The organism is Paenibacillus sp. EB106-04-04-XG159, assembly GCF_058791835.1.
In genome coordinates, this window is record NZ_JBYTDY010000003.1 from 139,752 (window position 1) to 197,422 (window position 57,671).

The 57,671-nt window shown below is 47.5% G+C and carries 41 protein-coding genes (1 of these 41 only partly in view); 9 read left to right on the forward strand and 32 right to left on the reverse strand.

Going from position 1 to position 57,671, the window contains the following annotated elements:
- The 22 genes from AC3WTP_RS04950 to AC3WTP_RS05055 all read right to left on the reverse strand — a co-directional run.
- The coding region (locus AC3WTP_RS04950; protein WP_492393475.1) for a hypothetical protein at positions 1-774 on the reverse strand (774 nt) is incomplete at its 3' end.
- A 183-nt stretch (positions 775-957) separates the two neighbouring features.
- Positions 958-2,319 carry an FAD-dependent oxidoreductase gene (locus AC3WTP_RS04955; RefSeq protein WP_492393476.1) on the reverse strand — a complete coding sequence of 454 codons (1,362 nt, stop codon included), beginning with the start codon at positions 2,317-2,319 and terminating at the stop codon, positions 958-960.
- Between the two features lie 79 nt (positions 2,320-2,398).
- Positions 2,399-4,708, reverse strand: coding sequence for a helix-turn-helix domain-containing protein (locus tag AC3WTP_RS04960; protein WP_492393477.1), 2,310 nt, complete (start codon positions 4,706-4,708; stop codon positions 2,399-2,401).
- 83 nt (positions 4,709-4,791) lie between these two features.
- Complete coding sequence (locus tag AC3WTP_RS04965; RefSeq protein WP_492393478.1) at positions 4,792-6,333, reverse strand: extracellular solute-binding protein; 1,542 nt, start codon at positions 6,331-6,333, stop codon at positions 4,792-4,794.
- Between the two features lie 55 nt (positions 6,334-6,388).
- A complete protein-coding gene (locus AC3WTP_RS04970; RefSeq protein WP_492393479.1) occupies positions 6,389-7,267 on the reverse strand; it encodes a carbohydrate ABC transporter permease in 879 nt (292 codons plus the stop codon).
- A complete protein-coding gene (locus AC3WTP_RS04975) occupies positions 7,267-8,214 on the reverse strand; it encodes an ABC transporter permease (RefSeq protein WP_492393480.1) in 948 nt (315 codons plus the stop codon). Before AC3WTP_RS04975 ends, AC3WTP_RS04970 begins: the two co-directional genes overlap by 1 nt.
- Before the next feature lie 72 nt (positions 8,215-8,286).
- On the reverse strand, positions 8,287-10,209 hold the full coding sequence (locus AC3WTP_RS04980) for a hypothetical protein (RefSeq protein ID WP_492393481.1): 1,923 nt from the start codon (positions 10,207-10,209) through the stop codon (positions 8,287-8,289).
- 936 nt (positions 10,210-11,145) lie between these two features.
- Entirely contained in the window at positions 11,146-12,135 is a 990-nt protein-coding gene (locus AC3WTP_RS04985) for a LacI family DNA-binding transcriptional regulator (RefSeq protein WP_492393482.1), read from the reverse strand.
- Positions 12,136-12,263: 128 nt separating this feature from the next.
- The gene (locus AC3WTP_RS04990) at positions 12,264-13,244 is read right to left on the reverse strand and encodes a carbohydrate ABC transporter permease (protein WP_492393483.1); all 981 of its coding nucleotides are present in this window, start codon (positions 13,242-13,244) and stop codon (positions 12,264-12,266) included.
- 6 nt (positions 13,245-13,250) lie between these two features.
- Complete coding sequence (locus AC3WTP_RS04995) at positions 13,251-14,141, reverse strand: carbohydrate ABC transporter permease (protein ID WP_492393484.1); 891 nt, start codon at positions 14,139-14,141, stop codon at positions 13,251-13,253.
- The gene (locus AC3WTP_RS05000; protein WP_492393485.1) at positions 14,134-16,443 is read right to left on the reverse strand and encodes a DUF5696 domain-containing protein; all 2,310 of its coding nucleotides are present in this window, start codon (positions 16,441-16,443) and stop codon (positions 14,134-14,136) included. Before AC3WTP_RS05000 ends, AC3WTP_RS04995 begins: the two co-directional genes overlap by 8 nt.
- Complete coding sequence (locus AC3WTP_RS05005) at positions 16,430-18,511, reverse strand: YIP1 family protein (RefSeq protein WP_492393486.1); 2,082 nt, start codon at positions 18,509-18,511, stop codon at positions 16,430-16,432. The genes AC3WTP_RS05000 and AC3WTP_RS05005 overlap by 14 nt, the downstream gene beginning before the upstream one ends.
- 13 nt (positions 18,512-18,524) lie before the next feature.
- Positions 18,525-19,400: a carbohydrate ABC transporter permease gene (locus AC3WTP_RS05010; RefSeq protein WP_492393487.1), complete on the reverse strand. Its 876-nt coding sequence runs from the start codon at positions 19,398-19,400 to the stop codon at positions 18,525-18,527.
- A 32-nt stretch (positions 19,401-19,432) separates the two neighbouring features.
- Positions 19,433-20,392 (reverse strand): carbohydrate ABC transporter permease, encoded by a 960-nt coding sequence (locus tag AC3WTP_RS05015; RefSeq protein WP_492393488.1) that lies wholly within the window; start codon positions 20,390-20,392, stop codon positions 19,433-19,435.
- Positions 20,376-23,429 (reverse strand): extracellular solute-binding protein, encoded by a 3,054-nt coding sequence (locus AC3WTP_RS05020; RefSeq protein WP_492393489.1) that lies wholly within the window; start codon positions 23,427-23,429, stop codon positions 20,376-20,378. The genes AC3WTP_RS05015 and AC3WTP_RS05020 overlap by 17 nt, the downstream gene beginning before the upstream one ends.
- Before the next feature lie 89 nt (positions 23,430-23,518).
- Positions 23,519-24,904: an ABC transporter substrate-binding protein gene (locus AC3WTP_RS05025; RefSeq protein ID WP_492393490.1), complete on the reverse strand. Its 1,386-nt coding sequence runs from the start codon at positions 24,902-24,904 to the stop codon at positions 23,519-23,521.
- Positions 24,905-24,950: 46 nt separating this feature from the next.
- Positions 24,951-26,075: a Gfo/Idh/MocA family protein gene (locus AC3WTP_RS05030; protein ID WP_492393491.1), complete on the reverse strand. Its 1,125-nt coding sequence runs from the start codon at positions 26,073-26,075 to the stop codon at positions 24,951-24,953.
- 29 nt (positions 26,076-26,104) lie between these two features.
- Entirely contained in the window at positions 26,105-26,860 is a 756-nt protein-coding gene (locus tag AC3WTP_RS05035) for a sugar phosphate isomerase/epimerase family protein (protein ID WP_492393492.1), read from the reverse strand.
- A 141-nt stretch (positions 26,861-27,001) separates the two neighbouring features.
- Positions 27,002-28,237: a glucoamylase family protein gene (locus tag AC3WTP_RS05040; protein ID WP_492393493.1), complete on the reverse strand. Its 1,236-nt coding sequence runs from the start codon at positions 28,235-28,237 to the stop codon at positions 27,002-27,004.
- Positions 28,238-28,263: 26 nt separating this feature from the next.
- On the reverse strand, positions 28,264-30,399 hold the full coding sequence (gene bglX / locus AC3WTP_RS05045; RefSeq protein ID WP_492393494.1) for a beta-glucosidase BglX: 2,136 nt from the start codon (positions 30,397-30,399) through the stop codon (positions 28,264-28,266).
- Positions 30,400-30,742: 343 nt separating this feature from the next.
- Complete coding sequence (locus AC3WTP_RS05050; RefSeq protein WP_492393495.1) at positions 30,743-33,154, reverse strand: beta-galactosidase; 2,412 nt, start codon at positions 33,152-33,154, stop codon at positions 30,743-30,745.
- A gap of 402 nt (positions 33,155-33,556) precedes the next feature.
- A complete protein-coding gene (locus tag AC3WTP_RS05055) occupies positions 33,557-34,828 on the reverse strand; it encodes a stalk domain-containing protein (RefSeq protein ID WP_492393496.1) in 1,272 nt (423 codons plus the stop codon).
- A gap of 285 nt (positions 34,829-35,113) precedes the next feature.
- Here AC3WTP_RS05055 and AC3WTP_RS05060 point away from each other — a divergent pair, with 285 nt between their 5' ends.
- Positions 35,114-36,319 (forward strand): anthrax toxin lethal factor-related metalloendopeptidase, encoded by a 1,206-nt coding sequence (locus AC3WTP_RS05060; RefSeq protein WP_492393497.1) that lies wholly within the window; start codon positions 35,114-35,116, stop codon positions 36,317-36,319.
- A gap of 104 nt (positions 36,320-36,423) precedes the next feature.
- On the opposite strand, the gene AC3WTP_RS05065 is transcribed toward AC3WTP_RS05060, so the two are convergent.
- Positions 36,424-38,319: a PrkA family serine protein kinase gene (locus AC3WTP_RS05065; protein WP_492393498.1), complete on the reverse strand. Its 1,896-nt coding sequence runs from the start codon at positions 38,317-38,319 to the stop codon at positions 36,424-36,426.
- A gap of 304 nt (positions 38,320-38,623) precedes the next feature.
- On the opposite strand from AC3WTP_RS05065, the gene AC3WTP_RS05070 reads away from it, so the two are divergent.
- Entirely contained in the window at positions 38,624-39,433 is an 810-nt protein-coding gene (locus AC3WTP_RS05070; protein WP_492393499.1) for a DUF2161 domain-containing phosphodiesterase, read from the forward strand.
- Positions 39,434-40,092: 659 nt separating this feature from the next.
- Here the strand turns inward: AC3WTP_RS05070 and AC3WTP_RS05075 are convergent.
- Positions 40,093-41,301, reverse strand: a complete 1,209-nt coding sequence (locus AC3WTP_RS05075) for an aminotransferase-like domain-containing protein (protein WP_492393500.1) — start codon at positions 41,299-41,301, stop codon at positions 40,093-40,095.
- A gap of 242 nt (positions 41,302-41,543) precedes the next feature.
- Here AC3WTP_RS05075 and glpK point away from each other — a divergent pair, with 242 nt between their 5' ends.
- Positions 41,544-43,031, forward strand: a complete 1,488-nt coding sequence (glpK, locus tag AC3WTP_RS05080) for a glycerol kinase GlpK (RefSeq protein ID WP_492393501.1) — start codon at positions 41,544-41,546, stop codon at positions 43,029-43,031.
- Positions 43,032-43,091: 60 nt separating this feature from the next.
- Here the strand turns inward: glpK and AC3WTP_RS05085 are convergent, their stop codons facing one another.
- Positions 43,092-43,865: an alpha/beta hydrolase gene (locus AC3WTP_RS05085; RefSeq protein WP_492393502.1), complete on the reverse strand. Its 774-nt coding sequence runs from the start codon at positions 43,863-43,865 to the stop codon at positions 43,092-43,094.
- Between the two features lie 343 nt (positions 43,866-44,208).
- Between AC3WTP_RS05085 and AC3WTP_RS05090 the strand changes: the two genes are divergently transcribed.
- Together AC3WTP_RS05090 and AC3WTP_RS05095 are read left to right on the forward strand one after the other, a co-directional pair.
- Complete coding sequence (locus tag AC3WTP_RS05090; RefSeq protein WP_492393503.1) at positions 44,209-44,619, forward strand: hypothetical protein; 411 nt, start codon at positions 44,209-44,211, stop codon at positions 44,617-44,619.
- Positions 44,620-44,631: 12 nt separating this feature from the next.
- Entirely contained in the window at positions 44,632-45,690 is a 1,059-nt protein-coding gene (locus tag AC3WTP_RS05095; protein ID WP_492393504.1) for a phosphodiester glycosidase family protein, read from the forward strand.
- A gap of 301 nt (positions 45,691-45,991) precedes the next feature.
- Here the strand turns inward: AC3WTP_RS05095 and map are convergent, their stop codons facing one another.
- The 3 genes from map to trmL all read right to left on the reverse strand — a co-directional run bounded on the left by map (position 45,992) and on the right by trmL (position 47,968).
- Positions 45,992-46,738, reverse strand: coding sequence for a type I methionyl aminopeptidase (gene map / locus AC3WTP_RS05100; RefSeq protein WP_492393505.1), 747 nt, complete (start codon positions 46,736-46,738; stop codon positions 45,992-45,994).
- 235 nt (positions 46,739-46,973) lie between these two features.
- Entirely contained in the window at positions 46,974-47,222 is a 249-nt protein-coding gene (locus AC3WTP_RS05105; protein ID WP_492393506.1) for an AbrB/MazE/SpoVT family DNA-binding domain-containing protein, read from the reverse strand.
- A 281-nt stretch (positions 47,223-47,503) separates the two neighbouring features.
- On the reverse strand, positions 47,504-47,968 hold the full coding sequence (gene trmL / locus AC3WTP_RS05110; RefSeq protein WP_492393507.1) for a tRNA (uridine(34)/cytosine(34)/5-carboxymethylaminomethyluridine(34)-2'-O)-methyltransferase TrmL: 465 nt from the start codon (positions 47,966-47,968) through the stop codon (positions 47,504-47,506).
- Between the two features lie 217 nt (positions 47,969-48,185).
- Here trmL and AC3WTP_RS05115 point away from each other — a divergent pair, with 217 nt between their 5' ends.
- From AC3WTP_RS05115 to AC3WTP_RS05125, 3 genes are all read left to right on the forward strand, one after another.
- Complete coding sequence (locus AC3WTP_RS05115) at positions 48,186-48,626, forward strand: MarR family winged helix-turn-helix transcriptional regulator (protein ID WP_492393508.1); 441 nt, start codon at positions 48,186-48,188, stop codon at positions 48,624-48,626.
- A 2-nt stretch (positions 48,627-48,628) separates the two neighbouring features.
- On the forward strand, positions 48,629-51,790 hold the full coding sequence (locus tag AC3WTP_RS05120; protein WP_492393509.1) for an MMPL family transporter: 3,162 nt from the start codon (positions 48,629-48,631) through the stop codon (positions 51,788-51,790).
- A gap of 148 nt (positions 51,791-51,938) precedes the next feature.
- Entirely contained in the window at positions 51,939-52,652 is a 714-nt protein-coding gene (locus tag AC3WTP_RS05125; protein ID WP_492393510.1) for a response regulator transcription factor, read from the forward strand.
- 148 nt (positions 52,653-52,800) lie between these two features.
- On the opposite strand, the gene AC3WTP_RS05130 is transcribed toward AC3WTP_RS05125, so the two are convergent.
- Positions 52,801-53,277 carry a hypothetical protein gene (locus AC3WTP_RS05130; protein ID WP_492393511.1) on the reverse strand — a complete coding sequence of 159 codons (477 nt, stop codon included), beginning with the start codon at positions 53,275-53,277 and terminating at the stop codon, positions 52,801-52,803.
- 306 nt (positions 53,278-53,583) lie between these two features.
- On the opposite strand from AC3WTP_RS05130, the gene AC3WTP_RS05135 reads away from it, so the two are divergent.
- The gene (locus AC3WTP_RS05135) at positions 53,584-54,327 is read left to right on the forward strand and encodes a molybdenum cofactor biosynthesis protein (RefSeq protein WP_492393512.1); all 744 of its coding nucleotides are present in this window, start codon (positions 53,584-53,586) and stop codon (positions 54,325-54,327) included.
- A gap of 140 nt (positions 54,328-54,467) precedes the next feature.
- On the opposite strand, the gene AC3WTP_RS05140 is transcribed toward AC3WTP_RS05135, so the two are convergent.
- The 3 genes from AC3WTP_RS05140 to AC3WTP_RS05150 form a co-directional block, all read right to left on the reverse strand.
- On the reverse strand, positions 54,468-55,547 hold the full coding sequence (locus tag AC3WTP_RS05140; RefSeq protein ID WP_492393513.1) for a dihydrodipicolinate synthase family protein: 1,080 nt from the start codon (positions 55,545-55,547) through the stop codon (positions 54,468-54,470).
- Positions 55,547-56,563 (reverse strand): NAD-dependent epimerase/dehydratase family protein, encoded by a 1,017-nt coding sequence (locus tag AC3WTP_RS05145; protein ID WP_492393514.1) that lies wholly within the window; start codon positions 56,561-56,563, stop codon positions 55,547-55,549. Before AC3WTP_RS05145 ends, AC3WTP_RS05140 begins: the two co-directional genes overlap by 1 nt.
- Before the next feature lie 128 nt (positions 56,564-56,691).
- A protein-coding gene (locus tag AC3WTP_RS05150) for a hypothetical protein (RefSeq protein WP_492393515.1) crosses the window boundary here: on the reverse strand, positions 56,692-57,671 show its 3' portion. The gene runs 385 nt beyond the window's last position; the window shows 980 of its 1,365 coding nt (coding positions 386-1,365); its start codon lies off the right edge, out of view; its stop codon occupies positions 56,692-56,694.

The window sequence follows — 57,671 nt, forward strand, 5'->3', positions numbered from 1 at the left end:
ATTTGTATAGTTACCTGCTGCCGCATTCGTGTAACCGCTGTTTGCTGCATTTGTATAGTTACCTGCTGCCGCATTCGTGTAACCGCTGTTTGCTGCATTTGTATAGTTACCTGCTGCCGCATTCGTATAGCTGTTGTTCGCCGCGCTTGTGTAGCTGCTGCCTGCTGGGTTTGCGTAGCCGCTGTATGCAGCATTCGTGTAGCTATTGTTTGCTGCATTCGTGAAGTCGCCATGGGTTTGTGCTGTCACGCTCGGTACCTGACCAGATGCTTGAAAGCTGTTAGGCACTACGTTCTGATGCGCTCCATGAGTTTGTGCTGTCACGCTTTGTACTTGTCCAGATGCTTGAAAGCTGTTAGGCACTACATTCTGATGCGCTTCATGAGTTTGTGCTGTCACGCTTTGTACTTGTCCAGATGCTTGAAAGCTGTTAGGCACTACGTTCTGATGTGCTCCATGGGTTTGCGCTGTAATGCTCTGTACTTGTCCTGCTGGATTATATGACGAATTCGCATAACCTTGAGCTGACATATTAGAAGCCTCGCTTGCAATACCACCGCTCAAGCTATGGCTTCCATATCCTGCAGTTGCCATATTGCTTCCTGCAAAGCCACCCGCATAATTAGAATTACTCATACCAGCTTGATTATAAAACCCTTGATTGCTCTGCGCTCCAGCATTATTGCCGCTATATGTACTAGCTACAATTCCGCCAGATAAACCTGCACCAAAGGTTGAAGCGTTTCCTTGCTGCATGTTCTGTCCTTGAGACATTGTTATTCCTCCTTCAATGTGATAACACAGCCGAACCGATGGTCAGCTCTCGAAGTTAGTATGCATAATTGCTTGGGATATTTATGCACCGTATATTCCAATTACCACATTGAAAATGCCCTGTAAGGTGAAACGTACACTAGGTCTCTGCTTGACTCCTAATGATGAAAGTGACAGTCCATCTCAAATCTCCAAATACGCCCCTTGTTCCTTAAGCATCATCTGTACTCGCTTGATATCGACGTTCTGTACATCAACACGATCTCTGACTGCTATTGCTGCAGCAACCCCTCCGGCTTGGCCGATGGCTCCCGTCGTCGGTGTTGTCCTTATCGCCGCCTGCGCCTCGAACGTCGCCGAGATGCATCGTCCGATCACAATCAGATTCTTCACGTTCTTCGTGACCATGCAGGCATAAGGAATACTGTACATGCCGCCCCATTCCAGCTTCTGATACTTCGTTCCTTCTCCATCAGGGCTGTGTATATCAATCGGATATCCGGAATGCGCAATCGTATCTTCAAACAGCCGCTGTCCAAGCAGATCCTCCACCGTAAGGGTATACACACCGACGATCTGTCTAGAGCTGCGCACACCGATCGACGGACCTGTCGATTCAACGACAGCATGCTCAAATCCCGGAATATACTTGCGAACGAAATATTCCAGCTCCCGGCACTGCCTGCGCCCTTCGATCTCCGCTCGGCTCAAGCTGAACGCATCTGTTGCATCATGACCGATGATCCGAGTCGTATTCAAGATCACTTCACCTGGGTTATTGGTCTCGAAGAACAGGAGGTTTTCCCGCGGTATCGATATCTCGCCTCTTGCCTTTGCCTCTTTGAACAAGCTGTCAAACCCTGCAATGGAAAGGCGAGGTGCTTTCTCAATAATGGAGGTGTCCCCTTTATACATAGGGAAATCTTCCGGATGCGAGTGAACATAAGCCTTGACGCTCGATATATCCACATTGTACATCTTCATCTTCAGCGTCATCGGCTGCATAGCGCCATCCGAATCTCTGCCTTTCGTAAAACCTGCTCCCGCTCCGACAGACAGGTCTCCGTCCCCGCTGCCGTCAATGAATATGGATGCCTGAATCTCGCTTAATCCAGATTTGTTGCATACGGTTATGCTAATAATCCGTCCGTTCTCAGTCTGAACGCCGGTCAGCATTGTATGATAGAGAATATCTGCTCCCGCTTCCGTCACCATCAATTCTAGTTCATGCTTCATCGCTTCAGCGTCAAATGGCGTTATTGAATACGTAAATCCTACGGTGTCGAAGATATGACCAGGAGACTTGTTCAGCTTCTTCAGCCGCTCGATTAACTGATCAATGAAGCCCTGAATCACCTGCTTCTCCCCTGCGTGAAAGGTCATCATGGGTCCTACTCCGTTTGCAGTAAGGGTGCCCCCTAAGAATCCATGCGACTCTACGATCAGCGTCTTTACGCCTGCCGCCGATGCTGCGATGGCGGCCATTGCACCTGAGATTCCGCCTCCCACTATCACAACGTCATACCTACTATTAACGTTATTCATATCACTCTCACCTTTCGAATTAATCGATAAGCATTTGTAATATTCATAGCTGTAATTAAGTACTCTATCAGGCTTTTCCCTACTCTATAACGTTGTTGACTCTGCATTTGGCCCGATAATCACCAGGCGTTACGCCATGAGCCTTCTTGAACGTTCGGATAAAGTTCTGGGAGTTGTGATAACGAAGATGCTCAGCGATCTCAAAGATCTTCATGTCTGTGTACTGCAGCAGCTCCTTCGCTTTATTCATTCGGAATAAGATGAGATAATCACTGAATGTAATGCCCAGCTCCTCTTTAAACATTTGACTAAAGTGAGATGGCGGAACCTCAGCAATCTCTGCAAGCATAGGCTGGGAAAGATCCTCGTCATAGTGTTCGGAAATATAATGGAGTACGAGCTCCATCGTCTTATAGCTATGCTCCGTTCGCATCGATTGAATGTGACCAGCTATAATCACGAACACATGCTCGTAGGCCCAGTGCTGAATATGCGCCATCGTTTTCATTTCTCCTAGCTTGCCATACATATTGTAGTTAAAGAGTGCTGCTTCTTCAGGTGCAAAGTTGTAGAACTCTCTTACGGCGTAAGAAATTAGCTGCGTGTACATCATTAATACTTGTGCAGCATGAAGATTCGGCGCTTCTCGAAGCTTGTTCGAAAACTGCTCCAGGAGCAGGCTTACTTCTTCTAAGTTACCTACCTTCATCTGCATCATGATCTGCTGCTCAATCTCATAGGGATACTCGTAGGTTCGATGTTCTTGCAAAGGCTCTACCTGATCCACATAAATAACATGCCCAACCCCAATCACCAAGCGATATTGAAGCGCATTCCGCGCCTCCACAAACGACTTGCGTATATCGGTCCGTTCATAGCATCGGCCAATTCCAATAGTAGATTCTAGCTTCAATGCATGAGCAATGGCTTCCGAGATGTTCTCCCCATATTGAAACGCCGTATTCATCCTTGCTTGAGAAGTTGCGTCCCCATGGTTCATGATGATCACGAACTGATTAGGACCTATCTTGGTCAGTATGCCCGGCGATTCCTTCGGAATTATTTCTTCACATATATTAGTTGCTGCATAGACTAGCAGTTGAATATCTCGTTCACTTAGCTGCTCGTGGACATTAAGCTCAACACAAAAGGCCGTGTAATAGTGACTTATCTGCGGCAGATCAAAGTACTCAAACTGCTGCTCGATATCTTTCTTCCTTACGTGCTCTAGCAGCATCGTTTGGATAAAGCCAGAAGCCAGAATAGGCTTCGATCGCTCCACCTGATTGTGCAAGGAGGTGTTGATCTCTTGAAGGGTATCCATATACGAATTAATAAACCCGATTTCATCTTTCTTACCTGCAGACTCGGGCAACTGAGATTTACCGCGAATTCGATTAACAATCGAATTAATACCATAATAGAAATTCCGAGATAAAAGTAAAGCAGCTACTAAGCAGATGACGATTAAGATAAAGCAAGCGATAAAGGTTATCTTCTTGATCTGATTAAAGTGCGGCAGCAATTCGGTCGTTGGTACGACGGACAAATAAGTCCACTGATTCAAAGGCGACTTCCAATAGCTGACTAGCATTTTTTTCTGATCCATATATTCATAAAAAGAGCTTTCAAACTGATGATGATTCAACACCTCAGAGACAAGCGGGTATTGAGATAGGTCATCTTGAAGCAAATCACGATTCCAATCTGAAAATACAGTGCCTGATGGAGTAACGATGAGCATTTCGCTTTGTCGATCACTATCCATCTTATTGTAAACTTCAAAAAATGCCCGGTCCTTTAACCGAACAATAATATAGCCTAGAGGCTTCTCTGCCGATATGGGTACAGCACGAACATATGTAATATTTTTGGCTTTGCGGCGATGACTAGGGTGCTCATTGAGATCATCCACCCAAAAGTACAGCTCCTTATTCTGTTGAATCTTCTCATACAATAGCGGGTCCAAATATTGCTTAGCAGGACGAAGTCCTCCTTCGTAAAGGACGATCTGATCGGTCTTCTTTAGATACAAGGTGGCGGACTCTACATTATCTACTAACACTTCAATTGTGCTCAATAAGGATTTCATTTCACGATACGTGACGTGATCACCTGTTACATTATCAGATGTAAGAAACTTATCTAATGAGGTCGTGAATAGGTGCTGAATAATATTTTTATTTAACGTAATAAGCTTATCATCAATACGCTGTTGAACCTGCTTTAATGTTTCGATCTTAGCTCGACCCAACTCCTGCTGCAGACTAGATGAAGTGATTGTGTAGGAGACCACACTAAAGATCAGAATCGGTATGATGGCAATTAAGCAGGTGCCTATTATAAATTTCAATCGCAATCTGCTAGTAAATGATAGCCACTTCAACATGTCACTTCCTCGTATACAGTGGGTGAAGATGAAATTGGAAAAGAGGGAGAAGTCGGCTCCCTCTTTCCATTTATTGTGCTTTATTACTTATTCTTAGCATACCACTCATTTACTTCTTTTGTCATTTGTTCGCCGCCTTTGTTCTTCCATTCCGCTACAAAGGCATCAAACGAATCGATCGGTTTTTCACCGGTTACGACTTTAATGGAGTACTCCATAGCAAACTTTTCGAGATCGGCCATTTTCTCTTGCATAGTCGGTGTTAAGACAGCAACCGCAGGATTCGTCACACCGAGCTTTTCGATCTTTTTCCACTCATCTAGTTGAGCTTGAGCGACTGCTTCAGGAGCGCCTGGTGTCGTATAGTAAGGGTTGAATTTGTTGTGTGCGACGAGGTTAAGCACGCCATCAGCCTTGTATTGATCTGTCAGAACAGGAGCGCCATTCACCATATTATGGTGAACTCCTTCAACTCCTACACGTTTGAAATCAAGCGCATCCTGTGTTGCCTGCCAGTCCAAAACCTCCATAATCTTCTTCAGCTTCTCATCCGAAACCTTAGCGTTAATGACCCAGTGACCATAGAAGCCGTGGGATTGCATAACACCGTACTTGCCGGTTGGACCAACTGGCGGATCGATCATGATAATCTCTGCTTTAGGATTCAGCTTTTGAGCGTCAGCCACTTCTTGACCGTAGTTTGTGATCCCTGCGCCTATCATAATCCCCATCTTACCAGCAATAAACTTCTCATGAACTTGAGAATAATTCAATACAGGAAAATCTTTGTCAATAGCACCTTGCTTATATAGGTTGGCCAGCCAATTCAGCGAATCCTTGCGTCCTTGACTTACCAGCCAATTCTCTAGTGTGCCATCTTCCGAAGCTCTCCACATATTCCCCGCATCAAACGCCATCCACAGCTGATCCAGGAAGGTGAGCTGCTCACCAACTGCGATACCAAATGTATCATCCTTTCCATTTTGATCAGGGTCCATCGTCGTGAATTTCACAGCAACATCAGCAAATTCCTCTACTGTCTTAGGAATTTCGAGGTTTAGTTGATCTAACCAATCTTTACGAATAAACACGGTGCTTGTTTGAAGGGGACGTGTTCTTGGGATGGAATACAACTTCTTATCTACCTTGACGTTTTCAAATGTTTGCTGAGGTGTTTCCATAATGTTTGGATATTGAGTAACGACAGAATCTAGCTCTTTAAATGCGCCTAGACGAATGTATTTGAGAAGCTCTGGGTCTGGATATGTCGTCCATACCATGAGGTCTGGCAGCTCTCCTGAAGCAACGGTGAGTCGAGTCTTCTCCAAATAACCGCCTGATGGAATAGCAAGCAGATCCAGCTCAACATCCAACTTGTCTTCCATCCACTTCCAAGCTTCACTCTTCTGCGGCGCATCGCCGTTAAGCGGATACATCATGCTAATCTTGTGCCTTTCCTTAGGCTTATCGTCTGGCTTATTGTCTGGCTTAGTTGTCTGCTCGGGCTTTACTTCCGTTCCTTCACCTTTAGCATCCTTCGTGCTTCCCCCGCCGCATGCCGATAGTAGAGACAGCATGAGAACTGCGACTAACATGAACGCGAATTTCTTTCTGATTTGGTTCACGATTACCCCTCCTGTAATGAATGATCTATCAGAAAGGCAAATGTCCTAAAAACCATTAGCCTTTTACTGATCCAAGTAATACCCCTTTAGCAAAATGCTTCTGTAAAAACGGATAGACGAATAGGATGGGTACGGTCGCTACGATAATGGCTGCCATTTTAATCGTCGTCGGCATGATCTCCAATGCTTCATTCGCAATCGCTGCTTGGAATTCTTCTGTTGAGCCTTGAATAATCATCTGCCGTAGAATAACTTGAATCGGCCATAGCTTGGAATCGGTTACATACATGATGGAGGAGAAGAACTGGTTCCAGTGGCCTACAGCGTAAAATAGAGTGAAGGTGGCCATAGCCGGCAGGGATAACGGGAGCACGATACGGAATAAGACTCCGATATTCGTACACCCGTCCATCTTCGCGGATTCTTCCAGCTCTTCAGGAATCCCTTGAAAGAAGTTCTTCAATATAATTAAGTTGAACGCGCTAATGCCGCTTGGAATAATGACCGACCAAAAGGAATTAAGCAATCCCAACCATTTCATGACGAGAAAGCTTGGAATCATCCCGCCTGAAAAAAGCATCGTGAACAATACGAGAAATAGCATCACTCGTCTGCCCTTTAATCGCTTCTTGGATAACGGATACGCCATAAGCACGGTTAACACGAGATTGGTAAGGGTGCCGACGACCGTTAGTGATATCGTCATCCACAGTGCTCTAGTAAAGTGTGAGTTGCTTAGAATCAGCTTGTAGGAATCGAATGTAAATGCTTCTGGCCATAGGATGAGTCCACCTCGCATAACCTGCTCCAGCGGTGATAGCGAGACGGCTAGAATATACCAGAAAGGAAATAATGTGATTACCGCGCAAAATATAAGCACAACATAGTTCAAGCCATCAAAGGCGATCTCTCCACGGCTGCGGATCTTATTCATTAGTAAACTCCCTCCTCGCCAAACACTTTCGCTAGTTTATTAGCAAGTACGACGAGAATTAAGCCAATAACGGACTTGAATAGACCAATTGCAGTCGTATAGCTGTAGTTCCCTCCCACAAGTCCTTCACGATAAACATAAGTTTCGAACACATCGCCTACACCATATGTTGTCGCGCTCAGCATAAGAAAGATCTGTTCAAATCCGTTGTCAAGCACGTGACCTAAGCGAAGAATGAGGAGAATGAGTATCGTACTGCGAATCGCCGGCAGCGTAATATGCCAGAGCTGCCTCCAACGATTAGCACCATCCACTACTGAGGCTTCATACAGCTGCGGATCGACACTGGAAAGTGCCGCTAGAAAGATGATCGTTCCCCAGCCTGCCTCCTTCCATATGCTTTGCAGGATGATCAGGGGCCTGAACCACTCACTAGAGGTTAAGAAGTTCTGCGCCTGTCCGCCTATTTTCACAATGTATTCGTTTACAATTCCATCATGAGTAGACAGCAGCAAGTATGTCATCCCTGCAACGACCACCCATGAAATAAAGTGCGGCATATAAACAATTGATTGAACGATGTTTTTGAAATATTTTTTACTTACTTCATTAAGCATTAATGCCAAAAGGATCGGCACCGGGAAGAAGAAAGCTAGGTTAAGCAAACTAATAGCAAGGGAGTTGCGAAAAATCGACCAAAACCCATCATAATTCCAAAGTGTTATAAAATGCTTTAAGCCTACCCATTCACTCTTCCATACCCCGGCGAAAGGATTATAATCTTGAAACGAAATGACAATCCCCCACATAGGCAGGTAACGAAATAGCAGGAAGAAGATAATGCCTGGAATTAACATGAGATATAAATCTCCGTCGCTGAATACACCAAGACGTGATCGACGTCGCTTAGGCGATGGCGGAGTGATAATAGAAGTACCCTGCTGCATACGCTCGGCTCCTTTCTTAGGGGTATCTCGTGTACACTCATCATAAGAGCTGAACACGGGCTGGATATATAATCATTTAAAAAGATTATCTGGTAACGTGAGGCGGAACAGCTTGTTGTTTCTGTTAAAGTAGATGCGATGCTCTGCATCAATCGCGATATGGCCGACAATATCATCGGTGAAGGTGCGGTGCTCCAGAGTATGAGGATCTAAGATGGTAATTCGCCGTGCTAACGTGGTGTATAGCAGCCCGTTCTTGCCCCAGCGAACACAGATAGGCCGCCACTTGCTATAAGCATAAGCAGTAGGGTAGACAACCTTGCTCTTAACGACCTGATACGTTGCAGGATCTATTGCGAATAGGGTACCGTCATCAGCTCCCCAGATCAAGCCGTCCGGACCAAGCGACAATTCACCTATCATGAGAGGCTGTTGAATAGCATCGGGAATATGAGGAACAAACTCAGCTATCTTCCTCTTGTTCTCTACATCCCAAACAAATATTTGGGCTGGCCCCTCAACAGGAGGATTGCCAAGGCCTCCCCATACCGATGAGCTACCGAACACATAGCCATTCCAATAGGCTAGACCTAGTATGGATTGATTCTCTACCACCTGCGGAAACGTTTCTAACGTATCAGCTTCAGTGTCCCATACCGCAAGCGCACCGCCGTGACGTCCGTAATCAGGTACTGTCCCCGAGAATACATATCGGTCACCTGCAATCATTGTGAACGGTCGATCCTGTTTATGCTCAATCTGTCCTATCCAATCAGGATTGCTGCCTTTGAACCAATCAAAATGCAGCTGCTTCTGTGGATCATATCTATAGAGATGAGCATGTGTATAGGTGCCGAAGTATACCTGTCCGTCATGAAACGTCATGCCTTCTGTTTGCGGAAACAATCCGATCGTCCAATCTATCTTCTGTGACACTGGATCATACTTGGTCATCCCTCTATGATAGCCGCCTATGTATAGACACCCATCATCAGGACTTACCTCGAAGCATGTCAGCAGCAATGACTGAGGTTCAATATTGAGCATACTGCGCACGATGCTCAGATCAGAAAGACGAATAATGGCTTGCTCAGCGTTTACAGTAACGAGTGCGATATAATCTTCATCTTCATGCTTCACCCATTCCAACGCCTTGCAGCGTCCAGTCGGCAGTCCGCTATCGATGATCGTGACAGAGGTTCTGTGCTCCTTGTGCCAAGCGCGAAGTGTATCTCCAGCCTTATACAGCAAGAGCTTGGCGTCCTTCGGATGAGTAACCAACATCAGATTGTCGAAGTCAAACTGATCGAACAGCTCGAAGGTATCTAAGTCATAGACATACATATGGATAAAGTCTGATGCCACAAATAAGAAACGACCTACTATCCATAGCCGATCCAGAAAGCCAGATGTATGGGACAACTTCGCGAGCATGATTTCTTCCTTCTCTTGCGTGCGGAGGTTATATCGCAGGAGACACTTCTTACTTCCTGTGCTTAGGTACAGCCAGTCTTCGTCCCGGGCGATGCCGCGAAGATAATCCTGTCCTTCTAATATCGTCCCGTAATCCAGATACTGCCCGCTCTGACGATCATAAGAAAACAACTTCGATTGAGGATAGGTTCCGCCCCATATACATTGCTCATCAGGCACTAGATTGATCACCCATGGATTGGAAGGATTCTTGCCCAGCTGCTCCAGCTGTCCGGTAGTACGGTAACGATATAATATCGAATCTATTGTGCCGCTGAAGTAAACTTCTCCTTCAGGAGTGCAGCAGATGGCCCATACACAATCTATTGGCGGCAGCGCTTGTGAAAACAGCAGCTCACCTGAAAATAACTCAAACTCATAAAAAACAGCAGGACTTCCATTGCTAATAAAGCAAATTGAGCTAGTTCCCTGTTCATGACGAATTGCTGCGCCTTGTCCAAAGCTAGCATGCACCATCGCTCCCAGATCCTCTACATACAATTCCTCAGTAATCACTTTCATCAAGCCTCCTTATCTGTTCTGCCCCCATTGTATGGACCATGAGCTGTAATAGTAAATAATCAGTTAAGATGATTATCCAATACATAAATGAGCTTCCTGTACTAGAGCGGTTGAGCCCTATATGGTGTTGATTCTGTCTGAAATAGACTATTCGATGATGGCGAGCTCAAGGTTGTCCATTCCTAGTTCTACAGCTATTCGATAAAATCGATAGCTATCTACAAAGACCGGGAGCGGACACACGAGCCGCTATTTGCAGCAAACACCACTAATTCGCCATACTAGCGGACCGTAGAGACGTTATTTGACCTGAATAAGCCGTTTAGTGCTAGTTTTGAAGCAAATAGCGTCATTTGTGTCCGCAAGCCCTCAAAAAATACCCCGAAATCATGAAATAGCAGCCCCTGTGTCCGTTCAAGCGCGGGTCATACGACCTTGCTGTCACCGTATGTGCTATCGGACAAAAAACCGCTGATCCAGTCTCATCGACTAGATAAGCGGTTTCTTATTGGTATAGAAACAAAGAAGGGTTGTCCCAAAAGAGATAAGAAAAATGACTTTTAGGACAACCTCTTCTTTGAAGTATCTAATCCATTACACTATTAGCTTAGCCGAGCGAATGCTCAACATATTCTGAGAAGTTAAGGCTACCCTTGTCGCCTTGTCTCACGTCGGTAATCCCTTGGGGTATGTACAATTTCTTCAGTGGCCTCGGTACGGCTGTCCGTGGAAGAGCAGTATATTTATTTTGTGATCGAAAATATCGGCAAACCGATAGTGGAAGAATAGAAAAAGTTGCTGTTCGATAGGTTTTATAAGGAGAGCATTGATCTGGGTCATGGTCGATAATAAAAAAAACCGCCAGAAACTATGTTTCCAGCGGTTATCGCACTTGTACCTTAACTCAAATATACAGATGTCGTACAATGTTGTTTCTTACAAAGGCTTGCAAGAATCACGGATGATTAAATCCGTCTTCATCTTATAATATTGCTCCGTTGGCTGTCCCTCTAATCGCTGGAATATTAGCCTGGCTGCAGTTGCACCGCGTTCAAACTTCGGTTGTTTAATCGTCGTCAATGCAGGTCTAGTATGCTGCGATAATTCAATATCGTCAAAACCGATAACGGAAATATCGTTCGGAACATCGATCCCAGCTTCATGAAAAGCCCGAATCCCTCCGATCGCCATCTCGTCGTTCGCAAAGCAGATGGCGCTGGGAAGACGACCCTGAGCAATCAACAATTTAATAGAGTTATAGCCGCTATCCATGTTGAATCCACTTAAAAAGTAGGATTGGGCTTTATGCCCGAGTCCATGCTCTTCCATCGCTCTCAAGTATCCTTTGTGACGCAGCTTCATCAGTCGCGACTCCACAACACCGCTCACATAAGCGATATCCTCATGCCCAAGCTCAACTAAATATCCCGTGGATTGATGTGTTCCTGACTCATTATCGACGTCAATGGAGGTGATGTGATCATGCTGTACGATCCGGTCAAGAAGCACGATCGGAAATGACTGCCGCGCCGATTGGCTAATGATCTTTTCGCTGATGTTGTGAGCAAGAATAATGGCGCCGTCGGTTCTTTTTTCCGTTAAATACTTGACCGCTGTCGAATGGTCTCCCCCCATTGCGCTGCAAACCACAAGGTCGTAGCCATTAAACATCACCACTTCCTGAATGCCCTGCACCAGTTCGCGATAATAATGTCCTGCAAGGTCCGTTACCGTAAATAATATTGTTTTGGTCCGATCCCGTTTTAAATCAGAGGCAAACCCATTTTTTCTGTACTCTAATTGATCCGCCGCTGCCAACACCCTGTCCCGAGTTTCCTTGCTAATTTTGGGACTGCCGTTCAAGGCGTATGAAACGGTAGAAATTGAAACACCAAGCATTTTTGCTATATCTTTAATGGTTGCCATATATTACCCCTAAATCACTGTTAATATTATGAAAATCATATCCTAACCGATTCTCACTGTCAAATTTCTATTATACACGTAAGTAGATTTACTCGTAAGCGGAAAATATGCGTATATTAGTCGCGCACTTATTCTCCAGTAATACCGGTCTTATCGAGAACTTCGACGAACCATTTCTGTGCAAATAGATATAAAAATAATAACGGTAATATGATCAGCACGGTTCCCGCCATCTTGATCGATTCGTTAATGTTTGCCGCTGGGTTCGCCGTCAACTGGGCCGAGGAAAACACTTTTTTGTACGAGTCTTCGAACGTCTGCAGCTGCAGCGGAAGCGTCGTCATGCTATCCCCCAAGTATAACGAAGTCATATACGTCTCGTTCCAATTCCACACAAATGAGAACAGAAAGACGACGACGATCGCTGGAATCGAGATCGGCAAAATGATCTTGAAGAAAATCTTAAAATGCCCGTAGCCATCAATCTGCGCCGCTTCTTCCAACGTGTCCGGAATCGTTCGGAAAAACTGTGTGTAAATCAAGATGAACAATGCGCTCTTCAGTCCTCCGGCAAGAAGGGCCGGCGCGATGATCGGCAGCGGCGTTCCCAACATGCCGAACTGTTCAAACAGGACGAACAACGGAACCATAACCACTTGAGTCGGAATGATGAACGTCAGCAGCATTAATCCGAATAACACCGTCTTGCCGGGAAACTTAAATTTAGCAAATCCGTAACCGACAAAAGCACATGTAACGGTTTGGGCAATTGCCGGCAGCAGCGATAATAGGATCGAATAGCCAAGCGTCTTCGGATAATCGAGAACTTCCCACGCTCTGGCGTAGTTGTCCCAATGAAGCGACTTCGGCAACCACATGACAGTCGGATCGAGCAAATCTTGAAGCGATTTGAAGCTTTGCGAGATCATGTACAGAACCGGGTATAAGTAGACAAAGCCAATACTGATCAGCAGAGCATAGGTGATCACCTTGAACAGCAAACCGTCACTGCCTTGTCGTCCCATCACAATCTTTTTCGCTTTGACTGCAGCATGGCGAAGCTCGAATGGTCGGCCTCTTCTAGCACTGAGTACGTTGATCTTCTTCACGACTGATCACCTCCTTACCTTTCGTACGGATTTGATACTGTAGTTTTCGTTTCTGCCCAAGACCAACATAACAAGGACAAGCACGACGAATATAATGGCGAAATAGATCCAGGCAAGCGCTGAGGCATAGCCGAAGCCTGTGTTCACTTGGAACATTTGATCTTTAATTAATGTAATCACTTCATTCATCGAGTTCGTGAATAAATCAACTATGGTGTATATGATGTTGACTAGGATAAACGGTTTAATTTCCGGCAGCGTGATCTTCCAAAATATTTCCCAAGGCGATGCGCCGTCAATTTGCGCCGCTTCATATACCTGTGTGTTCACCTTCTGCAGTCCAGCCAAGAAGATTAAGATCTGCACGCCGGAAAACCATAGTATCAGAATGAACTGCTCGATGATGGCGATAAGCGGCCCGGACAGCGCTGGACTCAAATTGTTCTGTACGAGTTCTACAACGCCATACCGCTCAACGATCGGGATCGTCGTCGCCCCTTGGCTGAATAGTTCATTAATAACTTGTCCGCTCGTTATGACGACCGGCAGGAAGAAGATGGCGCGAAAGAATCCTTTGAACTTAATCGGTTGATTGATGAGCAGAGCCACAAAGAGTGAAAACACGATAACGATCGGCACCATGACGACGACTTCCTTCAAGAATCCAACCAGCACTTCGATAAACTTCGGATCGGTAAGAAAGGCGTATTGATAATTGCCCCATCCGAGCGCTTCAGTCTCTATCCCGTCGGTCGTGATGTACACTTTATTGAAGCTCATAAACAAAGAGTAGATCATCGGATACGCCATGAACAACAGAAAGCCGAGTACCCAGGGTGAAATAAACAAGAGACCAACGAATGTTTTTCTATTTCTTCGGAAGAACGACTTATTCATGGTCTCCCCCCTTGACAGCATAATCCAGACCCTGAACCGTGATTCCGTCAACCTGAACCGGCTGAGAATTATAGTTCACGATAATTTGTACGCCGTTAGAGTACGTAACGGAAACGACGCCCCAATCCCACACTTGACGGTCGACCATTTCAGCGCCCTTCACTTGGCTCAGCGCCTCGTTCATTTGCTTGTAAACTTCATGGACCTGTCCCTCCCAATCCTCGAACGAAGAGGTGAACAGGGAGCTGGAAGGCGTATCCTTGAGATTCCAAGACGGTTCATGCGTTAAGTAATACGATGGGTAAGCTCCATACTCGATCATTCGCAGCATCTCTTCCTGCGGGTTGGCGTAAAAATTGGCGATCGGCGCGTAGTACTCGATATAACCGTGCAGCACGATCTGCAGGAAAGGCACTGTATCAGTTGCGAACATGAACTGAGAGGAGTTCATCGCCACATCGAATATTCGGTCAGCGTAGCCCCACATATATTCATTAGGTTCATACATTGAGACTCCCTGCATGCCGCCCTCTAACATTGCTGCGAGATTCTGATATTGCTCGGCCGCCTGCTGTCTCGTCATCTTGTTATCGGTGTTGTAATCGGCGAACAGTATGCCGGGCGTCTTATCTACGGCCACATGCTCGATGCCCAGCTGCTTGAACTGATTGAGATCTTTCTCAGCTATTTCTGCAGCTACCTTCGGATTCATATAGTTCGTTTTCGTAAGTTCACGCAGCTTTTCGGATAAGAACCAGCTTTGATTCTTCAATTCAACAATTTCGTTAGAAGGCTTCCGAACCGCCTCGTCTCCAACGGAGAACCCTTTTTGGTTGCCGTAAGCCTGCGTATAATCGGCATGCAGGTATAACGGAATCCCTATCTCCTTCAGCTCCTGCTGCAGCTTCTCCAAACCGTCGTTTCCGCCCAGCTTCTTTTCCGCTGGAAACTTGCTCGGATTGCTTCCGGTCAGCCCGCCGCTGCCCCAGCCTCGGTACACTGCCACAATGTCATTTATTCCATCCTCTTGAAACTCCGTTAAGATGTTCTTTGCCTGATCGAAATTCGTCATCGATAAGAGTTCTGTTCCGACGAGTCCCGGTTCCACTTCCGCACCGAGCAGCTCGATCCGGATCGGCATCTCATCGGATGACTCCTCTTGTTTGGCGAGTACGCCGCGCTCGACTAGATAATTGCGGTAGGTCTTCGCCATACCGATGTAATCCGCATCCTGGTCAGATAAGAACATATAGCGGAGCTGCTTGTCCTGCATGTCCCGCTCCTTCTCGTACATTACGAAGCCGCCCATATTTTTACTCGTAGGCTGAAAGTACGATTCACGGAAAACGAAGCTCGCGCCGACCCGATAAAAGTCAGTGTTGATTCCACTAGGATAGGCGATAATTTGCGCATTGTACTTGCCGTCTTCGATCACGGTTACGAATGCATTCTGCTTCACTCCGTGCACGATGCCGAAAACGGGAATCCGGACCTCTTCTGGATCGTTCCAGCCTTCCGACGTTTGAATCGCTTCGTTCGTTCCATAGATCTTGCCTTTGTAAGGCTCGTCATAGCGCATATGCGCATTCTGAAAACGAATGAGTGCTCCGCTTCCATCTGGAATGAAGATATAACCCGGCACGGAGTCCTTATACACCGCTCCGAAGAAAGGATACATCTGAACGGAAGCGAGCTTATAAGGCCCTTCCTCTTTCACAGAATCACTAGACAAGTTCACGACAAGACCATCCTGCTCAAGACGAAGTTCTAGTGAAAAACTGACCTGTATTTTGTTCAATTGAAACGTCCCGCGGATTCCACCTTCGACCGGAGCCGTTTCCGTCACTTGTCCGTCTAGCGAGAAGAAGGTTCCTTCCTTGGTAAGCGAATCTTCTCCGAAGTACTCAACCATAAACGGAGATCGCACCGTTCTTTTCCACTCTTTGTTCAATTCCGCTTTATTCATCTCTTCCTCAGAAGGGAATGAGCCCCACACATACCCGCTGCTTTTGTCCGTTACCGTAAAAGCAAATGTTGCCGGATCTACATGCAGCTTTAATTTCTCATTCTCGGCAATGAGCTCAAATCCGCTCGGCACCTTTCTATTCGGCAGTTCCGCCGTAACAGGCGTTTCGGGAGCTGTAAAACGGTTTACTTTATTCTCGATCGTTTGCGGCGCTGTTTCCTGCTGCTTCACAGGCGTCATCTTCGCTTCATTATTACTGTTAGCGGCTGTGATCGTAGTAGCGAAAATGATGAAGCATATAAGGCAGGCGAAGGACATTTTTTTATAAATGGACACGTAACTTCACCTCCTGGTAGATAGAAACGATGAAATCTGTCACCTGATTGGATAAACCGAACAAGATAAAGGTTATCATCGCCATTACCGCAATGCCGAATATCGTAAGGCCGATATTTTTGAACGATTCGCCGATTTCATAGCCGTGCACTTCCTTCACTTTGATAAAGATAAGCAGCGCGCACCAGATCACAATGGCCATATTCGCAAAGTCGTAAACGACGATCTCCATTTCGGTAAGCCCTTTGGACAGAATCGTGACAGGAACGGTAAAGATGATATAAGGACTCATGGCATAAATCGTTCCTTTGTATACATCTTTAAATTTACCTTCTCCGTCGTTGATCGTACTGACAAGGTAATTCGATACGACCCAAGCAAGCAATGGGATCACGATTATGTATACTTCGGTAAACAGATTGACTTGTTTCAAATCGACATTGGAAAACAGGAAATTCGTCTCAAACACTTTAAATAAATGAACGCCGACCATGACCAGCAGCAGGATTGTCGCGGAAAGCACCGAACCTTTCTTCTCCGCTTCTATCTCCCAATAGCCGTCAATCGGATGCCGCAGCATACGGAACACATACAGCAGCTGAGCAACTAGCGTCCTGCTCCTGAACGATGTCCACCTTTTCACCATTCCGTTCGCGATCCCGTATTTACGGTGCAGAGCTTTAAATATATACCAAGCCACGATAGCGATAACAAACCCGATCATAAATTTCGACGCATTGCTCATCAGCCAATTTCGGCGAATCTCCCAGTACGCATCGGAATAGTACGTCTTGTTATTCGCAACTTCAAATTCTTCCAGCGCCTTCGAATAATCTTCTTTCTTGAAAGCAGCCATACCGATGCCGGTGTGGGCTAAGTCAAACATACTGTTCAGCCTCAGCACATCCGTCCACGGTTCTTCACTTTGCACGTATTTTCCGTCCAAATAGTAACCGATTGCCTCATGTACGAGACCGGTAAATTCAGTAGGTTTTAAGATTTGAAAGTTGCTTCTTTGCTTATCGAGCACGTACAGTTTACCGTCCGAGCTGACAGCAATGCCCGAAGGCGATTTGAACAGGCCCATCCGCTGGTTTCCTGTATCCGTTCCTCCGAACATAAACAACAGATTGCCGTCCCGGTCATATTCATATACCCATCCCGATTCGCCGTCTACCGCGAAAATGTTGCCCATCTTGTCTACGGTAATGTCTGCGATCGACGTTTTATAGTTGATAGAGTATGACTTGGAGGGCAATAGATTCTTGCCGGCTACGTTCAATCGTTTAATCTCTTCACTCTTCACGCCGACAGTACTCGTATAAACGAGCCCTTCATCATCAATCGCCACATTCGTTGCCGAAGGCGGAAGCTTCTTGATCATCTTGTTCAACTGGTCATCGGTATAGAACATTTTTTGCAAGTACCGTTTCAATTCGAAGCCTGTCTGGTTCCCGCCGAAAAAGCCGAGAAATTCGCCTTCCTGACTCATTTGAATTAATCCGTGCACAATTCCTTGCCCAACGATGTACAGGTTGCCCCGTTTATCGACAATGACTTTAACCGGTTTAAACGGATTGTCTTTCCCGTACAATGGGGAATCCGGTTTTCCGTATTCCTTCACTACGTTGCCTTCTTGATCAAAGGACACGACCGCTCCTTTGCGTTCATCAGCGACATAGATAAGTCCGTCGTCCGTGACGAATACGCCAGTCGGTTTCTTTAACACGTCTTGTCCAAAAGAACGTATGTAGCGGCCTGATGAATCGAATACGACGATGCGGGAATTGTCCGAATCCGCTACGTAGACGCGATCCTGATTATCGATGAATATATCTTCCGGACTGGATAGCGGTACTTGAACAGCTTCACCTGTATCCGGATCTATCTCGATAATCTCATAGCCGTCGACGACACCCACCGGCTGATAGGCGGTCTGCGTTTGCACGATCTCGTCATCGCTCGTCAAAGTCAACGTCGTATAGGGAACCTGAGCGAATGCCGCAGTCGGACTGAGCAGGAGCAGAACGGCCATGAGCAAGAATATGTACTTTTTCATTCGATTCATAACACGCTCCTCCTTATTTCAGACCTGAGTGTGACATCGTATCGATCACTTTACTTTGCATGAAGATAAAGATGATCAAGTTAGGGATGAACATAATGAGCGCTGCTGCGGCCGCCATCCCCTGCCCTGCAACCTTATTGCCCATGTTGGATGACAAGGTGCTCATATAGAACGCGAACGTCTTCATACTTTCGCTGTTCATGTAGATTTGTGAAGTTTCCGTATTGTTCCACGCCAATTGAAACGATAGGATCGCGACAGTCGCCAGCGCCGGCATAATCATGGGCACAATCATTTTGGTGAATACGGTAAAATTGTTCGCCCCATCAATCTGCGCCGCCTCTACTAAGGCGTCTGGAACTTGATCGATAAACTGCTTAATGAGAAACAGGCCGACCGGCATAGCCAGCAACGGAAGAATATGCCCTAGCATCGTGTCGGTCAATCCAAGCTTGCTGACGATAAAGTATCTCGGAATGGTAACCGCCGCCGGCACGAACATGATCGCTATAATATTCATTTCAAACAACAGTTTCTTCGTCTTGAACTTCAATTTAGATAGAGCAAATCCAGCCATCGCACTGATAATAATGCTGAAAAATACGACGCAAGTTGTAATGACGATACTATTGAACAAATACCGTATCATCGGAATGGTCGTTACACTTGTCGCTTCGAACAGTTGAACGAAGTTATCCCATGTCGGCTTCTCTACCCAGAACCGCGGAGGGAATAGAAATAACTCATCCATCGGTTTCAACGACTGTGTAAATATAAATGCGATCGGAAGGATCATGAAGAAGGATAACGGGATCAGAAACAAGTAAAACTTGATCTGACTTCGATCAAACCTGCTTGGATTTATTTTACTTCCTTGGAATGAAGCCATCGTCGCTCACCTTCTCTACTAATTTCGCATCATCAATCTTTTTCTCCGAACAGTCTCCAGCAGAATTTAGATAATGCATACACGACGATGAGCAGCACGACCGAAACGGCGGATGCGTACCCCATGTCGTATCGTATAAATCCATAATCGTCGATATGGTTGATGATCAGTTGACCCGCATATTGCGGTGTCGGATTCGAGCCCGACAACTGGACCCCGATCGCGCCGGCTTGGAATGTCCCGACTACAGCCATTACCGCACCGAACAGCATCTGAGGCTTCATATTCGGAATCGTGATATACCACACTTCCTGCAGCCTGTTCTTAATCCCGTCGATGTAGCCAGCTTCGTACTGCTCTTTATTGATATTGAGAATACCGGCCATCATCGCTAAGAACCCTACACCCATGCTGTTCCACAGCGTAACAAGGATCATCGTCCACATCAGATATTCCGGAGATTGAAGCCATTGGATCGGCTCGTTGATGATGCCAATGCTCATTAGAAAATGATTCAAATAGCCGGTTGCATCGCCGCTGAAGACGACCAGCCAGACAACAGCCATCGCGACGGCTGCCGTCATGGAAGGCGAGTAAATAGCCAATGTCATGAGCATGCGCGATTTTTTGGGTATTTGCGTAAGCAGCCAAGCGAGAAAGAACGATAGGATATATCCGCCAGGACCGACAATTAAGGAAAATTTGAAAGTGTTCGGCAAGACATGCATCATGAAGACGTTATCCTGCGTCAACAAGTTCACATAGTTTTTCAGACCGATAAATTCGGGCGGCTGAACGGTATTAAAGTAAGTGAATGAGAGCACGATGGCGGCAATTACCGGGATGATAATAAATAATAGAAACATCACGACGAAGGGGCCGACAAATAGATAAGCGCTCATTTCCCTTTTGAGACCTGCCACAAAGCGGGACTTTGATCTCGATTTAGGCTTCAGCTGTTGTTCTAATGGATTACTACTTACGGTGTTCATCATCATCCCCCCTTGCGCCGTTATGTTCGATTGTCGGAACTGTTATCGTTTTTATCGTCTTACCATTTTCGATATAACCGAACTCTTCCAGCTTCTTCTTGATTTCACGGTTGGCTAGTAGAACCGCGTCCTCCAACGCCTTCCGCTGATTGTCACCATCGAAGACTACTTTATTCCATGCATTGCTCAATTCCCGATCAAGCATATAGTCGCCTGGAATATGCGGAACGTCCTTCAGCCACTCCCACTGCTCAAGGATGACTTGAATATCTTCTTCCGGCCAAGACAGTTGTTCGAAAGCTTTCAGATTGGACGTGTTCCAACGATAGGAAGAACCGTAAATCGTTTCGATCGAGTTGCCGAAGATCACCTGTGTCTCTTCAGATGTCCACCACTTCATAAATTCCCATGCTTCTTCCTGTTTGCTGCTGCTGTTAAACATAATGACCGACTGTCCAGTTCCCGGAGCCCAACGCACGACTTGTCCGTTCTCGTCCTCTATGCCAGGATATGGAGCAATCTTCCACCATCCGGCTAATTCCGGCGCCGCCGTTGTCAGCTGAATGTACGTGTTAAAGTCGGAGATGCCGATCGGAAGGCTTCCTTCTCGGAAATGGTTATAGAAGTTCGGCACTTGAAGCGGCAAATTATAGATCGTGAACAGATCCGTCATTAATTTAAATCCGTCCAGCGCCTCTTCGCTATCGATCGCCGTCTTCATTCCGTCTTGGGTGAACAGATCTCCACCTTGCTGATAAATGAATGGTGATGTCAATTTAAACGATTTCATCGCACTCGCATCAGACAGCGGAACAAAGAAATTCATACCGTATCGCTGCAGCTTGGGCAGCATATCGAGTACATCTTCCCATGTATTCGGTACTTCCAGCTCGAGCGCGTCCATAATATCTTGCCTGTAGAACAGTACCCAAAAGTTTTGAGTTTCCGGCAAAGCGTACTGCCCTCCATCAAATGTGAGCGGCAGTAAGGCGCCTGGTGAGAATCGTTCATTGACCTCTTCAAAATCAGGGAACTTCGTTAAATCCGCTATCGCCCCCCTCAAGGCCAAATCATATGGCAACTGCTCGTTGACCCCCATTGCGAGATCGGGGGAATCGCCGGCCGCATTAGCCAATATCAGCTTCTGCTCAGAAGGCATGAGCGAAAACGACACCTTTATCCCCGTCTTGGGTGTAAACTGTTGATCGGCCAGTTGCTGCATGAGCATGACATATTGTCTAGGCCGGTTCACCCATATCTCGATCGCTTCCTCATCATCGCTCGAGAACTTCGTGTAATCTGTCGTAAAGGTTTGGATGAAACCAGCAGCTGTTGCCTTAATCCCTTGCCAATACGTTGCGGTAGCCGAAGGCAGCTCTTGATCGGAATAAACGTAGAACTTGTCCAATTGAAGCGGCTGGCTAGGCAGCGTCGTCAACAAATCACCGAGCTTCTGTGTAACCGATCCGGATCCTTGCGCCAGTTGGCCGAAGCGAACCGGAATTTCTTTAGGTTCAAGAGCAAGCTGTTTCAATTGCTCGGAGGCCAGCTTCAAGTTTCGAGCATCGTCCGGCTTTTGTCCGCTTAATTGCTCCAGGTACGCATACTGCTCGTCCAATCGCGCGGCTAGTCCGTTCAACTGATCAATAATATCGGGAATTTGCTCCGTGATGTCCCAATCCCGATAGATATCGAGCGTATTCCCCGTCGCCATTTGGATTTGCAGCGAGAGGTCGTTCACATCAGACATAACTTCTCTCACTGTGCTGACGACTTGCTGGTATGGCGCAGCATTAGCGGTAAGCATAATTTCATGCTCGCCTTCCGTCAGATAAAACCGGTAAGGCGTCTCATTTTTATCCGACAATACTTCGTTCTTCCAATCGGAAGTATAGGCGAAAGGATAGTCCAGCATTTCAATAAATGGCACCTGTCCATCAAGCTGGATCGTTCTGAATACGGGCATATTGATTTTTTTATTTTGCTTATATTTGAAAGCGATTTCATAATAGCCTGTTTTCGCGACATTTATTTTCCACGTTACGCTCTGGCCGCCATTCTTCCAAGTTTCTGCTCCAAGCGTGTTCAGCGTAATGAGCCCGCTGCGGTTTGGCGTTACACTCGGATCAGAGCTGGCTGCGACCTGAATAGAGGAATCAGATTTCGCATACGGATGCTCCGCCTCAACTACAGACAGAGACGATTCTCCTGCTGCCCCGTCATTAGCCTGCGAGTATTCCTCGTAAGTTGGTACTGCCGTAGGAGAACTGATCGTGACATTGCCCAATACGACGGGTTCTCTTACATACACCATGGAGATTTCGTTCTTTCCTTTCTTTAAATGAAATTTCAATGGTTCGTCAAACAAGTAACTGGCGTCCTTCAAGCTTTCCTTCTGCCATCCGGCCTCCTCTACTGGATAGGAGAATAAGTCGTTTCCGATCTCATCACGGTCGAATTCCGCTTTCTGATCCTTCCATTTCTTCGGCAATACAATTCTTCTTGCCTCGAAGTACGGAAATTCGCCGTTGATCTTAATACCGCGTTCAACCGGCGTCATCTTTCCTGGAAGCGTGTAATATTCAATTTGCATTTCATACAGCCCGTCTTCAGGAACATCTACAACAAATTTCACTTCATCGTTGTCCTTATCCCACATCAACACCGGCTGCTCCAACTTTTCACCGTTGAGCTCTGATTGTAGTGAATCTTGCTGCTTCACGATGAATTCGGAAGGGGGAATGACCGTTTTGAATGCGGTTTGCTGAGACTTCCCTTCCGCGCTCCAACGGCTTAGGCTTGTCGAATAAGGCTCTTCCACAACATTCTCGGTATTTCGCGCAGTATTCGATCGTTCTACCGCTTCGGCAGCCGAACGGTTTCCGTCCTTCCCGTCAACTCGCAAGGATTCGAGATACGCCTTTGTTGGGTCAGGACCGTCGGCGCTCGCAAACGGCAGTTGGCCCATCGGCTGATTCAAGGTAACAACGAGTAGAGCAAGAACAATAAGAACAGCTGTAGCCATTTTTTTTCTCATGGGCCGCTCCTTCTAACCGTAATGTTGGATGTCCTCTCTCCCATTTCGGGAAAGAGGACATCACTCATACCTGTTTACAATATATGAAACTACTTGTTAGCGGCCGCTTCGATTTGCTTCCACGCATCATCGTTGATCGCCATCGCCTTCTTCTGGAACTCGTCTGCTAAATCTTCCGGCTTGGCCGTTCCTTCTTCGAACTGCGTCATGTATGGATTGATCATATCCATTACTTGCGGATAACCCGGCACCGACTTGTGAGCATCAACAAATCCGCCTGGGATCATGTCTACAATTTCCTTCATGCCTTCCGGCACGTCCTCATGGTTCAGATAAGCGTCCCACAGCTCTTGATCTTTAATGATCGGCATCGAGCTGACCGACTCTTCTACTTCGAAACGGTTCTGCCAGCCTTCTTTGGAATAGCTCATCCACTTGACAAGCTCGAACGCTGCTTCTTTATGCTTAGAGTTCTTCGACATCCCGATGTAGTCGACTACGAGCGGTACTCTTTGTCCTTCACCTTTAGGCAGCGGCTTCACAATATACTCGAAGTCCAAGTTTTTCGCGTGTCCTGGGAAAGCCCAGTTGGCATCCAAGATCATACCCACCTTGGATACATTCCAAGGCGAAACGTCTTTACCGTACCACTTCTCTCGTTCTTCCGGAGTGTAAGCATCAGCTGTAACTTTGTCTTTATAGACCAAATCGTTTACAAGGTTGATTGCTTCTGCATAGGCAGGGTTGTCGAAATTATATTTCTCCCCATCCCAAGTTTTCCAGCCTAGTGAAGGATCGATTTGGGAAATGAGCATATCGCGCAGCCCCCAATGACCTGACAACCCGAATTGATGTTCATTGTATTTCGTCAGCTTTTTCGCGATCGATTGGAATTCTTCGATCGTCCAATCGTTAGAAGGAATCGGGATATTCTCTTTCTCAAACATATCTACATTAAGCAGCATGAATTGTGCAAACAATCCGTGCGGCATAGCGTACTGCTTCCCGTAATAGTTGGCCGTCTGCATGATATTATCGTAAACGAGATCCGCACTATATTCAGGATCCTTCTCCAGGTACGGCGTCAAATCTTCCAACCATCCGTTAACGACGCCTGGAGCGATGTCAAACACCCAAAATACATCGGGCATTTTTCCGGCTGCGGCCGCGGCTGACAGCTTTTCATTCCAAGGCCATGTGATGGATTCGTCGCGCTCGACATTGATGTTCGGATGCGCAGCTTCAAACGCTGCAATTCGTTGATCCTCGACCTTCGGATCCGCCCAGGATGCGTAAGTGATCGTTACGACTTCATCGGATTTGGTCTCTTCCGACTTATTTTCAGTTTGAGCGCTCTCCGTACCAGTATCCTTCGATTGGCTGGAATCAGTGCTGTTATTGCTGCTTCCGCATCCCGATAAGAACAAGCTAAAACATAATATGAGAGCCATTGAAAGTGAATAAACCTTTTTCATAATTCTCCTTCACCTCTTCTATATAATGAAAATCACTTGCTAGCAGCTAAATATCTAATGAACACACAGTGGACATTGCGATTACTTCTTCTGCCGTCACTTCGCGATTCAAACGATCCGATAAGTACACGCCTTCGCTAATCAGCATCGTCTGCAGAGCGATCTCTGAAGTTGGCAGCAGGTCGACTCTTCCTTGAAGGGCAGCGATCCAATGCTGCTGTGACGAATCGTAAGCATCCGTATTATCCTGCAGCTGGTGCCAGCGGTAATTGGCTGCTCCCAGATCGAAGTGGCCGTCCATATCCATCCCGCACACATTCGTATGATAACTGAATGGCACATGCTGTCCTTTCACATACGCAGGGAATCGAATGCCCCCTGATGAGCCCAGCATACTGTCGCCTTCGAATTCGTTCATATGAACCGCCCAAGCCTCGACAATATCCATCGTCAAGCCGCCCTCGAATCGGACAAAGCCTGTCCCGAACTCTTCAACGTCAAAGCCGCTGATCTGTCTGCGCTTTTCATCCATATCCAGCTCTTGATATATTTTTCCGGTGATGGTGCTTACTTTCGGCATCCCAAGCAAATAGAGCAATCGAGAAATGCGGTAGACGCCCATATCGAACAAGGCCCCGCCGGCGGCGACTTCCTTCTGGTTAAAATATTTCGTAGCATAGCCGTCGACGTATGGTCTTCCCCGGCGTCTGAATCCAGAAGAACGAACATGGTACACTTGGCCAAGCTTCCCTTGATCCAACAAGAGCTTCGCCGCATGCGTTTCCGGTCCGAATAGGAAAGCAAGATGGATATGCAGCATTTTGCCGCATGCCTTGGCAGCCTCAATCATTGCCAAGCCGTCCTTGTAAGAACCCGCGATCGGCTTTTCGCAATACACATGCTTACCCGCTTCCAAAGCGGCGATCGTAGCTGGGGCATGGAGATTGTTATGCAGCGCAACATCGATCGCATCGATGTCGTCGCGCTTCAGCATCTCGCGGAAATCCGTATATGTATGAGGAATACCGAACTTTTCCGCTACTCGTTGCAGTTCCAGTTCATCAATATCGGCCGCTGCCACGATCTCGACGCCTTCGATGTTCTTGTAGTTCTCTAAATGAACTTTTCCGATAATGCCTACGCCGATAATGCCTATCCGAATCTTATTCATGAGACCACTCCTCTTCGAATTTCACGCCGCTACATGTTAAGCCACGTATTGCGAGCGGTTGCCAGCTGCCACGCGACTTGGCTGTATTCATTCTTTTCTGAATGATGCTCAATCCCCAGGACGCCTTTGTAGTTCGCGTCTTTCAGAATCTGCAATTTCTCTTCGCATGCCGGGATCACCCAAGCGGCCAGATGCGTATGGAAGGCATACTGAGCAGTCAAACGATCGCCATTCTCTTTGTCGACGTCCCAGTTATCGAAGTGGAGCAGTATTCCGAATGACGGATGATCTACAGCTTCCACCAATTTCTTAATGTTTTCCGGTACACGTGAGATTCCCCAATGGTTTTCCGGTCCAACCTTGATGCCGCATCTTTGGGCAATTTCGCAATATTCCTTATATCGCATCACGATGTATTCCAATTGCTCATCTGTCATGTCCAGCCCATGGCCGCCCATATCGATACGGACCGTTTTCGCGCCTAATATTTCCGCAGCACGCAGGTTTTTCAGCGCATTCTGATAGTTTTCCTCCCGCTTCTCCGGAGTCTCTTCCCATACATGAGCGCCATCAACACATAGGTTCGCGAGCATCATCTGCTTCTCATCCATGGCTTCTTTAATCTTCAATAAATACTCTTCATCATAGCTCGTTAACATACCGTTCCATATGTCGGCTGTGTTCAAGTGATACCGGTACTTTACTGTTTCTAAATAACCAAACACGTCCATCATGCCCCGCCCTGCTAATCCGTGAAAAGAAAAAGATGCAATTGAATATTCCATTGTCTACTCCTCCTATTAATCCATCCCTATTGAAAAAATAGATTTGACTAAGACCACCTGTTTCCTACGGTTTCTTACGATTGCATGCGGTTACTTACAGTTAAAGGATTCCCGGCGTCACCACCTCTCCTATGACCCTTACTACAGCTTCTGCGTGAACCCGGTTAAGGCCATTCCGCTCTGTACAAACGGATTATTCATGAACGTTCTCCACACCAACTCCGTCCGGTAATTCTCAATCATTAAGAGCGTAATCCCTTTATCGATCCCGATCACATCACTTGCTACCCACGCCGGCGACACATCGAGATTATAGGCGTCTTGAAATCCGTAGGTCCCCCATAAAGAAGGGATGGTCGCGTAATGCATCAACGCTTCGATCGATTCATCCGGCGTGAATACGATGGAACCAGCAGCTCCGCAAGGGGGGATGGTGCTGTCGACAAAATCATTTTCATTCGTATTGGGATCAGCCCCGTAACCGCCGCTGTACCCTGTCGGTCCATCGCAAGCCGTTAACCCCCATGAATTTGCTCCGAACGTCTTGTACTGTGCGGAACGGTCGATGCAGAATTGTCGGCTTGCGAGCGATGCGAGAACAGAATTGTGGAACCAATCGATTCCGTCGCGATCGACTTTATCCCTTAGATCAAACCACGCATGGGAGAATTGATAAACGAATAACGCCCCCTGACTGCTATGTATAATCGGGCCGATATCGCCGTACGTACCGAACCAACGTTCAAACTGATAGAACATTTCCGGATCGATCGGATGTGTCGGCGATGCCGCTCCAAGAAAGTACATCATGAACTGCTCCGCGTAATGATCCCATTTTCCAAAATGCTTGCCCTTCTCGTCGCTGTAGCCCATGTAGAACTGATTCGTTTCCGGATTGCAATACCAATCCCACTCCACCTGCTCATAGAGCTGCTGCGCCTTCGTTCTCACCTCGCCGCCGAAATATTCGCCGGCAGCTATAGCTCCGCATATGAGAATCGCCGTATCGATAACCGACACTTCGCAATCTCTGTATTGTCGTGCCGTGTTCATATCTAAAAAGTGAAAGTAGAATCCATGACGCTGATCCGCATGTTCCAGCATCGTGTTCAACGTTCCTAATGCACGCGTATACGCAGCATCTCTATCAACCCAGCCTCGTTCGACGCCGATCGTATAGGCCGTCAATCCGAAGCCAATCGAAGCGATGCTCGCCATATCCGGTCGCCCGGGCGCACGGTCCCGGATCAATCCATAGCCTGGACTGTCTGAAACCGCATTCACTTCGTTCCAGAAGAAATCGAAGCATGACCTGCTCTCTTTCTCTAATAGTTGTTTAATAGGATCTGACAATAATCTTTCATTTGAAATAGACATTGTTCGGCATACCTCCGTTTAATCAACTAATAAACTTCTAATCTTCCTTCCAGTCCTTCTTCCGAATTAGGCCCGATCCATAGGGTGAAGTATCCAGGTTCTACGATTCGCTTCCCTTCCGGTGAAATAAAACCTAGGCTCTCTTCATCAAGGGTGAAAGAAACTGTCTTACTCTCCCCTGCTTTCAAACCGATTTTCTTGAAGCCCTTCAGTTCTTTAACCGGTCGGGTCAAGCTGGCGAACTCATCGCAAATGTATAACTGCACGATCTCCTCTCCGTCACGGCTGCCTTTATTCGTAATTCGCGCGCTAACGGTAGCGCTTTCACTAATGCTTATCCGCCCTATGCTTAGTGAAAGTCGGCTGTACTCGTACTCTGTGTAGCTTAAGCCGTACCCGAAAGGATACAATGGCGTATAGTCGCAGTCCGCATATCTTCTCATCTGCAGTCTGCCTGTTTTCTTCACGTTGTACGAGATCGGCACTTGGCCGACCGTACGTGGAATCGTAACGACCAGCTTGCCGCTCGGGTTAGCATCTCCGAACAGCACATTTGCTACGGCAGCGCCTCCCTGAATTCCCGGATGCCATGCTTCCACAATCGCCGGAACATGGTCCTTCAGCCACGGTATCGACAGCGGTCTGCCGTTGACTAAGACGACGACTACCGGAACCCCTGTAGCATAGACAGCTTCCAGCAGCTTCTGCTGAGGATCCGTCAAGTCAAGCGACACTCGACTGTTGTTCTCACCGCTCATGTCCGCTGTTTCTCCAAGAACGACTACAGCGATGTCCGCTTGTTTGGCCGTTTGCTCGGCTTCGGCAAGCTCCGCATCCGACCCTTCCCATATGTCGCATCCTTTGGCATAAAGGACATCCGCCTCTTCAGGCAACGCTTCTTGAATGCCTTGAAGCACGGATACGGCGTCTTCGCTTCTGCCTTGACCCGCCCAACAGCCGAGCAAAGCGTCTCTACGGTCGGCTAGCGGTCCGATGACAGCAAGCTTCCGCACTGATTTGGACAATGGAAGCAAACGATCTTCATTTTTGAGCAGTACAATCGATTGACGCGCCATTTCCCTAGCCGTTTCCACATGAGAAGGATTCATCATAATGGAATCAATCAACTGCGGATCGGTGTATGGCCGATCGAATAGTCCCAGCGCAAATTTCATGCGCAAGATCCTGCGGACCGCATCGTCGATCATCTCTTCGGACAATGCTCCCCGCTCAATTAGAGCGCTTACATTTTCGCTGTAAACTCTGGCGTGCATATCCATATGCACCCCTGCAACAGCTGCTTTCAATGCCGCATCCTCTCTTGTCGGAGTGTACCCGTGCTGCACGAGTTCGTCGATCGATTCCCAATCACTGACGACGAATCCAGGAAAAGCCCACTCCTTTTGCAAGATATCACGCAGCAGCCAACGATTACCCGTACACGGAACACCGTTCAAGTCGTTGAATGCCGACATGATCGTTCCGGCTCCCGCTTCCAACGCGTGCTGGAATGGAGGGAAGTATGTCTCTCTCAAGCGCACTTCGGATGCGTCGACGGTATTGTAATCTCTTCCCGCCTCGGCTATGCCGTATGCGGCAAAGTGCTTCGGGCAAGCCGTAATCCAAGGCCGGTCCGTCCACCCATTCCGCTGAATACCAGCGACTCTCGCCCGAGCGATCTGTGATCCGAGATATGTATCTTCGCCAGCACCTTCGGCAATTCTTCCCCAGCGGGGATCCCGGCAAATATCGACCATCGGCGCAAATATCCAATGAATGCCTTCCGTCGAAGCTTCCAGCGCCGCAATTGCAGCTGTTTCCTCCATTAGGGGTAGGTTCCAGCTGCATGCTTCCGCAAGCGGAATCGGGAATGTCGTTCGGTAACCGTGGATGACATCATCACCGATTATAAGAGGAATTCCAAGCCGTGATTCTTCTATCGCGATCCGCTGCAGCTCATTCACCTTGTCTGCTCCTCTGAGATTGAGGAAAGATCCAATCTTACCTTCGCGAATCAACTGGATGTCGGTATCTTTCAACGATCCGCGTTGATTCATCTGCCCGATCTTCTCATCCAGAGTCATTCGAGTTAGAAGTGAATCAATCTTACGTTCGGTTTCCGGATTGATCTGAAATCGATTCAGTTGACCTTTCACAGTCATTGCGCATACACCTCTCACATTAAGCTGCGATTCTTCTCACAGTTCTAATTGCTGCTGGGATTGCGACTGATAATAGATAATTTCTAGTATTTCGATGTCAAAAATTACAATAAATCACTTTATATTTCAATAGAATTTACGGTTTATATAGAAACGTTTCACTTTCGACATCGTATCACACTTCGATCAAAATGAAAAGGTTTTCATCTGGTAGTAGCTCAATATTTTTACGATATCAGCTGAAAACCTTCGCAATTCTGGCAATATTTAAGGCTAAGATACAGACTTAAAATGTCTTTGTTGAAGTAAATTAAAGTGAAACTATCGGAAGTTTGGTGAAATTTCAACAAAATTGAATTGTAAAATGTTCATCTACCTTAGCATGCTTGCATGAAGTGATCAGCAGCGAGTCTCCATTTCGCTCGACGGAATAATCATCACTTGGGACAAGGCTGCGTTTAGTCTCGATAGATATCACATCCCGCGCTTGTGTAAGTCGGAATCCGATAGCATCTGCTGTTACGCTCGTGATTTCTGCGGTGGAGTATACGATCTTCACATCACCGAACGTCACATTCATCGGCAGCATTACGCCGTCATTGCTCTGCAATAGTAATTTTCTGCCGTCAAATAAAGCGCAGCCATGTTCTTGAACCATTAGTTCCTTATCAAAGCTATCTAGATTGATCATATGGAGAAAACGTTCACCCTGTTGGTTCGCAGTTGACGTCATAAAGATCCCGTGCTGCGCAAAGTCATGGCTTAACGCCGCCTTGGCTCCAAGTCGTTCCAATGCTTCTTTGAACAGCGGAATGTCGCAATCATAGCTCGTTGCCACGACGATCGCTCTTCCCTTTCCGACCTTAGCCTCAAAGCTGCATACTTCTCCACTACCGTAGACACTTAATATCGATTCCGCATCATCAGCTTTAAACAACTGGGCGAAGTTCGCTCGAATCTCAGGACGAGGGGCAGCCCATCCATCCGCGCACAAAGACAGATGAAATTCAGGGCCGGAATTAACTGTTCCTGCTGGTACTGCTCCGAGCGCGTCAGCCAGAATCGTACACGGCATGCCTTCCATATCAAATAGCGGAACCTCGCCGTAAAGCAATACACCGCCGCCATCTCTTATGTAATCAGCAAGCTTCTGTTGAACATGGACGTGCAAATAACGGGCCGATGCGATGGCCAGCACTGGCGTTGTGCGCGGATCCAGCGGCTTGTTCTGAATATCTACTGAGCCAAAGCGGTATCCGCCTAGAAGCATAGCGCGGGCCATAATCTCCCAACCGCCGTAACTGCGATTGCGTTCGATATTTTGAATGATTTCATTCATTTTCGCGCTGCCTGGATAGCGGTATTCCGTCATAAAGTAGTCCGGGATAAAGGCGAATGCGACATCATCGCGCTCTTCATCCATCGCAGCGATTTTGTTGGAAACCGCCATCATCGTTTGAATGACGCGGGCCATCCGCGGATAGGTATAATTGAGTTCACCTTCCGGACTGACTGGGGCTGCAAAGCCATGCCGCTCCCCGGTAAAGGCTATTCTGTCATTGCCGTCATAGGACATCGGAAGCAAACGATAGTTAATACCGCCGGAGAACAGATAATAATTCAACATCCGATTGCCCTGCGCAATACACATCCTCGTCTTAAAATCTGCAGCGGACGTATCGTATCGGCCGCCGTAAGTGCTGCCGTAGTTGCCGTCTCCGCATTCAAATTCGAGTGATGATAGAGGCTGATCCGGAAGGTGGACAGCATCCATAAAGCTGTTAATCAAGTATAGATCCTGAAAGTTATTCATCGTTAAATTGCCTAAGTATATGTCGGAACCGGATATGTAACCTGGCGCTTGAGTGTAGGATTCGTATAATTGGCTGATGCCGATCGGGAATCCAAAACCGCGTCCGCCTCCCGTACCGTGAATGTTCACGAGAAACGGAATGTCAGTAACGCCGAATTCCTCTGCATAAGCCCGCAATTCCGCGACGTATCGAGCAAAGCGGTTCCGCATAAAGTACCCCAGATCGCGTAGCAGCTCAGCCGCATACCCTTCCTCCGGCGAACGTATCGCAGTCTTACGTGCATGCGCATCGTTTAGATCGAATGGGTACCGCTCTTTCAATGTCTCCGCATCATATTGTTTATTCAGCCAGCCAGCGAAATCCGCAATTAAGTGATCCGTCAAATCCGGACTATTGCTGCACCAAGCGAGCATTCCGATCTCATTGTCGAGCTGAACTGCAATAATGTTGCCGTCCTTCGTATACAATCTTGGCGCAATGACAGCCATAACTGCGGCATACCAGTTTCGCGTCTCCTGCAGAAAGCCGGGGGCCATATAATCAATCGTTCTCGTTGGCGCCGGTTTGCCGTCCCAACCGACCGGAATGATGGCCGGATGCTTCTCGTAGACCCAGTATGGCAAGCCTTCATTTTTCATTTCCGCCATGATGAACGGGCCTGGGCGTGCGACGAAATAAAGATCATTGTCTCTGCACATATCGATGAATGAGCCCAGATCCAGCTCCGGGCGAGTGGCTCCTGTTAAATCGACCTGACCTTCGAGTGGCTCGTGACAGATCCAAGGGATATATGACGCTACAGCATTGCAACCGGCCGCTTTCAGCTTATCGATACGGTCCTGCCAATCTTTGCGATCGAGGCGAAAATAGTGGATTTCCCCGCACATGATAAGCTGGGGCTCTCCGTTCATGATGATTTGCTTGTTCCGAATATCTATCATTTCGCATGCCTTCCCCTCATTTGGATTCGAGTAAACGCTTCCACAAAATCATGTTAGTGCTAAGCCTCGTTATGGAGCAGCAGTCACAATACGAAAATCTTGGTTGAAACGTTTCACTTTAGCTTTGAGTTTAAATCAATAAGTGGTTGAATGCAATACCGTCATTTGTCGCCAATTATTCCTATCGTTTCCACTCAAGTGAATGGAAGTTACCATTCACGCTATAGAAACTGCTTGCCTATAGAGCCCTGCGCCTTTCTCACGGGATAACAACAGCTATTGCATTAGAACGCACAAAAGGATAGAGCTTTGGATGCACTCCAAGAACTCTATCCTTTATCAATTCAATAATTACTCATAAACAATGTGAAACAGCCACCATTTCACTTAACCCGTTCACACCTACGATTTGAGTGGAATTATACTATTCTCGATCTGCTTCATGGCCTCGTCTCCAATTAGCCCCAGTCTCCATACAGCAGTCCCTTTTAATTGATATCGCTTTGCAAGACCTATCTTAGCTTGAACGGATTGATCATTCTCGCTGCCCATCGATATTCCTAACAGCAGTTTATCTTTAGGCACTTCCTTAAGAGCCAGCTTGATCGCTTCGTTGACTTTAGCGAGCGGCTCAGGAGCCTGTTCGCCCTCATATGCATATGCCATGAGGATTAGATCATCTGCCAACTTGGCCAGCGTCTTGTAATCATACCCTTGATAAGCGCCGTTCAAAGGATGTAGCGCAAGTGTCAGCTTGAGGTTAGCTGCCTTCGCCTGTTCTGACAACAGCTTCACAAATGCATTATAATCCTGCTTGGCTTTAGTCTTATCTCCTGACAATCCCAGTCCTTCAAAGTCAAGCACAATCCCTGCAAAATGGTTGTCTCGTGCCAACTGAATCATGCTCTCAATTGCTGCTGTGCGCAGCACTTCATCCTCCAGCATCTTCGTCAGTTCACCCTTGCCATCGCCTGCAAACACCATTAGATAGGGGCTCGCTCCACCTTGCTCCGCTTCGTTGACGATCACCTCTGGTGTAATATCGCCAGCTGCTTGCGGCCAGTAGAAGTCTCTGCCTTCCGTCGTAATCGTGCCCTCTTCTGTTAGCCGTGCCCATCCAAACGCGACCATATCGAATTGCGAGATCAGATCCCGCTCCTTAAAAGAAGAGATGGCGTAGAACGCTGCACTATACATTTCCTGAGGCGGAGATTGAATCGAAACCGTCTTGGTCGCTTGATCCCAATTCACTTGCGCACCGAACTGGGTGCTGAAGAAGCTCAACGGAATATAGCTAGTTCCTGCTTTGGAAAATGGAGCGATCGCAAGCTCAACTTGTTGTCCATCAACGATGGCCGTCTTCTTATTCAGCTGTAAGATTACATTCTTGCTCCCATGCGTTGCCTTGTGTGTAGCAGTGATCGTTTGCAGCTCCTGATTCCATTGAACAGAAATGTTCATCGCTTCTGCAATTCCACGGAACGGGACCATCGTATAGCCTTTCATGATGATAGGCTCTGCTGCAAACTCTAGTGGATAACCGTCGAGCATAATGACCGTTCGCTGTGATTGAGTCGCCTGCGCTGCTGAGGTCTCTTGTGGAAGTAGAAGTCCGATGAATAACGTAATAATTAGCGTGGCAACACATATGTAGACATAACGGCGTCTAAACAATATTATCCCTCCAATATTGCTAGATTAATAGATACAACTACTATCTCATTATACATCTAGTTAGTAAATATTAGTAGATTTTACCCCTTCAATACATAATGGATAATGTTCGCTATTTCCATATTATGGTTCATATCCTATAATTAGAAATCATTTAGCCATTTCCCGCTATGAACATCTATAACGATCTTAGTAATTTCACGAATAAGTTGGTGCATTACTTAATGTTCCGATGATCTATCGATGTCAAATACATCCTAATTTACTTGAAGGAGAGTGTATTACATGAATCGAAACTATCGAGAAGTACTACAGCTTATCCTTATCGCATCACTATTGTTCACAGCAATGCTTCTTCCACTTCGAACTGTAAACGCAGCAGTAGGTAAACCTTTCTTGATGAAGAACTTGATCGAACTCCCGTCGACAGACTACGATCACAAGGAAGCCGATAAGATGGTTGACAGGCTGCTCAAAATAGAACCAGAGATTCTTGAAAAGTTAGTATACCGCAGCGTCAAGATTAGGCTCATTAATGGAAAATTAACAGATGAACCCGAGTATAAACACTTAAAACGCCTATCGCCTAGAGGATGGAATGCAGCGTATTCATATGAAAGCCTTCCAGGAGTAGGAGGGAACCCCGTTATCGCACGAATAGGATTCAGCGACAGAGGAAATATGCACGGTTCATTAAATCTTGAGCTGCATGAAACCCTTCATGCAATAGACTCTTATGTTTTTGACTCCATTTCGAAGTCGAAAGAGTTTATGAGGATTTTTAACAAAGAAGCTTCTTTCTTCAATGGCAGTAAGTACGAGGAATTGTATTCCGAGGAATACTTCGCTGAAACGGCAAGCATGTACTATCTTAAACCAACATCAAAGGTTTTACTCAAGAACAGAATGCCCGAAACATACGCCTTCTTGGATGACCTGTTTACGAATTATGAGGCAGTCGCTATCGATCATATGGAATTGGAGGGACATTGGGCTGAAAAACAAATGGAGCGGCTCATGTCATTACGAATATTAAAAGGATTCCCAGGTGGTTCAATGCGGCCTAATGACCACATTACCCGTGAACAATTCATCAAACTATTAGTTGAATCTATTGCTGTGCCTGTCGTTAACCCAACATCCAAATCTTTCGATGACCAATCCGATAAGTCGTGGTCGACACCCTATATCGAGACAGCTGTGAAAGAGAATATCATTGTTCCTGATGAGCATTCCGGTAGCTTCAAGCCTAAGCAGCTATTGACCCGTGCAGAAATGGCGATATGGGTAGCGAGGGCATTGGATCTAGAACCCGATGAGAGTATGGTTACGTTCGCAGACTCAGACTTAATTACAAGAGAGCGTGGATTAATAGGGGCTTCTATCAAGAGCAGCCTCATGAATCGAAAGTCTGGTAATCAATTTGACCCCAATGGACCTGTGAGTAGAGCGTACGCATCGGTTGTTATGAGTCGTCTATTGGACAGATAAATCATCCAATTATGATGTGATCTCTCACTAATTCCGCATATAGATTCAGGGGCCGCTCCTGAGCCATAATCATGGATTCGGGGCAGCCCCTTTGTGTATAACACTTAACGATTCAGCAAGCTCCCTACATATCGCAGCAGTTCGTTCGCGCACACCGAGCAATACCCATGCTCATCGATTAAGCGTGCCGTCACTTCATTGATTCGTTTCAATTGGTTCTCGTCCGGAGTCTTCGTGGATGTTGTAATCTTCACGATATCCTTCAAGTCAGCAAACAGCTTCTTCTCAATCGCTTCGCGCAACCGATCGTGGCTCGTATGATCAAACTTCCGACCTTTGCGCGAGTAAGAGGACAACCGGATCAGAATCTCCTCACGGAATGCCTTCTTCGCATTCTCCGAAACGCCGATCTGCTCCTCGATGGATCGCATCAGACGCTCATCCGGATCCATCTCCTCATCCGTGAGCGGGTCGCGAATCTTCTTCCAATTGCAGAAAGCTTCGATGTTGTCGAGGTAGTTCTCGAACAGCGTCTTCGCGGATTCCTCATACGAATACACGAACGCCTTCTGCACTTCCTTCTTCGCTAAGCTGTCGTACTCTTTACGAGCAACCGAGATAAAGTTCAGATATTTCTCCCGCTCTTCCTTGCTGATTGATGCATGCTGATCCAGGCCATCCTTCAGTGCGCGCAATACATCCAACGCGTTAATGCATTGAAGATTCTGTTTAATAAGTGCACTCGAAATCCGGTTGATGACATAGCGCGGATCGACGCCAGACATACCTTCTTCCGTAAATTCGCTTTGCATTTCCTTCAGATCATTTTCCTTGAAGCCTTCCACTTCTTCCCCATCGTACATCCGCATCTTCTTCAGCAGATCGACGCCCTGCTTCTTCGTTTCCTTCAAGCGAGTCAAGATCGAGAATATTGCAGAGGCCCGCAGCGCGTGCGGCGCAATATGGATATGTCCCATATCGCTTTGACGGATCAACTTATGATAGATCTTCTCTTCTTGAGTCACTTTTAGGTTATAAGGAATTGGCATGACGATCATCCGCGACTGAAGCGCTTCATTTTTCTTATTCGAAATAAATGCTTTGTACTCTGATTCATTCGTGTGAGCGATTATTAGTTCATCCGCCGAGATTAACGCGAATCTTCCAGCCTTGAAGTTTCCCTCCTGCGTTAGCGACAACAAGTTCCACAGAAACTTTTCGTCACACTTCAGCATCTCCTGGAATTCCATCAATCCTCGGTTTGCCTTATTCAATTCACCATCAAAGCGGTAGGCTCGCGGATCGGATTCAGAGCCGAATTCGGTTATCGTGGAGAAATCAATACTTCCCGTGAGATCCGCAATGTCCTGTGATTTAGGGTCAGAAGGACTGAACGTTCCGATGCCGATCCGACTTTTCTCTGAAATGAGCACCCGTTCAACCAACACTCGTTCAATATCTCCATCATATTCGGTATTGAGCCTCATCTGGCAGGAAGGGCACAGGTTGCCCTCAATGCGAATACCCAATAATTGCTCAACTTCCTCACGCAGCTCCGACGGAATCAGATGAAGAGGCTCCTCGTGCATTGGACAGCCTTTTATGGCGTACACAGCCCCTTCCGCAGTACGTGAAAACTGCTCCATCCCTCGCTTTAGAAGCGTGACAATTGTCGATTTACCACCGCTGACAGGCCCCATTAACAACAGGATACGCTTGCGAACATCCAACCGCTTAGCTGCAGAGTGAAAGTATTCTTCAACCAGCTTCTCGATAGCGCGGTCCAACCCGAATATTTCTTGTTCAAAAAATTTGTATCGAGTATGGCCATCACCCGCTTCTGCTCCGTACGATGCGATCATTTCATGCACGCGTGCGTGTGCGGTCATCGCTGGTCGAGGATCTTGACGAAGAATATCAATATATTCTTTGAACGTCCCGGTCCAGGCTAACTTTTCGCTTTCGGCGCGGTGCTCAGCAATCCGTTTGAATATATCCATCCCCGAAAACCTCCCATGCTCCCGATTTGCAACTTAATCCTCCATCACCGTCATCTTCTATCTGCTCGTTCTGGTTGCACGAACGCTATGATTCTCGACAAGCAGCTTGATGCAAAACAGCTGTTTACTCAGCTAAAACTCGATATCAAAGTGTACTACATACCTATGCGGAGGGAGTGGATTAGTTTCACGAAATTTTGCGCACTAGGCTCCATACCATGAGGGAGTTGGACAGATTCTTCAATACCTGTCGTGATATAATGGCAGAAGTACTGGGTCGATTGAACATGGAGGTAACTGGCATATGAGTGAAATCAAGATGAAGGAGCGACGCAAGGAAACCGATCTATATCTCCCGATCAAGGGCTACTGGGAAGCGCGCGGATACCATGTCAAGGCGGAAGTCCGCCATTGCGACATCGTCGCCCTTCATCCAGATGATCCTGAATGTCCAGTGATCATCGAATTAAAGGCTTCTATTAATCTGACGCTCGTGCTGCAAGCGCTCGAGCGTCAGAAGAGCTCAGCGTCGGTATACATTGCCGCTGAGCTGAAACGCGGACAAGGCGCCGGCCGCAAGCGGCTGAACGCGATAGCCGTCCTATGCCGAAGATTAGGCATAGGCTTGATGACCGTGACGTTCTACGCGCGCAAGCCTGCGTTCGTAGAGGTGCACTGCACGCCGCACGGCGACGCTAGCGAGCTGTACAGCGCAGCTGCAGCGAAGCCTAAGCGGATGCGTGCGCGCACCTCGCGGCTCGTGCGCGAATTCGACGCGCGCAGCGGCGACTACAACGTCGGCGGCAGCACAAAGCAGCCGCTCGTCACGGCCTATCGCGAGAAGGCGCTGCGCGTCGCGGCGGAGCTGCAGGGCGGGCCGAACCGCCCCGCCAAGATACGCGACGCTTGCGGCGTTGGCGACGCCGCGGCCATTCTGCAGCGCGACGTGTACGGCTGGTTCACGCGTGTGGAGCGCGGCTTGTACGCGCTCACACCAGCCGGCGAGGTCGCGCTCCGCACCTACGCCGACGTCGTTAGCGCAGCCTTCGCGGCCGCCCCGCTGAACATCGCGCTGCAGCGCGATGACTCGCTCGCCCACGAGCCGCGGATGTAGTGAATCAGTCCTCCTATCCCTTGAGTTCCTCAAGCAGTCGGAGGACTGATTCCTTTTCCCCGCCGCTTAGCACTTGTTTCCTATTATCTCACGCCTTCTCACTCGTCACCTCGAACGCAGATACATCCTCTTCCGACTCCATTTGACCATTATCCCATTCGCTCAGACAGCTCCGATCCTAGTGTTCTACACTTACTACCGTTGGTTCATCTCATTTTTGATTAATCGTGCCTATATCGTAGACATTTTCCCAACTGGCACCATATACATGCTATCCCACTCGCTCAAGCAGTGCCTTTCCTGAGTCTTTGGGAGAATGGCCAAACGCTTCTTGAGAGGTACTCTCTAGGTTAAGACTAGAATCTCATTATTAAAAAACACACCTATATCGCAGACATTTTCCTGACTTTCACCATTACATACTGTCCCACTCGCTCAGTCAGCGCCCTTCCTGAGTCTTTGGGAGAATGGCCAAATGCTTCTTGAGAGGAACTCTCTTGGCTGAGACTAGATCTCCTTTATAGAATAACCCCACCTAAATCGCGGACATTTCCCCAATCGGCACCATATACATACTGTCCCACTCGCTCAGCCGGTACCTTTCCTGAGGCTTCGGGAGAATGGACAAGCACCTACAACATGTAAAAAACGCTATCAGCTTACACTGAATAGCGTCCCAGGAACTCGCCCATGGCCTCGCTCAATCGCTCCATGCCGCGATGGATGATCGCAGGCTCTGCAAATGAGAAGTTAAGACGAATCGTATTTTCTTTCTCATTACTCACGTAGAACGCTTCTCCTGACACAAAGGCAACCCCCTTGCCAAGCGCGCACTTAAGCAAGGCTTGTGATTCCAAGCCGTCAGGCAGCTTAACCCAGATGAACATACCGCCCTGCGGCAGCTTCCATTCGGCATCCTTCCATACTTGATCATGCTGAAGATGACTCGCCATCGTCTCCATCCGTTCTTTGTATGCTTGTGTGATCTTAAGAATATGCTCATCGATTGAGAAGGAGTTCAACTTCATCAGTTCTGTCAAAATGTGCTGGTCCAAGACACTGGAATGCAGATCAGCGGACTGCTTGCCGCGCGCCATCATCCGAATCACTCGCTTATCTGCTGCAGCCCACCCCGTTCGCAGACCTGGCGCAATAATTTTGCTATATGTGCTCGAATATACAACAATTCGATCCTTCACAGTTCCTTCAAGCGCGGCAATTGAGGGAACAGCATCACCACTATAGCGAAGATCACTGTAAGGATCATCTTCAAATATTAAGGTTTCATACTGACGGCACAGCTCCAGTAAAGCCATTCTCCGCTCAAGTGACCACACTCGTCCAGTCGGGTTGCTGAAGGTCGGTACCACATATACAAACTTAGGCTTATGAGCCCTCAGCTTGGCTTCTACATCAGATGGAATCATGCCATCTTCATCACTCTTCACGCTAATAATTTTAGCTCCATACAGCCTCAATACTTGCAAGCAGGCCAAATATGTAGGATTCTCTACCAACACGACGTCACCAGGATCAATCATCGTCTTCGCTAACAAATCAATGGTCTGCTGGGAGCCTGATGTAACGATAATCTCATCTATTGCAGATCGAATGCTGCGATGAACTGTCATCCCGTTTGCGATCATGTGACGAAGTGCAAAGGAACCTTCCGTTATACCGTATTGGAGCACCTGTGGTCCTTGAAGAAATACGCGTTCTGCAGCTTGCTTAATGGCCTCTATCGGAAAATGCTCTTCCGCAGGCAGTCCCCCAGCAAATGAGATTATATCCTGACCCTGAGTCATTGATAATATATCACGCACCGCTGAGCTTTCCAGCCCTTTCATACGACTCGAAAATGCATACATCCAACACCCCTCCATGCCATAAATTCGATAATCGATACCTTTCAGCAATTCCTAATACAATTGTGAACACAATCTTTAATTTTGGAGTCTTATTCAAATAGTTGTCACATGTAAGCGCATCCGTTATCATATTAACCATAAGATCAATTCTATGCGCAGGGTTATTCCCGCATTATTTATCAATGATGATGACACCTTGAACCCCCTGCTCTTAATAGTTAGTCTATGAGGAGGAACTTCATATGAGCAGTTATATATTATCTATCGATCAAGGAACTACGAGCACAAGAGCAGCGCTTGTAGACACTCAAGGTCGCATTATCCACATTGCACATCAAGAAATCAATCAGATCTATAGTCATCCCGGCTGGGTGGAGCATGATGCCGAAGAATTGCTCTCATCCGTTAATATCGTCATCGCTCGCTGCTTGGAGGAAGCTAACGTACCGCCGTCATCTATTGCAGCTATTGGCATTACGAATCAACGAGAGACTACCATCGTCTGGGATAAATCGACAGGCAAGCCAATTGGACATGCAATCGTATGGCAATCGCGGCAGACACAACCTATCTGCCAAGCACTAAAGGAAGCTGGCTTAGAACAACTGTTTCGTGAACGCACGGGGCTTGTTATTGATCCGTATTTTTCCGGGACGAAAGTAGACTGGCTGCTTAATCAGCATGAGGGAGCTCGAGAGAAAGCCCTTCGAGGTGAATTGCTATTCGGAACTGTTGACACTTGGCTGATCTGGAACCTTACCGGCGGTAATACACACGTTACTGATCGATCGAATGCTTCACGAACGCTCATGTACAATATTCACACGCACGATTGGGACGATGAGCTGCTCGAGCTGCTAAACGTACCGCGGGTGATGCTGCCTAATATATGCGGCAATGCGGAATTGATCGGTTCCATATCTGGTCATGCACTTCTTCCGGATGGGACACCGATCAGCGGCGTCGCGGGCGACCAGCAAGCCGCCTTGTTCGGGCAAGCATGCTTCAAGCCTGGAATGGCTAAGAATACATACGGAACCGGCTGCTTCCTGCTAATGAACACGGGAACCGAGGCCGTCGTATCTGATCACGGCCTGCTTACATCCGTCGCGTGGGAGCTTCAAGGAGAAATTAACTATGTGCTCGAGGGAAGCATCTTCGTTGCAGGCTCTGCCGTACAATGGCTGCGTGACGGACTTAAGCTGATTCAGACCGCTGGTGATTCCTCCACCGCGGCAGCATCTGTCGCTTCGTCCGAGGGCGTCTACGTCGTACCTGCCTTTGTCGGACTCGGAGCCCCTTATTGGGAGAGCGATACGCGCGGCGCGATCTTCGGTCTGACGCACGGCACGAATGAATCACACCTCATTCGCGCGACACTAGAAGCCATCGCCTATCAATCAAAGGATGTTCTGCAGGCAATGGAGCAGGATGCCGGCACCTCGCTATCCACACTCCGTGTTGACGGAGGTGCAACCGCGAATGATTTCCTGATGCAATTCCAGAGTGATATCCTGAGCGTTCCCGTGCAGTGCGCATTGAATCAGGATACTACTGTGCTGGGCGCGGCGTATCTCGCTGGTCTCGGAGTCGGCATCTGGCAGGATGTATCTGAGCTCGAGGCATGCTGGCAGGCGAGCAGATCCTATTCACCACAGATGGCCGCGAACGAACGCGAACAGCTATATGCGGGTTGGAAGCGTGCGGTTCGCGCTTCAATCGCCTACTAATACAACAAAGAGGCTGTGAGACTAAGCGTCATACCCGCTAGCATCTCACAGCCTCTTTACTTATTTTAATGGGAGCCACTTCAATACATGTTGAATGTGCTCGTCCCAATATTCCCAGGTATGGTCACCTGGACCCTCATGGTATTCATGCTCGATACTCGTGTCACGCACAGCCTCGAGAAACTCCTGATTCTCTGCATACAGAAAATCCTCTGTACCGCAGCATTGATACAGCTTAGGCTTCGGCCCCTCAGCCTTGTCACAGGTTTGGAGCAGATGCAGCAAATCTTCCTCCGTGCCCTTCGGACTTTCTTCACCATATATAAGCTTGAAGTCGTTCGAGAACAAGGCAGCATCCTCGCGGCTAGCTACATTCAGCGCGCCTGACAAGCTCGCGGCAGCCGCGATTGAATCAGGTCGGCGAAGCGCCCACTTGAATGCGCCGTATCCTCCCATAGACAAGCCTGCGACAAATGTATCTTCTCTCCGCTCAGACAGCGGGAAGAATTGACGAGACAGCGCAGGCAGCTCTTCCGATAAGAACGTCCAGTAACGATATCCGTACTTCATATCCGTGTAGAAGCTGCGATGGACTTGCGGCATCACAACCGCGATCCCCATGGATGAAACGTAACGCTCGATTCCCGTTCGACGCAGCCAGATGGAATGATCGTCTGACAAGCCATGAAGCAGATACAAGGTCGGATACTTCCCCTTGCGTGCTGCCGCACCTTCCAGTCCAATCTGACTGGTCGTCTCCTGCGGCAATATTACGGTCATCGTTGTATTAAACCCTAACGCTTCTGAATAAAAATGACACTCCATTAAAGCCATAGTATGTACCCCTCCGCTAGAAAGAATAATAGCCAAAAATATGTATAACATGGTCTGCTATCTTTGGTTGTACGGTACTCTCAACAAAATGTCAATGAACAATCTATTATTCTCCAGCAATAACATTCATCTTTCATCATTTTCCATTACTTACCTCTTTGAAATTAGTAACTTCCAGCTGCTTACACTCGTCTAAAACAGCATGCTATTAAACTGTCATCTCGATCTGAAGATGGAAATATCCCGTCTTCTTTTGTCAATATAGGGCAAACATGATAGAATAGTAGGACAATTTTGAAGTAAAAGAGTCAGTATTAGCCAACTCTTGTCAGAGGTGATTGCGATGAATTCTGCCGTAGAAGCCGAGCAAACAGCTACGCGCAGGGGCAACAAGAAGAACAAAGAGGTTCGCCCAGGAGTATTCTTGCTCTTCTGGGTCGTTATGATCGCAATTGGTGTCACAACGGCCTATTACTACAGTCAACACATGAAGCAGTCGATGCTTCAACAGCTTGAAGCACAAACTGCCGCACAGATTCAGGAAGTTCAAGCTTCTTACGAGAAGCAATTGAAGGATATTGATGCTAAGCTTACTCAGCTTCAGAGCAAGGTAGATTCCTTTAACGAGCTGCTGACATTTACCAAGGATAACGCATCCGATAAAACTGACAACAGCAATAAGCTGTACACGCAGTTGAATGCAGTGATGAAGCAGCTGGACGCTCTCAAGAAGGAGATGGATCTACTGAAGTAAGCGAGGGAATGCATGATGAAAGTTAAAGTGATCAACCGTACCTTTATGATGATTACGGCGCCGTTCATAGGAATGATCATCTGGATGTTCATCTCTTCTTTAACGGTCGCGATGGAGCCCGTCAGTGTGAAGCTTCCCGCTGATGATACCATTTTCGAGAAGCAAGCCGCCATATCACAAGAACTGGATAAAGCCGCTGACATAGCCTCCTATACGATAGACTCCGTCAAACGTGTCTCCACATTGTACAAAGAGACGACGAACACGATGAATCAGATCGTCAATACTGCATCAGCTCTAGCGAAACGCCCGGAAGCTATCTACAATAAACGAATAACGGCCAAGCTCGGAACCCCTGTCGATCGTGTGAACAGCGACAAGATTACAGCCGAGCTGTACAAGCTGTATCAGCCGACATATTCAGGGTATGCGATGAAGGTCAATCTTAAGGACCCTAAAGCGATGAAAATGACGCTTGGGAAGGATAAATTCGGCGGGGCAGAAACGACACTTGCGGCTGCTAACCGTTACGGCGCAGTAGCAGGAGTGAATGCTGGCGGATATGCTGAGAATGACGGGACCATATATCCTCTTAGCACGACGATGATGAACGGCAAGTATTTGAACGGCTTTGAGCCCAGCTTTAAGGACTTGTCCTTTGTCGGTTTGAACTCAGTCGGTAAGCTGATTGGCGGAAAGTTCTACGATCAAGCCGATCTCGACGATCTTAATCCGATCTTTGGCGCTACCTTTGTGCCGCATCTGATTAATGACAGTGTTATGCTGCCAATACCAGCCAAGTGGAGCAATTCACGCGCGCCGCGCACGACAATCGGGAATTACAAAGATGATCAATTGCTCATTATGGTTGTCGATGGTTATGATGAGAAGGGCGGTTCCGGGGCAACACTAGAGGAAATGCAGCAGAAGATGCTCAATCTCGGAGTAACAGATGCTTATAATCTTGATGGCGGGGGTTCTTCTACGCTCGTCTTCAAAGGCAAGGTAGTTAACCATCCGTCTGACGGTCAAATGCGTAAATTACCAACACACTTTTTGTTCTTTGAATAATGTCATTGCATCAATACAGTGCTAAACCAACATTAATGGATAAACATTACATAATTCACACGTTTTACATTTATTTTTTGGAATGAATTGGGTATAATGTTATCAATCCATTGGGGGTGTGCACTTCATGTCAATGACATTCGTCATTATTATGCTGATTCTCGTAATGTTTCTGCTTGCCATCTTCACTGCCGGCTATAACGAAGACAAGACAAGCGGTCTATAAGCGCTCGACACAAGTGAAGCCTCCCTGTTCAGGGAGGCTTCTTTCATATCTCAGTATAGATGCTTGCTCTGTCGCTTATAGCTGCGTCAAGATGATCGGGCCTTCCGCTGTAATCGCGATCGTGTGCTCATACTGTGCAGATAACCCTCCATCCACTGTTCGAGCAGTCCATCCATCTTTATCGATCTTCGCATGATAGCTGCCTGTATTCAACAATGGCTCAATCGTGAAGACCATGCCTTCTTTGATGCGCGGGCCTTTTCCAGCAGGTCCGACATGCGGTACCTGCGGATCTTCGTGCATCGTGCGTCCAATTCCGTGTCCGATAAATTGACGAACAACGGAGAAACCTTGTGACTCCGCATACTTCTGAATCGCGAAGCCGACATCTCCAATTCGGTTCCCGATAACAGCCTGCTCGATACCGAGAAACAGACATTTCTCAGTTACCGTGAGCAGCTTATCCGCCTGCTCCGAAACTTGGCCAACTCGATAGCTCCAAGCGGAGTCAGACAGTCCTCCGTCAAGATTGACGACCATATCGATCGTTACGATATCGCCTTCTTTCAGAGGCTCATCTTTCGGAAAGCCGTGGCAGATTACATCGTTAACGGATGCACAGGTTGCATAAGGGTAACCGTGATATCCTTTTTGCTCCGGCGTTGCTCCTCTATCTCGCATATATTGTTCACAAAACTGGTCAATTTCGGCTGTTGTGACACCTGGCTTGATCATATGCTGAAGCTCCTGATGGATCTGAGCCAACAGCTTACCGGATCTCCGCATATGCTCAATTTCTTCTTTACTCTTATAATAGATCATCTTCATTCCTCCTTCTCCCATCATAACCGAAGTCATGATGTCAGAGACCTTTCTTAACGAATAGTTTATGCAAAAAATAGCGCTATTGAATATGAGAAGCACTATTCTCTATTCTACCAACAATCAAGCTCTTCATGTATGAAAAAAACATAAAGAAGAGGCATTCCCAGTCATTAGCAAAAGCTAATGGGACTGCCCCTACCTTTTTACCTACCCAATCCGCATGATTCACAACTTAACGCGGCAAATGTGCCATATCCATCATACATTGCGTACATATGTAACGCTCTTTAAACTCGGAGACCTCTTCCATCGAACCGCAGAACACACATTTTGGACGATAACGTTCCAATATGATGTGATCACCCTGTACCAGTATTTCGACAGGATCCCCTTCGTTCATTTGGTAGCGCTTGCGCAAAGATTTTGGTAAAACAATGCGTCCCAATTGATCGACTTTTCGGACAACACCGGCAGGTTTCATCAGTTACACCTCTCTCGTATAGTTCTTCTATTATGATTTCCTTTGAGAACTCTGCCCCTACTAATTCGCTAAATGGGCAAGAATCCCTGCTGAAAATAGTAATAAAAACTCATTTCATGTCATTTATATCGAAAAAAGTGTACTTAATGCTCCACAATCACATGCTGTGTAACTGCAATTCAAAAAAAATAAACGAATCAGATAAGAAATCATGTTGGGGTTCTAGTTGTCATATCCTATCTGATTCGTTATTTAGCTAGTCATTCATACCCAAGCTGGAATCATTCCATACCAGGAAAATCCAGCTGCCTCAGCGCTTCATATACAATGATCGCTGCTGAATTGGACAGGTTAAGCGAGCGAACCTTATCCGTCATCGGCATGCGTATGCAGGTCTCGCGATTCATGGCAAGCAATTCCTCAGGCAATCCCTTCGTTTCCTTGCCGAAGACGAAGAAGTCGCCATCCTGGAACTGAAAGTCACTGTAGCGTTTATCTGCTTTCGTTGTCGCATAAAAAAAACGCGCTCCCGCGTACTTTTCTTGTACTTCCAAAAACGAGTCATGATATTCAATCTGTACGGCATACCAATAGTCGAGTCCTGCACGCTTTAACGTGCGATCATCCGTATTAAACCCGAGCGGTCTTACCAAGTGCAGATGAATGCCCGTTGCCGCGCATGTACGCGCGATGTTGCCCGTATTCGCCGGAATCTCCGGTTCAACCAGCACAATATGTAGAGCCATCTGTGTTCACCTCACATTCATCCTTTTTATTATACATCATATGGCAACGCTTGTCAGTTTACTCAACTTGGATAAAGCTGCACATCACGAAATAAAAACAATTTTATGAATTTCATAATTTTGTCAAAATTAAATTATTTTATTATAGAACTATTCGAGTATAAAACTAATATGGTAATATATTCTAAATGAACCATGAGATGCAGGAGTGAACCCTATGAGCAATTACAAATCGCATATCGATCGTTACATAGCAGCCCATTTCAACGTTACCAAAAGCATCTCCTTGATAATCGAACAGCTGCACCCGAAAGACATTACCAGCGAACAGTTTCAAGTGTTAAACATTCTGCATGAACGCAAGAGCTGCACCTCAACTGAATTAGCAGCCGTGTACTTGGTTGGCAAGAGCTCCATTACTGCCATCATCAATCGCTTGGTCGATCGCGGTCTCGTCTTGCGTACTCCTAATTCGCATGATCGCAGACAGATTGACCTCTCCTTAACAGAGGCTGGCCTGGAAGCATTTCAACAGGTTGAAGCACAATTCGTCGCCATGATCTCTAAATGGTTGGTTCATTTTGAACAAGAGGAGATCGAGAGCTTCATTTCCAATTACGAGAAACTGGCTCACATTATTAGTAAAGGGAGTGTATGAGGATGAAAATGGTTTTAAAGGCGAGATGGTTTATCATGCTCGTCTGGATCATCATAGCCGCAGCGCTCATGCTGACCGCCCCTTCGTTGAGCGAGTTAGTCAAGGAAAAAGGCAATCTAACCGTGCCGGAAGAGTACTCTTCCTCACGGGCCGCACAGCTGTTGAACGAAGCAGCCGCTGGTACTGAAAATGAGCATGAGGCTTCCATCGCTCTCGTATTCCATCATCCTGACGGCCTCATCTCAGAAAGCAAGGAGCAGATCCAAAAGGCTATTCAGGATCTCGAGCAGAATAAAGCGAAGCTTCATGTCGTCTCCATTCTGGACCCGTACAGCTCCCCAGAGCTTGAACAGAAGCTGATTGCCAAGGATGGCAAGACGGTGTTGACTTCGATTACGATCTCAACTGCCGAAGCCGATGCCATAGATGTTCAAGCTGGGTTGAAGCAAGCTTTGGAATCATCTCCTGTCGAACACTACATGACGAGCAACCATCAGATCGAACATGATCAGATCGTCAGCTCGCAGGAAGGGCTCAAGAAGTCGGAATTCATCACCCTCATCTTTATATTAACGATATTGTTCGTCGTATTTCGCTCAGTCGTAGCGGCGTTTATTCCTCTGCTGACAATTGGACTGAGCTATCTGATCTCCCAATCGATTGTCGCTATACTCGTAGACACCGTAGACTTCCCATTATCCACCTTCACGCAAATCTTTATGGTAGCCATACTCTTCGGTATCGGTACTGACTACTGCATCCTGCTTATCAGTCGTTACAAGGAAGAGCTCGCGCGGCATGAACATACATGGGATGCGATAAGCGCTACTTACCGTTCAGCGGGCAAGACGGTCATGTTCTCCGGTCTAGCCGTACTGATCGGCTTCTCCGTTATCGGCTTATCGCAATTTATTCTGTACCGTTCGGCGGTGGCAGTAGCCATCGGCATCGCAGTCATGCTGCTGGCGATCATGACCGTTGTTCCGTTCTTCATGGCCGTCTTCGGCAAGAAGCTGTTTTGGCCGGCTAAGAGATCGTTGGAACATCGCGAAAGCCGAATATGGGGCGCTGTCGGCTCCTTCTCCCTTAAGCGTCCTTGGGCTGCGCTGCTGATCGTCGCAGCTGTGACGATCCCGCTTATCTTGACGCACAGCGGCAAGGTTTCCTTTAACAGCTTAGAGGAAATTAGCGACGACTACGAATCCGTCAAAGCCTTTAATATCATCTCGGAGAGCTTCGATCCTGGCGAAGCGATGCCGACTCAGGTCGTCATAAAGAGCGACAGCGCGCTGTCCATCTCGGAATATACGATCTTAGCTGAGCGCGTCAGCCGCGAGCTCGCCAAGGTTGAAGGCGTAAGCAGCGTACGAAGCTTGAGCCGCCCGGCAGGCGAGCCTATCGCTGAATTTCAAATCGCAGAGCAGGCCAAGAGCCTTGAAGAAGGCTTGAATCAAGGTAAAGAAGGACTGAACAAGATTCAAGCTGGATTATTGCAAGCTGCGGCTTCATTAAAGACGAATGAACCGCAAATCAAACAGGCGGTGGACAGTGTTGGCGACTTGAACAAGGGCACCACCGCATTGAAGTCAGGTATCCAACAGCTGAACACCGGCCTCTCGGAGATTGAAAAGGGCATACGCAGCGGCTCCACTGGCGCAAGCAAGCTGAAGGACGGCTTGCAGCAAGCGAAGCTTAGCGCGCAGCAGTTAGCGAGCGCGCATGAGAAGCTGCTGGCCAGCTATCGGCAGCTTGGCGGCGGACTGGAGCAGCTTCAGCAAGGCGTCAAGCAGATTGAGACACAGCTGGGCGGAGCCTCGCAGGCGCTGGTAAGCCTTAATGAGCGGTTCAGCAATCTAGAGAGCCGTTATCCCGCTCTGCTGACGGATGAAGATTACTTGACGATTCGCGGTACAATCAGTGAATCGAGCAAGGGCTTTGAGCAGCTAGCAGGAGCCTTATCGCAGTCCTCCGCGAGCCTAGCCCAGCTGAGTGAAGGCATGAAGCAGGCGAATGCTGGATATGCGGAAGCGGCTGCCGGGCAGTCACAGCTCGCGAGCGGGCTCAGCTCCATCGTGGCAGGACTGGAGCAGCTGGCATCCGGGCTGGACGAAGCGGCTTCTGGACAACAGCAGATCGTCACCAAGATCCCATCCATTGTGACGGGGCTTGAACAGATTCAGCAGGGGCAGGCACTGCTGGCAGGCGGCTTCTCCGAATTCGGCAGCCAGCTGAATGAGCTTACATCCGGGCTCGAGCAGAGCGCGAATGGCATCGGGCAGATCTCAGGCGGGCTCACATCTGCCAACGATTATGTGCGGCAGATTCAATCATCGTCTGACAGCGAGCTAGGAGGCTGGCTCGTTCCGGAAGAAGCGCTGCAGAACGAAGCCTTTATGCAGGCAGCAGATATGTATGTGTCTAAGGATCGCAAATTGATGACCTTGGACGTCGTATTTGCAGAGAATCCTTACGGCTCGCAAGCGATTGAGCAAGTGGATCAACTCCAGACCGCCGTTGACCGCAGCTTGAAGAACAGCTCATTGGAGCAAGCGGAAACCGCAATCGGGGGGGTATCCAGCACCTACAACGACTTGAAGCATATGTCCGGCGAGGATTACAACAGAACTGTAATGCTAATGATGGCTGGTATACTGCTCATCTTAATCGTGCTCATGCGTTCATTTATTATACCGCTGTACTTGATTCTGTCCTTGCTCGTTACCTACTATGCTTCGCTCGGAGTGACAGAGCTTGTCTTCGTAGATCTGCTCGGCTACTCCGGCATTACATGGGCAACGCCATTCTTCGGATTCGTCATGCTGATGGCGCTCGGTGTCGATTACAGCATCTTCTTAATGGACCGTTTCAATGAGAATAAGCATATGAAGGTTAAGGATGCTATCCTATACGCCATGCGCAATATGGGCACGGTCATCATATCGGCGGTCGTCATTCTGGGAGGTACCTTCGCCTCATTCTATCCGTCCGGCGTATTGTCGATGATGCAGATTGCAACCGTTGTGCTGACGGGCTTAATCCTGTATACCTTCTTGCTTCTGCCATTCTTCATTCCGGTGATGGTGAGAGTGTTCGGATCCGCCAATTGGTGGCCGTTTACGGCAAGCGAGCAGAGCAGTCCGAAGCAAAGGAAACAGAGTGCGTAAATCTTACTTTACGATGGCTGTCCGATAGGAATCGAAAATTTAACACCACGTTTACGTTACTTTAACATGCCGCTGATAAACAGCCTTCATAATGGAGACATCTGATATTCCTGATATGTGAATGGGATGTTATCCGTAGGAGGTCGCGATGAAGCCTAAAATATTGGTCGTTGACGATGAACCGTCAATCTCGACTCTGATCGAGTACAATTTAAAATTAGCTGGCTATGAGGTATTATGCGTTTTTAACGGCGAAGCTGTATTTGATGTGCTGCCTCTATTTCGACCGAATCTGATCATCTTGGATCGCATGCTTCCAGAATCAGACGGCTTCGAGGTATGCCGCAAGCTGCGCGAGCAGCAGAATATGGTTCCTGTTATTATGCTTACTGCAATACAGGATATTGAGGATAAGATCGCCGGCTTAGATATCGGCGCTGACGATTATATGACTAAGCCCTTCAGCTTAGGCGAGCTGCTGTCCAGGATAAGCGCAATCCTGCGCAGAGTTCGCTCCCTTCCTGCATCAGACGGCGGTCATGTATACGAGATTGGCAATCTGACGGTGAAAACTGATTTGCGGGAGGTACTGCTGGATGGACGCGCGATCGAGCTCACACCGAAAGAGTTCGAGCTACTGGCTTTCCTCTGCCGCCATCGCGGCAAAGTGCTAAGCCGCCAACAGCTGCTCCATGAAGTATGGGATTACCACTTCGTCGGCGATACCCGGATCGTGGATGTACACATCAGTCATCTGCGCGATAAACTCGAGAAGAACGCTCGCAATCCAGAGTATATTAGGACGATTCGCAATGTCGGATATAAGCTGAAAGAACCGTCAAGGCTGCACAGCTTTGTCTAGGGCTGGGGCTGGAGCATCGTTAGAGCATCACTATAATTGCATTGCTTCTATTCCTCATTATCGGTTCGAGCAGGAGGGGGCGCCTAGCCCCCTGACCTCTTACACCACTGTATGTACCGTTCGGTATACAGCGGTTCATGGTAAAGCCCTATATTTTGCGCACATTCGCATTCAGAATATTCCTGCATTTTCTAATTTTTTGTTTGATTTCCCGATTATCAAAAAAATAAACCTCTGTACCTGCCCAAATAAAAACCCAACACACAATGCTTAAGACTCCTGCAAGATAGGCATAAGAATTTGAATACTTCAAGAATATCACCCCAACAATAATACCAAGCACAAACAAAATAATAGCCTTTTTGACATTTCTAGCATATATATATTCTGCTTCGTGCAAGATGTCGGAAAATGTGTTAAATGTGGCAGCCTGCAATGACTTTTCGTCAAAATCATTCTGACCTAAAATAAATATTTCTACTTCTTTTCTTCTACCACCGTGCAGCTTTGACATAATAAAATCTTCAAGATCAGAGCTTAGGTGAACATCATCTAAGCTATGGTATCTTGCGAACGGAGTATCCGTTTCATCCAAATAGATATTTATAGTTAATTCATCACTCACATTAACCATCCTTTAACTCCAATTTACCAGTTGAAGGTCAACCTTTTATCAGTATGGTCAAGATAGCAGCAATTCTTACGAGAACAGCGAAAAAAACGGAGATCGTCTGCTTTCATACGCAGGTTTACTGAGTTACTCTGCACTCATGCAGATCACCTCAGGTAAGAACGCTATCTTCCTCTTAAAAAGGGCGCTTGCATCCAATGCAAGCGCCCTTTCTATATAAGGTGTTCGCACAAATGTTGTGCTAAACTGGTAGAAGCATAAAGTTAGTTCCATGTATGGTGGAAAGATTGGAGGAAGTGTGTGAAATATCGTGTGCATTGCTTCGCTGGACTAGCGGATCTTACAGGTCAAGCTATTGTAATTCTGGACTCGAATCAAGACTCTATGTCCGTCGCAGACATCAAGAAGCTGCTGTCCGGGCAGTATCCTGATGCTGCTCACGCGTTATCACGCGCGTTCATGGCTGTTAATCAAGAGTACGCTCCCGATGATCGCGTCGTTCAGCCTTCGGATGAATTGGCGCTCATCCCGCCTGTTTCCGGCGGAGAAGGTTCTATAGAGGATTCTTCCGCCAACGAGCCATCCATTAAAACAGAGCACGGTCACTATGCGCTTACGTATGCACCTATTCATGTAGAGACGCTATCCGCTTATGTGGCGCATCCCGATCATGGGGCGGCGCTCACCTTTATCGGTACTACACGAGAGCATACGGATGGCAAGCGCACTGTCCGTCTCGACTATGAGGCATATGTTCCGATGGCTATCAAGCAGCTTGCTGCCATAGGCCAAGAGATCGGAACTCGTTGGCCAGGTACAAGCTCTGCCATCACTCATCGGCTCGGTACCGTACCTATCGGTGAAGCGAGCGTCGTAATCGCTGTATCCTCACCGCATCGCGCAGAGTGCTACGAAGCCAGCCGCTATGCGATCGAGAAGCTGAAGCAGGTCGTTCCGATCTGGAAGAAGGAAATAGGCGAAGACAGCGCCGAATGGGTCGAGCAGCAGCAAGGAGCATGGAATCCGCTTCATCCATTAATCTAATTCATAGAATAAATCTGCGGCTGCATCTCTATCTTGCTTACATATCGCAGCTGTGTACATAAGAAAGACACCAGCTTAATCGCTGGTGTCTTTCTTATGTAATGAGCTTATATCACGGGAATCAACCGCTAATCTTATTTTTACAAGGAAAGACCTGATTTCCAAGCTTGCAGATTCTTCGCTACGAATTCATCATCCGTGAGATGAGGATAATCACGCGTAACTCGATCCAACTCCTCTGCTTGACCAGGGGACAGCGTCTCATTCGGATTCAAGCACCATGTCCCTTCCAGTAAGCCTTGGCGGCGAAGGATCTCATGAATTCCTGGAATACAGCCATGGAAATCATGGCTTACATCAAATACAATTCCGTTGCTGTCTGTCAATTCCACATTTCGTGTCAGCCACTCTTCTGAAATGCTTCCTGTCGCTCTCGCTGCCTTCAGCTCTTCCAGCATCTGAACCGCTTGATTCGTCCACACCGCCCACTGGCCAAGAAGTCCGCCGACTATGCGCTTCTCAACCTGCTGTCCATCGATGTTGAAGCGGAACTTCGTGAGCAGATCGTTAATGATGTTGTCATCATTGCCTGTATAGAGCGCAATCTCATCTCGGCGGGACGAAGCGCACACCGCGCGCACGACATCAATCGTTTGATAACGATTGAATGGTGCCATCTTAATTGCCATAACGCCAGGAATTTCAGCAAACTCACGCCAGAAGTCGAAGCTCAGTATTCGTCCGCCTACAGCAGGCTGCAGATAGAAGCCGAATACCGGAATTTCCTCAGCCACCTTAGCCACATGGTTGATCAGCTGAGACTCACTCCAGCTTCCAAGACCGCCAAGGCTAAGTAGACCAGCGTCGTAGTTGTAGGATACAGCTGTAGCCGCTTCACCCAAAGCCTGCTCCGTTGGGCCGCATATACCCGCCACTTTCAAGAAAGGACGATCCAGCTTAGCTTGTGATACTTCTTCAGCCGCCATTTCCAGAACACGTTCATAGAGGCGATGCTTCGGATCACGAATCTCGAATTGTGTGGAGTGAACACCGATTGCGATACCGCCTGCTCCAGAAGCTGCGTAATAGCGAGTTAGCAAGCGCTGTCTAGCTTCATCTAATTGTCTATCCGCATTCAGGGCAAGCGGATGCGCTGGAATCGCAAGTCCTGCTTGCACTGCTTGTTTAAGTTCCGGGCTCCATTCTTTACGATTAGCCATTAGAATTTACCTCCTCGCTCTTGGAAATGTGTCGGTTTGTTGATCGTTGCTCCATCAAGCGCTACCCACTTCGCTGTCCACTCGATCATCTGCTGCAGCGATACGCTAGGATAGCCGTATTCCTTCATACAAGCTGACGAGTTGTTAAGCAGCGCGTTCTCGGATTCAACGCCTTCGAACTTAGGCTCGATACCCATGAGCGCTCCCAACTGTTCTGCAGCGTAACGAACGGAGACGGTTTCCGGTCCCGTTACATTCAGGATCTGCGGCGGAGTATTGCAGCGAAGCAGTGCGCGCAGCGCAATCTCGTTCGCATCGCCTTGCCAGATGCAGTTGAAATGACCCATTGCTAGATTGATAGGACGCTGCTCCTTAATCGACTTCGCCAGCTCCAGCAGCACACCGTAGCGAAGATCAATCGCATAGTTCAAACGATACATCAGCATTGGCGTTTTATTCGTCTTGCCAAAATGTTCAAAGACTCGTTCCCGACCAAGGCACGATTGGGCATACTCACCGAGCGGTGAAGGAGGCGTTTGTTCCGTTGCGCCGCCGTATGCTACTGGAAGGAACGGATATATATTTCCAGATGAGAATACAACAATATTAGAATTGCGGAAACGTTCAGACACTCTGCCAGGCAAATAGCTGTTCATCGCCCAAGTCAAGCTTTCGCTTCCTGTTGTACCGAATTTACGTCCTGCCATGTAGATAATGTTCTCAACATCCGGCAGCGACTTCAGGGATTCATCATCAAGCAAGTCACAAGCGATGGTCTTAACTCCGATCTGCTCCAGCTGTTCTCTTAGTCCGGCTTCCGAGAAGCGAGATACTCCATAAACCGTCTTGTTCGTTCCAGATGCTTCGATCGCTCTCACAGCCAATCTCGCCAAGTCCGGCCCCATCTTGCCGCCGACACCAAGCAGCATAATATCACCATTCAGTTTACGAATATCTTCCACTAAGCGAGATGATGGCTCAGACATCTTCTGTTCCAATTGTGCTAGCGTTTCCATTTCGATTCCCTCCTGTTCATATCCGTCGCATCACTGCAATCGTTTTACAACTTCAGTGTAATAGACGAGATCATTTAAAGACAAATCTATTAATCGTCCATAAATAACAGGAAAAATACAACATGCAACTATCTCATCGCATCGTACAAAAAGGAAAAACGGTAAATATTTTTAGGCCGTCCGCGCTCTACCTTCTCACTGCCGACGATACTTACTAGATTCGCATCCATCCATTGCACTAGCAACCGATGGGCAGATCTAATCGTAATTGACAGAATAAACGCCAGCTCGTGAACATCCATGTCGAGATGCCCTTTTCGCGACACATGCGCAATCAGCTTGCTAAGGTATACGCTGTTCATGCCTGCCTCATTAGCCGCTGCCATCAGTTCCACATCCGCAAGAGAGATCGTAGCCTCAAGCGGCATCGTCATCTCCAAAGGACCAACTATCGTTCTGTCTTCACGCACGATGTAACAGCCGTTTCCACCGGCTGATTGCGCGACATGCAGCGCTTGTCTGGCGTGGGTTCCACTTTCATTGGCCGATCGTCCGAATCCGATCCCGACACTTAACGTGATGCCTAGATCTCGAAACAGCTCTGGCGCTAATCCGAGAACCTTGTAGCCATGTGTTTGACGTTCAAATATGCCGCGTGTCGTAAAGAACAGATACTCCGCTCCACCCAGATGCGACATAGAGCCATCCAGCGACACCACATAATCCAGCAGATGGCGGTATAGCTCCAATCTTAATCGCTGAACTTCATGCTCAGATCCAAGCTTAGCCAACGCCTGATCCATCTTATCGACATGAATAAGTCCAACTGCGATTTGCGCTTCTTTGCTCTTTCTCGATTCTGTGGATAGGAGCGCTCGCTCTAATGCGACGACAAGATTCGCTTCAGTCGGAGCCAACACCGCATGCCGTATCGCCTTCTTCTCCAGCTGCTTCGAGACTGCATAGTCCGAAGTAATCGCCGCTTGCACCTTTCCCGCTTCATAGAGTGCAATATGTGCATCAGCCGTTGCCTGAGCTGTCACCTTAGTTGGCATCACACCATCCGTTAAGCCAGACAACACGTGAAATTGATCTTCGTCAATCTCCA

What these genes read in the sequence shown, in the direction of transcription:
- AC3WTP_RS05030 (WP_492393491.1), bottom strand. Translation starts at nt 26,075, where the DNA reads ATGAATAAGATTCGGATAGGCATTATCGGCGTAGGCATTATCGGAAAA.
- AC3WTP_RS05070 (WP_492393499.1), top strand. Translation starts at nt 38,624, where the DNA reads ATGAGTGAAATCAAGATGAAGGAGCGACGCAAGGAAACCGATCTATAT.
- AC3WTP_RS05145 (WP_492393514.1), bottom strand. Translation starts at nt 56,563, where the DNA reads ATGGAAACGCTAGCACAATTGGAACAGAAGATGTCTGAGCCATCATCT.
- AC3WTP_RS05020 (WP_492393489.1), bottom strand. Translation starts at nt 23,429, where the DNA reads ATGAGAAAAAAAATGGCTACAGCTGTTCTTATTGTTCTTGCTCTACTC.
- AC3WTP_RS04970 (WP_492393479.1), bottom strand. Translation starts at nt 7,267, where the DNA reads ATGAATAAGATCCGCAGCCGTGGAGAGATCGCCTTTGATGGCTTGAAC.
- glpK (WP_492393501.1), top strand. Translation starts at nt 41,544, where the DNA reads ATGAGCAGTTATATATTATCTATCGATCAAGGAACTACGAGCACAAGA.
- AC3WTP_RS05015 (WP_492393488.1), bottom strand. Translation starts at nt 20,392, where the DNA reads ATGAACACCGTAAGTAGTAATCCATTAGAACAACAGCTGAAGCCTAAA.
- AC3WTP_RS05120 (WP_492393509.1), top strand. Translation starts at nt 48,629, where the DNA reads ATGAAAATGGTTTTAAAGGCGAGATGGTTTATCATGCTCGTCTGGATC.
- AC3WTP_RS04975 (WP_492393480.1), bottom strand. Translation starts at nt 8,214, where the DNA reads ATGCAGCAGGGTACTTCTATTATCACTCCGCCATCGCCTAAGCGACGT.
- AC3WTP_RS05090 (WP_492393503.1), top strand. Translation starts at nt 44,209, where the DNA reads ATGAATTCTGCCGTAGAAGCCGAGCAAACAGCTACGCGCAGGGGCAAC.
- AC3WTP_RS05040 (WP_492393493.1), bottom strand. Translation starts at nt 28,237, where the DNA reads ATGTCTATTTCAAATGAAAGATTATTGTCAGATCCTATTAAACAACTA.
- AC3WTP_RS05115 (WP_492393508.1), top strand. Translation starts at nt 48,186, where the DNA reads ATGAGCAATTACAAATCGCATATCGATCGTTACATAGCAGCCCATTTC.
- AC3WTP_RS04980 (WP_492393481.1), bottom strand. Translation starts at nt 10,209, where the DNA reads ATGAAAGTGATTACTGAGGAATTGTATGTAGAGGATCTGGGAGCGATG.
- AC3WTP_RS04955 (WP_492393476.1), bottom strand. Translation starts at nt 2,319, where the DNA reads ATGAATAACGTTAATAGTAGGTATGACGTTGTGATAGTGGGAGGCGGA.
- AC3WTP_RS05140 (WP_492393513.1), bottom strand. Translation starts at nt 55,547, where the DNA reads ATGGCTAATCGTAAAGAATGGAGCCCGGAACTTAAACAAGCAGTGCAA.
- AC3WTP_RS05060 (WP_492393497.1), top strand. Translation starts at nt 35,114, where the DNA reads ATGAATCGAAACTATCGAGAAGTACTACAGCTTATCCTTATCGCATCA.
- AC3WTP_RS05005 (WP_492393486.1), bottom strand. Translation starts at nt 18,511, where the DNA reads ATGAATCGAATGAAAAAGTACATATTCTTGCTCATGGCCGTTCTGCTC.
- AC3WTP_RS05010 (WP_492393487.1), bottom strand. Translation starts at nt 19,400, where the DNA reads ATGGCTTCATTCCAAGGAAGTAAAATAAATCCAAGCAGGTTTGATCGA.
- AC3WTP_RS05085 (WP_492393502.1), bottom strand. Translation starts at nt 43,865, where the DNA reads ATGGCTTTAATGGAGTGTCATTTTTATTCAGAAGCGTTAGGGTTTAAT.
- AC3WTP_RS05105 (WP_492393506.1), bottom strand. Translation starts at nt 47,222, where the DNA reads ATGAAACCTGCCGGTGTTGTCCGAAAAGTCGATCAATTGGGACGCATT.
- AC3WTP_RS05035 (WP_492393492.1), bottom strand. Translation starts at nt 26,860, where the DNA reads ATGGAATATTCAATTGCATCTTTTTCTTTTCACGGATTAGCAGGGCGG.
- AC3WTP_RS05025 (WP_492393490.1), bottom strand. Translation starts at nt 24,904, where the DNA reads ATGAAAAAGGTTTATTCACTTTCAATGGCTCTCATATTATGTTTTAGC.
- map (WP_492393505.1), bottom strand. Translation starts at nt 46,738, where the DNA reads ATGATCTATTATAAGAGTAAAGAAGAAATTGAGCATATGCGGAGATCC.
- AC3WTP_RS04960 (WP_492393477.1), bottom strand. Translation starts at nt 4,708, where the DNA reads ATGTTGAAGTGGCTATCATTTACTAGCAGATTGCGATTGAAATTTATA.
- AC3WTP_RS04995 (WP_492393484.1), bottom strand. Translation starts at nt 14,141, where the DNA reads ATGAATAAGTCGTTCTTCCGAAGAAATAGAAAAACATTCGTTGGTCTC.
- AC3WTP_RS05075 (WP_492393500.1), bottom strand. Translation starts at nt 41,301, where the DNA reads ATGTATGCATTTTCGAGTCGTATGAAAGGGCTGGAAAGCTCAGCGGTG.
- AC3WTP_RS04985 (WP_492393482.1), bottom strand. Translation starts at nt 12,135, where the DNA reads ATGGCAACCATTAAAGATATAGCAAAAATGCTTGGTGTTTCAATTTCT.
- AC3WTP_RS05065 (WP_492393498.1), bottom strand. Translation starts at nt 38,319, where the DNA reads ATGGATATATTCAAACGGATTGCTGAGCACCGCGCCGAAAGCGAAAAG.
- AC3WTP_RS05050 (WP_492393495.1), bottom strand. Translation starts at nt 33,154, where the DNA reads ATGATAGATATTCGGAACAAGCAAATCATCATGAACGGAGAGCCCCAG.
- trmL (WP_492393507.1), bottom strand. Translation starts at nt 47,968, where the DNA reads ATGGCTCTACATATTGTGCTGGTTGAACCGGAGATTCCGGCGAATACG.
- AC3WTP_RS05095 (WP_492393504.1), top strand. Translation starts at nt 44,632, where the DNA reads ATGATGAAAGTTAAAGTGATCAACCGTACCTTTATGATGATTACGGCG.
- AC3WTP_RS05125 (WP_492393510.1), top strand. Translation starts at nt 51,939, where the DNA reads ATGAAGCCTAAAATATTGGTCGTTGACGATGAACCGTCAATCTCGACT.
- bglX (WP_492393494.1), bottom strand. Translation starts at nt 30,399, where the DNA reads ATGACTGTGAAAGGTCAACTGAATCGATTTCAGATCAATCCGGAAACC.